The sequence below is a fragment of the Coprococcus aceti genome (genome assembly GCF_025567285.1).
Taxonomy (GTDB): domain Bacteria; phylum Bacillota; class Clostridia; order Lachnospirales; family Lachnospiraceae; genus Coprococcus; species Coprococcus aceti.
This window is the reverse complement of the sequence record NZ_JAOQJT010000004.1, coordinates 167,155-224,825: the sequence shown is the minus strand read 5'-3', so window position 1 is coordinate 224,825 and position 57,671 is coordinate 167,155. Positions and strand designations below refer to the sequence as shown.

The 57,671-nt window shown below is 42.2% G+C and carries 40 protein-coding genes (2 of these 40 only partly in view); 2 read left to right on the top strand and 38 right to left on the bottom strand.

Annotated elements, in window-relative coordinates:
• The 4 genes from OCV54_RS07905 to OCV54_RS07890 form a co-directional block, all read right to left on the bottom strand.
• Window positions 1–166, bottom strand: the 5' end (the start) of a protein-coding gene (locus tag OCV54_RS07905; RefSeq protein WP_055223398.1) for a hypothetical protein. 1,505 nt of this gene lie to the left of the window's left edge; only the first 166 of its 1,671 coding nucleotides appear in the window; the start codon lies at window positions 164–166; its stop codon lies off the left edge, out of view.
• Window positions 153–878 (bottom strand): ABC transporter ATP-binding protein, encoded by a 726-nt coding sequence (locus OCV54_RS07900; protein ID WP_022216895.1) that lies wholly within the window; start codon window positions 876–878, stop codon window positions 153–155. Before OCV54_RS07900 ends, OCV54_RS07905 begins: the two co-directional genes overlap by 14 nt.
• A gap of 68 nt (window positions 879–946) precedes the next feature.
• Window positions 947–4,804, bottom strand: coding sequence for a helicase-exonuclease AddAB subunit AddA (gene addA / locus OCV54_RS07895; RefSeq protein WP_262563275.1), 3,858 nt, complete (start codon window positions 4,802–4,804; stop codon window positions 947–949).
• Window positions 4,794–8,498 carry a PD-(D/E)XK nuclease family protein gene (locus OCV54_RS07890; protein WP_055223394.1) on the bottom strand — a complete coding sequence of 1,235 codons (3,705 nt, stop codon included), beginning with the start codon at window positions 8,496–8,498 and terminating at the stop codon, window positions 4,794–4,796. The genes addA and OCV54_RS07890 overlap by 11 nt, the downstream gene beginning before the upstream one ends.
• Window positions 8,499–8,617: 119 nt before the next feature.
• Here OCV54_RS07890 and OCV54_RS07885 point away from each other — a divergent pair, with 119 nt between their 5' ends.
• Complete coding sequence (locus OCV54_RS07885) at window positions 8,618–9,100, top strand: hypothetical protein (RefSeq protein WP_055223393.1); 483 nt, start codon at window positions 8,618–8,620, stop codon at window positions 9,098–9,100.
• 103 nt (window positions 9,101–9,203) lie between these two features.
• Here the strand turns inward: OCV54_RS07885 and OCV54_RS07880 are convergent, their stop codons facing one another.
• The 28 genes from OCV54_RS07880 to OCV54_RS07745 all read right to left on the bottom strand — a co-directional run bounded on the left by OCV54_RS07880 (window position 9,204) and on the right by OCV54_RS07745 (window position 46,499).
• A complete protein-coding gene (locus OCV54_RS07880) occupies window positions 9,204–9,893 on the bottom strand; it encodes an LbetaH domain-containing protein (RefSeq protein ID WP_015535088.1) in 690 nt (229 codons plus the stop codon).
• A gap of 73 nt (window positions 9,894–9,966) precedes the next feature.
• Complete coding sequence (locus tag OCV54_RS07875) at window positions 9,967–12,015, bottom strand: DNA topoisomerase (RefSeq protein ID WP_055223391.1); 2,049 nt, start codon at window positions 12,013–12,015, stop codon at window positions 9,967–9,969.
• Between the two features lie 512 nt (window positions 12,016–12,527).
• Window positions 12,528–14,636 carry a glutamine synthetase III family protein gene (locus tag OCV54_RS07870; protein WP_015535089.1) on the bottom strand — a complete coding sequence of 703 codons (2,109 nt, stop codon included), beginning with the start codon at window positions 14,634–14,636 and terminating at the stop codon, window positions 12,528–12,530.
• 168 nt (window positions 14,637–14,804) lie between these two features.
• Window positions 14,805–15,488 (bottom strand): metallophosphoesterase, encoded by a 684-nt coding sequence (locus OCV54_RS07865; protein WP_262563274.1) that lies wholly within the window; start codon window positions 15,486–15,488, stop codon window positions 14,805–14,807.
• Window positions 15,489–15,550: 62 nt separating this feature from the next.
• Window positions 15,551–16,060 carry a CinA family protein gene (locus OCV54_RS07860; protein ID WP_055223387.1) on the bottom strand — a complete coding sequence of 170 codons (510 nt, stop codon included), beginning with the start codon at window positions 16,058–16,060 and terminating at the stop codon, window positions 15,551–15,553.
• A 183-nt stretch (window positions 16,061–16,243) separates the two neighbouring features.
• A complete protein-coding gene (locus OCV54_RS07855) occupies window positions 16,244–17,887 on the bottom strand; it encodes a serine/threonine protein kinase (RefSeq protein WP_055223385.1) in 1,644 nt (547 codons plus the stop codon).
• An 11-nt stretch (window positions 17,888–17,898) separates the two neighbouring features.
• The gene (locus tag OCV54_RS07850) at window positions 17,899–20,265 is read right to left on the bottom strand and encodes a serine/threonine-protein kinase (protein ID WP_055223383.1); all 2,367 of its coding nucleotides are present in this window, start codon (window positions 20,263–20,265) and stop codon (window positions 17,899–17,901) included.
• A 27-nt stretch (window positions 20,266–20,292) separates the two neighbouring features.
• The gene (locus OCV54_RS07845) at window positions 20,293–21,129 is read right to left on the bottom strand and encodes a metallophosphoesterase (protein ID WP_055223381.1); all 837 of its coding nucleotides are present in this window, start codon (window positions 21,127–21,129) and stop codon (window positions 20,293–20,295) included.
• Window positions 21,130–21,148: 19 nt separating this feature from the next.
• Window positions 21,149–22,624: a tetratricopeptide repeat protein gene (locus OCV54_RS07840; RefSeq protein ID WP_055223379.1), complete on the bottom strand. Its 1,476-nt coding sequence runs from the start codon at window positions 22,622–22,624 to the stop codon at window positions 21,149–21,151.
• 303 nt (window positions 22,625–22,927) lie between these two features.
• Entirely contained in the window at window positions 22,928–23,224 is a 297-nt protein-coding gene (locus OCV54_RS07835) for a DUF4176 domain-containing protein (protein WP_055223378.1), read from the bottom strand.
• 62 nt (window positions 23,225–23,286) lie between these two features.
• Window positions 23,287–24,318: a hypothetical protein gene (locus OCV54_RS07830; protein ID WP_156327912.1), complete on the bottom strand. Its 1,032-nt coding sequence runs from the start codon at window positions 24,316–24,318 to the stop codon at window positions 23,287–23,289.
• 56 nt (window positions 24,319–24,374) lie between these two features.
• Window positions 24,375–24,947, bottom strand: a complete 573-nt coding sequence (locus OCV54_RS07825; protein WP_055223374.1) for a hypothetical protein — start codon at window positions 24,945–24,947, stop codon at window positions 24,375–24,377.
• A gap of 98 nt (window positions 24,948–25,045) precedes the next feature.
• Window positions 25,046–25,363, bottom strand: a complete 318-nt coding sequence (locus OCV54_RS07820; RefSeq protein ID WP_055223372.1) for a WXG100 family type VII secretion target — start codon at window positions 25,361–25,363, stop codon at window positions 25,046–25,048.
• 40 nt (window positions 25,364–25,403) lie between these two features.
• On the bottom strand, window positions 25,404–25,697 hold the full coding sequence (locus tag OCV54_RS07815; protein ID WP_055223370.1) for a WXG100 family type VII secretion target: 294 nt from the start codon (window positions 25,695–25,697) through the stop codon (window positions 25,404–25,406).
• A 29-nt stretch (window positions 25,698–25,726) separates the two neighbouring features.
• On the bottom strand, window positions 25,727–26,017 hold the full coding sequence (locus OCV54_RS07810) for a WXG100 family type VII secretion target (protein ID WP_055223368.1): 291 nt from the start codon (window positions 26,015–26,017) through the stop codon (window positions 25,727–25,729).
• A gap of 13 nt (window positions 26,018–26,030) precedes the next feature.
• Window positions 26,031–26,348, bottom strand: coding sequence for a WXG100 family type VII secretion target (locus OCV54_RS07805; protein WP_055223365.1), 318 nt, complete (start codon window positions 26,346–26,348; stop codon window positions 26,031–26,033).
• A 13-nt stretch (window positions 26,349–26,361) separates the two neighbouring features.
• Window positions 26,362–26,682 (bottom strand): hypothetical protein, encoded by a 321-nt coding sequence (locus tag OCV54_RS07800; protein WP_055223364.1) that lies wholly within the window; start codon window positions 26,680–26,682, stop codon window positions 26,362–26,364.
• Window positions 26,683–26,793: 111 nt separating this feature from the next.
• The gene (locus tag OCV54_RS07795; RefSeq protein ID WP_055223362.1) at window positions 26,794–27,051 is read right to left on the bottom strand and encodes a hypothetical protein; all 258 of its coding nucleotides are present in this window, start codon (window positions 27,049–27,051) and stop codon (window positions 26,794–26,796) included.
• Window positions 27,044–27,523 (bottom strand): hypothetical protein, encoded by a 480-nt coding sequence (locus OCV54_RS07790; protein WP_055223361.1) that lies wholly within the window; start codon window positions 27,521–27,523, stop codon window positions 27,044–27,046. The genes OCV54_RS07795 and OCV54_RS07790 overlap by 8 nt, the downstream gene beginning before the upstream one ends.
• Window positions 27,524–27,527: 4 nt before the next feature.
• A complete protein-coding gene (locus OCV54_RS07785; protein ID WP_055223359.1) occupies window positions 27,528–28,244 on the bottom strand; it encodes a LytTR family DNA-binding domain-containing protein in 717 nt (238 codons plus the stop codon).
• Between the two features lie 5 nt (window positions 28,245–28,249).
• Window positions 28,250–32,857, bottom strand: coding sequence for a type VII secretion protein EssC (essC, locus tag OCV54_RS07780; RefSeq protein WP_055223357.1), 4,608 nt, complete (start codon window positions 32,855–32,857; stop codon window positions 28,250–28,252).
• An 11-nt stretch (window positions 32,858–32,868) separates the two neighbouring features.
• Entirely contained in the window at window positions 32,869–34,779 is a 1,911-nt protein-coding gene (locus tag OCV54_RS07775) for a protein kinase domain-containing protein (protein WP_055223355.1), read from the bottom strand.
• A gap of 60 nt (window positions 34,780–34,839) precedes the next feature.
• A complete protein-coding gene (locus OCV54_RS07770; RefSeq protein ID WP_055223354.1) occupies window positions 34,840–40,683 on the bottom strand; it encodes an Ig-like domain-containing protein in 5,844 nt (1,947 codons plus the stop codon).
• Between the two features lie 17 nt (window positions 40,684–40,700).
• Window positions 40,701–41,252, bottom strand: a complete 552-nt coding sequence (locus tag OCV54_RS07765; protein WP_055223352.1) for a hypothetical protein — start codon at window positions 41,250–41,252, stop codon at window positions 40,701–40,703.
• A gap of 2 nt (window positions 41,253–41,254) precedes the next feature.
• On the bottom strand, window positions 41,255–42,967 hold the full coding sequence (locus OCV54_RS07760; RefSeq protein ID WP_055223350.1) for a serine/threonine protein kinase: 1,713 nt from the start codon (window positions 42,965–42,967) through the stop codon (window positions 41,255–41,257).
• A gap of 11 nt (window positions 42,968–42,978) precedes the next feature.
• Window positions 42,979–43,746 (bottom strand): PP2C family protein-serine/threonine phosphatase, encoded by a 768-nt coding sequence (locus OCV54_RS07755; RefSeq protein ID WP_055223348.1) that lies wholly within the window; start codon window positions 43,744–43,746, stop codon window positions 42,979–42,981.
• Window positions 43,747–43,766: 20 nt separating this feature from the next.
• The gene (locus tag OCV54_RS07750; RefSeq protein WP_055223346.1) at window positions 43,767–45,542 is read right to left on the bottom strand and encodes a trypsin-like peptidase domain-containing protein; all 1,776 of its coding nucleotides are present in this window, start codon (window positions 45,540–45,542) and stop codon (window positions 43,767–43,769) included.
• A gap of 270 nt (window positions 45,543–45,812) precedes the next feature.
• Window positions 45,813–46,499 (bottom strand): LytR/AlgR family response regulator transcription factor, encoded by a 687-nt coding sequence (locus OCV54_RS07745; RefSeq protein ID WP_055223344.1) that lies wholly within the window; start codon window positions 46,497–46,499, stop codon window positions 45,813–45,815.
• Between the two features lie 342 nt (window positions 46,500–46,841).
• On the opposite strand from OCV54_RS07745, the gene OCV54_RS07740 reads away from it, so the two are divergent.
• Complete coding sequence (locus OCV54_RS07740; RefSeq protein ID WP_055223342.1) at window positions 46,842–48,872, top strand: hypothetical protein; 2,031 nt, start codon at window positions 46,842–46,844, stop codon at window positions 48,870–48,872.
• 4 nt (window positions 48,873–48,876) lie between these two features.
• Here OCV54_RS07740 and OCV54_RS07735 read toward each other — a convergent pair whose 3' ends face one another.
• The 6 genes from OCV54_RS07735 to OCV54_RS07710 form a co-directional block, all read right to left on the bottom strand.
• Window positions 48,877–50,199: an MFS transporter gene (locus OCV54_RS07735; RefSeq protein WP_055223340.1), complete on the bottom strand. Its 1,323-nt coding sequence runs from the start codon at window positions 50,197–50,199 to the stop codon at window positions 48,877–48,879.
• Window positions 50,200–50,306: 107 nt separating this feature from the next.
• Window positions 50,307–51,527: a tyrosine--tRNA ligase gene (tyrS, locus tag OCV54_RS07730; RefSeq protein WP_055223338.1), complete on the bottom strand. Its 1,221-nt coding sequence runs from the start codon at window positions 51,525–51,527 to the stop codon at window positions 50,307–50,309.
• 146 nt (window positions 51,528–51,673) lie between these two features.
• Window positions 51,674–53,458, bottom strand: coding sequence for an O-antigen ligase family protein (locus OCV54_RS07725; protein WP_055223337.1), 1,785 nt, complete (start codon window positions 53,456–53,458; stop codon window positions 51,674–51,676).
• Window positions 53,459–53,473: 15 nt separating this feature from the next.
• Window positions 53,474–55,006 (bottom strand): cardiolipin synthase, encoded by a 1,533-nt coding sequence (gene cls / locus OCV54_RS07720; protein WP_015533874.1) that lies wholly within the window; start codon window positions 55,004–55,006, stop codon window positions 53,474–53,476.
• Between the two features lie 13 nt (window positions 55,007–55,019).
• Complete coding sequence (locus OCV54_RS07715) at window positions 55,020–57,572, bottom strand: heavy metal translocating P-type ATPase (protein WP_055223335.1); 2,553 nt, start codon at window positions 57,570–57,572, stop codon at window positions 55,020–55,022.
• A gap of 65 nt (window positions 57,573–57,637) precedes the next feature.
• Window positions 57,638–57,671, bottom strand: the final stretch of a protein-coding gene (locus OCV54_RS07710) for a metal-sensing transcriptional repressor (protein ID WP_022216248.1). 302 nt of this gene lie beyond the right edge of the window; only the last 34 of its 336 coding nucleotides appear in the window; its start codon lies off the right edge, out of view; it ends in the stop codon at window positions 57,638–57,640.

Genomic DNA, 57,671 nt, shown 5'->3' with positions numbered 1-57,671 from the left:
TCATTATGTAAACTATAAATCCCACAACGATACAGCACGGGATCATGATACAGCACATGGCGATGATTCCCATGACCTTATATGCCTTTGCCTTGTCCCCGTGCTCCGGCATCTCCATATCATTATTCCTGCTTATCATACTGAGCAATATCCTAAAATTCTTCATGCGTCATCTCCACAAATATCTCTTCAAGAGATTTGTTCCTGTGCTGTGTCTCAAGCTCATCCAGAGTTCCCTGGTATATATCCTTTCCCTTTCTTATCATGATTATCTTGTCGCAGAGCTTCTCTGCAACCTCGAGAACATGTGTTGAAAAGAATACACAGTTTCCTGCGTCGGCATGTTCACGCATCATCTTCTTGAGCTCATATGCCGCATTCGGATCAAGTCCCGTCATAGGCTCGTCGAGTATCCATACAGGTGGATTGTGCACAAGCGCAGCTATGACCATCATCTTCTGGCGCATACCGTGGGAATAGCTGACCATCTGTCTGTTCAGGCTGTCCTCCATACCAAAGCGTTCAGCCATCTGCTCTATCCTCTGCTTTCTCTCGGTGGTCGATACTCCATATATATCAGCGATGAAATTGACATACTCAAGTCCCGTAAGTCTGAGAAATATATCAGGATTGTCGGCTATATAACCCATGGACTGCTTGGCCTCCATCGGCTTTTCTCTCATATCGAAACCATTTATCTTTACTCTGCCCTCCGTCGGCATAAGTATACCTGTCAGCATCTTGATGGTAGTTGTCTTACCCGCACCATTCTGTCCAACAAATCCTACTATCTCACCCTTGTGTATATGGAAACTGAGATCATCAACTGATACAATGTCTCCGCCATACACCTTCTTAAGATTCTCCGCTATTATCATGCGCATGTCCTTTCATCACTATATCGTTTTTGCATACCCGGTCTTATTATATCAATTCAGCGTACGGTTTACAAGTTTACCGTTGTATCAAGACAGAATGAATATATGACCTTCTCCTTAACCTTCATGCCGGTGAGCTGTTCAAGCACATCGGCGTATTTGTCGAGCTGGACATGGTATCTCTTAACCAGCTCCGACGCATCCTTCACGCTGTCTGTCTTGTAATCCAGAAGAACTATGCCACCATCCTCCTCGAAGTAGGCATCTATGATTCCCTGTACAACTATCGTCTCGTCTCCGCAGTCCTTAAGTGAGCCCATTATTTCTCCGGGCTTCATCATCATGTAGAACTGTCTCTCACGGTACAGTCTGTCCGACTTGCCCGCAGCCGCCATGCGCTGTCCTATCTCACTGTGTATCATCTTATATATCTTCTTTGGTCTTATCCGCTCTCTATACAGCTCATCAAATAACCCAAGCTCAAACACTCTGTCGACATCCTTCTCTGCATCCGCAACAGTTTTCCCTGAGAAGTCTGCAAGCTCCATGATCTTGTGATAAATGTTTCCTATCTCATTTCCATGGACTATCCTCTCCTCACTCATGAATGCTGGGATTGGGACCTCACTTCTGGCACTGTACTCCCTGCTGGTTAGGATATCCGGTGTAATGGCATCCTCACCGTGCGCCTGAAGTCTTTTTATCTCGGTTATGGACATCTTGCTCTTAAGCCCCGAATGTCTGTAGCCATACCTGAATTCCAGTCCGTTCTTCACATGGTCATAAAGTTCTTTGTCGAGCTTCGCTTCAGAGGCTTCCACTGTCATATTTTCTGCTTCATCCTGATCAGTCTCAGGAGACATAAAGCTGTCGGCCTCCACCTCGATGCTCTTCACATGATCGCACTCTCCCACATATCTGAGCGCGGTATATATCCAGGCGGCATAGCCATTTGCTTTCATGATAGATGCATAATTCATCCTGTCTCCGATTATATACATATCACAGGCTGCCTTGAATTTATCTGCATCCTTCACGCACCCGGTCATGTACAACTTTTCCTTTGCCCTGGTTAACGCCACATACAGGACTCTCATCTCCTCGGCATAGGTCTCCGCAACGATATTCTTACTCATTATCCGCTTGAAAAATGTCATTCTTCTGGCTCTTGTTCTGAGGTCGACCTGGTCGCACGCCAGATAATGATCCTGGTGGACAAGCACATTTGATCTGGTGTCCATCAGATTAAACTCCTTGCCGAGCCCAGACACAAATACAACAGGGAACTCCAGTCCCTTGCTCTTGTGCATGGTCATGACTCGGACGACGTCCTCATTCTCACTGACCACATCAGCCTCTGCAAAATCCAGATCATTTGTCTTGAGCTCATCAACATATCGGATGAAGTTGAACACGCCCTTGCTGTTCTCCTCGAAATCATCCGCCTTCTTGATGAGCATGTCGATATTCGCCTGGCGTCTTCTTCCCATCGGTCTGGCACCGACAAACCAGTAAAATCCGGTGGTGTCCAGCACGTATCTTATTATGTCGCTTATGGACATATAATTTTTATTCTTCTTGAGATAGTCAAGCATGCGGAGGAATTCCCACAGTCTGTCCACAGCGTGTTTTTTCTCGCCCACATGGGTGTCCATATAATCTATGACCTTGTCATAAAGTCTGGCGTTCCAGTCCATGCCGTTCTTCTCGTATCTGCTGCGGTATTCACCCACTATAACCGCAAGCTCCTCCTCATCAAGGCCCACCAGTGGCGACCTTAAGACAGCAGCCAGGTCGTAATCCACGTAGCTGTTATCAACTATGGAGAGCATGCTGACCAGTGTCCGTATCTCAGCAGCATCAAAGTAGCCACTCTCACTCTCAATATACAGAGGTATGCCCTTCTCCTGAAATACCCTGTCAAATATGGTGGATGCTGTGGACACACTTCTAAGCAGTATGACGATATCCTTATATCTGACAGGTCTCCTGTCAGCACCACTTCCAACATACAGAGGTTCACTTCCGTCAACAATATCACGTATCTTACCGGCGATATAATTCGCCTCAACCTCAGGATTGCCATACTCCTCAGATACATCCGCTTCTCTCATATTGTTGTCTATGAGTATGAACTCTGATACAGGGCCATGATCCACATCATCCGGCTCCGTCATCCCTTCTCCGTCACTTATGGCAAATCTGGAATTGAGCTTTGCGCCCTCATCGTACTCTATGTCTCCTATCTCTCGCCTCATGAGCTGGGCAAATATTGAGTTCACCGTCTTTAACACATTTATCTCACTTCGGAAGTTTCTGGTCAGCAGTATGCTGTTGCCATCTATGTCCGGGTCCGCTATGTCAGCATCACCCAGCCTGCGGTAGCTGTCATACTTCTCTATGAACAGATCGGGTCTCGCCATTCTGAATCTGTATATGCTCTGCTTAACATCGCCGACCATGAATGTGTTGTGGATATCCTCACCGTGTCCCGACACACTTGCCAGAATGTATTCCTGCAGAAAGTTACTGTCCTGATACTCATCTATAAGTATCTCCCTGTAGCGCCTTGAGACTTCCTTTCCAATCTCTGAAGGGACAGCCCTGCCATCCTCTATTCCATCGCAAAGTATCCTGAACGCGAACTCCTCTATGTCGTGGAACTCGAACATATTCTTGTCCATCTTGACCTTCATCAGCTCATCCATATAAAGCTCAGTGAGCTTCAAAAGTGATGATATCACTGGCTCAGTCATGGCTGCCTGCCTCAGAATGTCATCCACATCCAGGACGACCGAAACTATGTCGTCTATGATCGACTTATACACATCCCGCCTTGATTTGACAAATTCCTTCTTCTCCGGGTCAGCTCCACCGCCCGGGTTCACAAATCTGTCAAATGCATAGCATATACTCCGGCCCTGGGCATCCTTCTCCATCTTGAGTCCCTCCGGTCTCAATGACGATCTGTATATATCTCTGAGTTCAAACAGGTCAACATGCAGGTCGTCTTCCCCGCCACAGCTTCTGAGCATGTGTGTTATCAGCTCAACATCCTTATCCACACGGAGTCCGTACGCCTCAAGGCCATACGCCTCCGTTGCATATTTCTGGCACTCCCTGACCATATCATCCGCAGTTCTGAGCATCATGTACACCCTGTCCGCAAATGTTCTGACCATCGGAAGCCCCACGACTTCTCTTCTCTTCTCCTCCTCAGTGGATGATGTATCCACGACAAATTTCATGGCATCCGCCGCCTGCGCAAGCCATTTTTTCGGCTCCGGATAGCTGGATATAACCTTTATTATCCTCTCAACGATATCCGGCACGGCACTGTCACTCTCATTTCTCGCAAACGTCATTATCAGCCTGTCGAAACCGGGCACGACCGATTCATCCTCATAGCACATCTCCATGACCTGATCCATCACGTCGCGCTTTATGATCTTCATCTCCGTGTCGTCCGCTATGCCAAATGCACAGTCAAGCTCCACCCTCGCAAAGTATTCCTTCACTATCCTAAGGCAAAAGCTGTCTATGGTGCAGATGTCAGCATGGTTGATCAATGTCATCTGCTTTATAAGATGCTCGTCATATTCGCCCTTCGCCATCATCTCATCTATCTTTTTCTGCAGTGCCTGTCCTATCTTCTCCTTCATCTGGGCCGCTGCCGCATTTGTAAATGTAACGACAAGAAGCTCATCCACAGATACCGGCTCGCTTCCCTCTATTCTGTCACCACGCGAATTTCTTCCGGCCACCATCTCTATGATACGCTCCACGAGCACCGCCGTCTTACCTGACCCCGCCGCTGCAGATACAAGAAGATTGCCATGCCTTGTGTCGATGACATGCGCCTGCTGGTCTGTCCACTTTATTCCATTGTCAGTCTTCATATCTTTTCCCATGTCATCATTCCTCACTCATCTCTATATCGAACTCAGCAGCTCTCTTCACTATCTGTTCAGACAGTTCCCTCAGCTCCTCAAGATGCGCCCTCTCCTCCGCAAGCTTCCTGCCGGTGCTCTCGAGAGTATCCCTCATCTTCTGTGTTGCCTTATCGCCGCGGTCATCTACCTTCTTCTTTGCATCCTCATACTTTTTCCGGGCGCTGTCACATGACTTAACGGCCTTCTCCATATCGCCCCTGACCTTCTTGTATTCAGTCTTGATATTCTTTATATCCTCAGCTTTGCGGCTGTAATTTTCCGCCTCGCCCCTATAGATCCTGGAGTATGAATTGCCTGAATACTTGCTGTCAAATGCACATATGCCCTTAAAATCACAGTATTTGCACGCATTTGCCTTGCCCTCATTGACCGGATTTATCTCGATGCTTCCCTCGGCTATACTGCCGGCAAGCCTCTCTATGTTCCTGCGGTTCGCCTCCATGAGATCTGTTATAAGAGTCTCCTCAAGGCTCTGTCCGTTCTTGAGTGTCGCTGAGCTGTTGTCCATAACCTTCAGCGCCCTGTTATCTCCATTGTACAGGCCCGAATATCTGGACTCCTCAAGTATCTTCTTCTCGAAGGTGTCCACAAGCACTCCCCCGAACACCTCGTCATCGGCCGCAAATCCCATGCCGTCATCGGTGTATCTGATCTTATCTCCCATTGCCGTCACGTCACATGCCGGATTGTCAAAGGTATAATACAGAAGTCCGCCCACATGTATACCACCAGGTCTTCCAAGCTGTGCCATCCTGCGCTTTTCAAGCTCGCAGGCTATGGCGCCGTATGTCACGAGCTGCATCTGGAGTCCTCCGAGCACCTTGTCTATATCCAGCTTCTTATCAGATGACTTGTAATCTATGATCTTGAAATAAGCATCCCTGTCATCCGTAAATTCATCTATTCTGTCTATAACTCCCTTGAGGCTCATCGTGAGTCCATTTGGAAGATTGAATATATATCTGTCTATGTTGTCTGCATTTTCCGATGTGTTGAACCGCCGCTCAAAATTCTCCGGGTCCATCTCCCCACATCTGATAAATGTGCGGAGCGTCCTGGCTGTCCTCGATGCAACATCCGCCAGAAGCTTTTTCATGTATGCAGCTCTTGAAGAATCCTCAAAGTACAGCCCGGCTTCATCCTCCGCAGATTCATTTGCAAATTCCACCGCCTTCTGTTCCAGCTCCGCCTCGTCCAGATGTACCCAGTCGTTGTCCCTGAACATCCTGACAAATGAGAATATCTTCTCCATGGTGCTGTGAAGTATATTACCAACATTTGCAGCGCCTATCCTGTATGTCTCCCTCTCTCTGAGCGAAAGTCCGTATGTCAGGAAATACTTGAACTGGCACTCAGCATACCGCTCAAGCTTGGACACACTCTCCACCAGATTCTCTCCATATATAAGGCGTACAGTATCTGGAGACAGATTTTTTGACGAGTTAACATAATTCTGCCCGAAGTTAATCGATCTGAGCTGTCTGCCATATCCCATCTTCGAAAGCAGTTTTCTGACAGCGTCCAGCGTCTCCCCGGCTTCAGCGTCATCAGAATGTCTGATGATGTATCTGAGCGCTCCCGCCGCAGTCTCCGGCATCTGACCGTCCACATCATACTCCTCCGTCCGTATATCCGGGAATATATTCTTTATCCTGTCTATCAGGTATGACGGCTTCATGGACTTGAGATCCTCTCCGATCTTTCGGCACAGCACATAGATCATATCCGACGCCTTGGTGAGCGTGGTGTATATATAGAACTGTTCTATATACGCATTTGTCTTATCTGATGGAGCCAGCTCTATACCGTAGTCCTCAAGGCTCTGGCGGTCTGCACCGGAGAGTATCCTGCCCTTCTTGGCCGGTTTCGGAATTATGCCTTCGTTCACTCCCGCCATGAACAGCACCTTTATATGGTTGAGCCTTGATCTCGTCATATCGCCGACCACCACGCGGTCTATAGTCGGAGGCACTATACCGATCTCCATATCCGCTATGCCTGCATCCAGGATTCCCGCATATTCTTTTACGGTAAGCTTCTCATCGCCGATTATAGCCTCCATCTTCTCAAACAGGGCAACAACCTTGTCAAATATCCTTCCGTATGCATCTCCCTCATCCCATCTCTCCTGCTCATACAGCACTTTCTTATGAGCCTCAAGCTTGCCGCACACATCAAGCTGCGCAAGGAAGCTGTAAAGAGATTCCGTATATGTTCTCACTGTGTTCTTGGAGCCAGGGCTTGCCGGCTTCCACACATCGATACATTTGTCCGGGAAAAGCTCCATGATCTGGGCTCTTATAGACTCCATGTCTGCCGCATAGTCAGGATTCCTGTCATCGGTTATCTCCTTCGTCCAGCTCCTGTAACCCCTGAGATTCCTGAGAAGCACATAGTTCTCCATCCTCTCAATGTCGTCCTGATCCACACCGGTCATTCCTGACTTTAACAGTCTGAACACGCTGTCAAATGAGAAGTTGTCCGTCATCACACCGAGGAAAGCCCTTATGGTGTCTGAGCACGGATCTCCCTTAAGAGATATATTTGCATCTATGAACACAGGGATATCGTATTCCTCCATCGCCTGACGGTAATACCTTGCCACATCCTGCAGATCACCCGCAACCACGGCTATATCCTTATAACGGTATCCCTTGTCCCTGACAAGCTCTCGTATTCTTCCCGCTATATACTCAGCCTCGTCTGCCGCCCTGTCCACAGCGACCACATGTATGTCTCCGTCATCGCCTGTGACTCTGCCATGGGGATATCTGAACAGATTGGCCTCAAGTCCTGCAAGCTCCTTGCTTTTCTCGAATCTGTACGGTCTGCGATCCTGACACATAACGACATTATCCAGTATGTCCACCTGCTCATCGCCCGCCATTCTCACAAGCGCCTGCATAGTCTCCTTGGTGAGTCTGAACAGCTCGTACTCCTTCGGCTTTGTGAAGCCTATCTGCGACGCATCTATCGTAAATACAAATATCATGCTCTCAACGCGTGTCATGAGCTTCCTGATAAGATCCATCTGTACCGGTGTAAATCCTGTGAATCCGTCAAGATACAGATGGCTGTGTGCCAGCATATCCGACCTGTCCACGCATTCAGCCAGCAATTCAATGAGCTGCTCCGCAACTATATAGCTGCCATCCCTGTTGTACTCCTCAAATCTCTCGTATATAAGCCTGATGTCATGCATTTTTCTGTATACCAGACTGTCCTTATCCAGCTTGTCCATGACTGCGTCGATCGAATCCCTGTCAACCGCATACTGGAACAGCTCAGACATCATGGATTTCATCTCATCTATAAAACCCATCTTGTTGATATAGCTTCCATAAACAAGGAGCTCGTCCTGTGACTCTATAAGTATCTTCTTGATGAGCATGCTCTTTCCAAAGTCCTCCAGAACCCTTCCCGGATTCACTGACAGCTCATCGAATACCCGGTACGCAAGCCTGTTGAAGCCTATGGCATCTATGTTCATTGTTCCATGCCTCGGATGCATGGTCACTATATCTCTCTGCGCCTCCATGGAGAACTGCTCTGGAACCACGTACAAATAATTCAGGTCTCCGTGAGCCATCGACTCCTCTATCAGCTTCTTTATCACATATTCTGTTTTTCCTGAACCGGCGGGTCCCAGTACAAACTGTATTGCCATCTGTATTCTCCTTACACCTCAATATACTGTTATCTATGCTGTTTTTTCATCTGCTAATAATTTTCTCATAAAATCGCTCTCTTGTGAATAAAATATATAAAAAACAGGGAGAGCAAATAATGTCATCAACTAAACTTATCGTATTAAAATCAAAAGAACTCATATACACCGCCATACTGCTGGCACTTGTGATCGTATTTGTCATTATACTTATCACCATGTTCCGCGGCAAAGATTCAGATGACACCAGTGGTTCAGCCAGGAGCATCGCAACCTCAGCCCAGACTGATCCGTCTCCTAAGCTCGACGAGATACATTACACACCGGGGACATACTCATCTTCCCTTGTTCTGGGAGAAAACACTCTGTCCGTCATGGTCACTGTGGATAAGGACTACATCACAGATGTGTCATTCAAACAGGTGGATGAGACTGTGACCACCATGTACCCACTTCTTGAAACGGCACTCGAGGATATCAATACTCAGCTTCACTACATATCTTCCGTGGACGATATAACACCTTCCGGAGACAGCACATACACTACCAGACTTATCATAGATTCCATACGAAATGCCCTGAAGGATGCCGTGATCAACTAGCTGTCACGGTGCTTTCTGCCAAAACAAAAGGACATATGACCGTATATATCTTGTATTATATACGGTCATATGTCCTTTATTTATCCCACCGTTTATACGGTCGTTACTGCTTTGCAACTATGTTATCCTTATCCTTGAAAATACTGCCTCCCGGCACATATCCCCTGACTCTTGATACAGGATAGATGTTGCTGAATCTTCCTATTACGGTTCCAGGATTGAGGACGCTGTTGCAGCCAACCTCAACATTATCTCCGAGCATTGCACCAAACTTCTTAAGTCCTGTTGCAATGTCAAAGCTCTGTCCGTCCACATTTCCCTTAACGTGAACCAGAGTCTTGTCAGACTTCACATTGGACGTGATGCTTCCGGCACCCATGTGTGACTTGAAACCGAGGACTGAATCTCCCACATAGTTGTAATGAGGAACCTGAACGTTATTGAATATGATGACATTCTTGAGCTCTGTTGAATTACCTATCACACAGTTCTCTCCGACCAGTACGCTTCCTCTGATGAACGCACCCGGGCGAACCTCTGTGCCTGCACCTATGATTGTCGGTCCAAGGATGGTTGCTGTTCCATACACCTTACAGCTCTTGTGGATCCACACATGCTCATCCACCTCATTGTACTCATCCTTGTCCAGACTCTTTCCAAGCTCAAGCACGAAATCCTTGATAAGTGGAAGCGCCTCCCATGGATAGGTAAGCTTCTCAAGAAGAGGCTTTGCCATGGTCTGATCCAGGCTGTAGAGCTCCTTTATTGTTACAACTGACTGTATATCTTCCATAATAATAGTCTCCTTTTCTATCACATATAACTGATACATACTATGTTATACACCTTTGAATCAGTATGTGCAATCACTGTGTATCCGCATTCTTCTCCGCCTTTGCGCCTGTTCTGGCTGTGGCTCTTGTCTCCTTCTTCTGGGCACCTCCGCCCTTGGCGTAGAACACCTTCGTTTTGTCGAATACCCCTGTTATTCCATTCTGGTTCTGTATCTGCTTCACAAGGTTTGTGTATTTGGTGACAAATGTAGTCATCTTATCCGTGTATTCCTGCTTGGATATCTGACCTTCAGCGACACCCTCAAGCCCCTTTTCCCAGCTCGCCGTCAGGTCCGCTCTCAGCAGACCGTTGATGGAATAATATACTATATCGTATATTATCTCCCCAAGGAATGTCGGTGTCACTATCTGTGTCTTCTTGTTCAGCGATATATATTTGTTCTTCTCCAGCTTGGTGATGATCCCGTCTCTTGTGGCACTTGTTCCGATTCCAGCTCCCTTGATCTGCTCTCTGAGCGCCTCATCCTCTATGAACTGTCCTGCATTCTCCATTGTCAGGATCAGTGATCCTGAGTTGTATCTCTTAGGTGGGGATGTCTCACCCTCCTTTATGTCGATTCCCTGGACGCTCAGCTTGTCACCCTTCTTTATCTTCGCAAGCCTTGCTATGAATTCAGGGCTGTACTTCACATCGTCCTTCTTCTTGGAAAAGCTGTTGGCCGCCACCTTAAGATAGCCATCGTTTATCAGATATTTGAAGTTGGCAAACAACTTCTCTCCGTTCTTGGAGAGTGTCATTGCAACCTTCTGGTACTCTGCAGCAGGGTAAAATATGCTGAGGAATCTCCTGCATATGATCTCATATACCTTGAGAGCTGTAGGTGCCAGACTTCTAAGTGCTCCAAAGCCCTGTCCGGTAGGTATGATGGCGTAGTGGTCGGTGATCTGCTTATCGTTCACATATTTCGTCTTTGCGATTCCCTTATATGTGCCGCTCTCCATGGCCCCCTGTGCAAATTCTGCCACAGGCTGGAAATTCTTAAGTCCCGATATGTTCCGTCCTATCTCCTTTGCCACGGCCGTTGACAGCACTCTGGCATCTGTTCTCGGATAGGTTACCAGCTTCTTCTCGTAGAGCTCCTGGACTATCTTGAGGGTATCGGACGGACTGATCTTGAAAAATGATGAACAGTCATTCTGAAGCTCTGCCAGATTGTACAGCATCGGAGGCTGTTTCTTCTCTTTCTTGCGCTCCACAGCCTGGGCCACAGCCTCGGGCTCCCCTGCCTTCAGCTCCGCCAGTAGCTGCTCCGCTGCGGGTCTCTCTTTAAATCCATTCTCCTTATACAGAAGAGGCGACTCGAAATACTTTGTGCCCTTCACTGCCTTCCATTCTGCATCAAATGTCTGTCCTTCCTCGCCCACATTTGCAACGAGTCTGTAGAACGGAGTCTTTACAAACTCCCTGATCTCACGCTCTCTCTTCACTATTATACCGAGGACACAGGTCATGACACGGCCCACTGCTATGACACATCTGTCCATGCCGAGATACCTCTGGACTACATTTGAAAACTTCAGCGACAGCGCCCTTGAAAAGTTGATACCCATAAGGTAGTCCTCCTGGGCCCTAAGGTACGCTGCGTCGCTGAGACTGTCGTACTCTGAGAGCGGCTTCGCCTCACGGATTCCCCTGAGGATCTCCTCCTCGGTCTGTGAATCGATCCACACACGGCGTTTCTCCTTGCCGGTTACGTGAGCCATTGAATCCACAAGCCTGTATATGTATTCTCCCTCTCGTCCTGAATCCGTTGCCACATAGATACAGCCTATGTCATCGCGGTTAAGCAATCCCGCAACGATATTGAACTGTTTCTTTGTGTCAGGAAGAACTTCATATTTGTATTCAGTTGGAATAAATGGAATAGTTGAAAGGCTCCACTTCTTAAGATTCGGATCGTAGACCTCCGGGTAGCTCATGGTGACCAGATGTCCGACACACCATGTGACAACCGCTGTATCCGACTCCAGGTAACCATTTCCCGCATTGCCCTTCACCCCCAGCACGTCGGCAAACTGCCTCGCCACGCTGGGCTTCTCTGCTATATATAAATTCTTCAAATTATGCTCCTATTCTTTCAGCATCCGCCACACACATGATCCTGTTTATGCCGTGGCCGGTGCAAAAATACATCACAACACATCTGTATATAATAGCAGAATTTGTGGAGGGGGGCAAGTGGGGACGGAGGTGCCTGCTCCTCCGCTTCGCACTTGCCCCCCCTCCACACGCATTGCGCGTTAATACAGAATTGCTTCGCACTTCTCCACCGCATTGCGCGTTAATACAGAATTGCTTCGCACTTCTCCACCGCATTGCGCGTTAATACAGAATTGCTTCGCACTTCGTGCTCCCGCAATTCTACGCGGCATTCACACTCCGGCTTATCGGCCTTCGTGTTCATGTCGCGTCATCCCGTCAAATGCGCTACATGCCGCGAGCAAGCTCTCGCATGTGCGCGCTTGACGGGATTTTAACGCGCAAAAAGCACCCCGCCTGCGATACCGCAGACAGGATGCCTCTAAGCTATTTTATATAGAATTTAGTAGGATTAGCAAACTCAATCTATGTTTTACTGCTCGAATAACAGCTGCTCGTATGTTGGGAATGGCCAAGCTGTCTTTGGAAGTTCCTTCTCAAGTTCATCAGCAGGCTTTCTCACTGTGTCAAATGCTGCAAATACTGTGTTGTGGAAATACTTAGCCCAGGCCTCTGTATCTCCCTCGTAATCTGATGCCTTTGCAACCAGCTCCTCAAGGGCTACTGTAGCGCTCTTGAGCTCTGTGAGCTTCTCTGAGATGGTGTTCAAAAGTGATACCTGAACTGTAGGATCAATTCCAAGAGCCTTGATCTCAGCTGCACCCTTTGCAAGCTCTGCCTGATATTCCATAACTGCAGGAATGATCTCCTCATTAGACATCTCTATCATAGTGAGTGCCTCGATGTTGATCTTCTTTGCATAGTTCTCAAGCATTACATCAGCTCTCGCCTCAAGCTCTGCCTTATCCATAACTCCAAGGTTCTCGAAGATCTTAACGCTCTTATCTGCTGCAAGATAAGGAACAGCATCAACCATGCACTTGATATTTGGAAGACCACGCTTTGCTGCCTCCTCAACCCACTCATCTGAATAACCATTGCCATTGAAGATGATTCTCTGATGTGCTGTGAGTTCTCTTCTGATGAGTGCCTTGCATGCTGTCTCGAAATCGTCTGCACCCTCAAGCTCATCTGTCATCTTCTTGATCTGATCTGCAACTATTGTGTTAAGTACCATCATTGGGAATGCGATGGACTGTGTTGAACCAACCATTCTGAACTCGAACTTGTTACCTGTGAATGCAAATGGTGATGTTCTGTTTCTATCTGTGGCATCCATTGTAAATGTAGGAAGTGTTGATGCACCTGATACATATGTCTTGCCCTTTGGTGACTCTGTAGCCTCACCCTTCTCGATGATCTGCTCAACGATCGACTGGAGCTGCTCTCCAAGAAATGCTGAGATGATTGCTGGAGGTGCCTCGTTAGCTCCAAGTCTGTGATCATTTCCTGCTGATGAAGCAGAAAGTCTCAGAAGCTCAGCATTGTTATCTACTGCTGCCAGAACTGCTGCCAGGAAGAACTGGAACTGGAGATTTGTCTCAGGATGCTTGCCTGGATCGATGAGGTTCTCGCCCTCGTCTGTTGAGATCGACCAGTTGTTGTGCTTACCTGAACCATTTACGCCGGCAAATGGCTTCTCATGGAGTACGCACTCAAGGTCATGCTTTGCAGCGATCTTCTTCATGGTTGCCATAACCAGATGGTTCTGATCTGTGGCGATGTTGGTTGTTGAGAAGATTGGTGCAAGCTCATGCTGTGCAGGTGCAACCTCATTGTGCTGTGTCTTTGCAAGGATGCCGTATTTCCACAGCTCCTCGTTCAACTCTGTCATGTATGATGCGATCTTATCCTTGATCGCTGCGAAATACTGATCATCAAGCTCCTGTCCCTTTGGAGGCATTGCTCCGAAAAGTGTACGTCCGCAGAGCTTAAGATCTGTTCTCTTTGCAAATTTCTTCTTATCTATCAGGAAGTACTCCTGCTCAGGACCAACTGATGAAGTAACCTTCTTGGCTGTTGTGTTGCCGAACATTGCAAGAGCCTTAAGGGCTTCCTTGCTGATGGCATCCATTGAACGGAGAAGAGGTGTCTTGTAGTCAAGTGACTCTCCTGTATATGATGTGAATGCTGCCGGAATACAGAGGATACATGTTCCCTCATCTGTTGTCTTTACAAATGCAGGTGATGTACAATCCCATGCTGTATATCCTCTTGCTGCGCATGTCTCACGAAGACCGCCTGAAGGGAATGATGAAGCATCCGGCTCTGACTTGATGAGCTCCTTGCCTGTGAACTGAAGGATAACGCCGCCATCACCGACTGTGCTTACGAATGAGTCGTGCTTCTCTGCTGTTGTCTCTGTAAGTGGCTGGAACCAATGTGTATAATGTGTTGCACCAAGCTCCATTGCCCATTCCTTCATGGCTGCTGCAACTGAATCTGCGATTGATGTATCGAGAGGCTCGCCCTTGTCAATAGTCGCCTTGAGTGACTTGTAAACTGCTTTTGGAAGTCTCTCTCTCATGACCTGATCTGAGAATACGTGTGAGCCAAATACGGCTGAAATTTTGTTCATCATAATTACTACTCCTTTTCTTGATTAAAAATGAATCCTTAACGTATCCTCAAAAAAAGAGAAAGGTGTCCTCCTTCTTGAGAACACCTTTGTCCATTTCGTATCATCTAATTGTTGAATATAAAATACTCCATATTCTTTCAAAAATCAACCCCTAATTTTAAAAAAATCTCATATATAAAAAATACTGTCGTCGTCCACGCAATAGCACGCCAGCTTTCCGCCCCTGTTTCTCTCTCCATTTCCGCAGTCGAGATCCGTATAGTATGATGTCACATAAGCGTTATATGAATGATCTTCATTGAGTCTGTTCGTCGTCACATGTCCGCAGAACACATACCTGTCAAATGCCTTCTTATCCGAAAACGGAACATTGTGGATATCCGGCGATATGAGAAACCTGTATTCATCTCTTCCCACGGCATTCGTAATAGACTCGGTAATGTTGATCGTCCTGTCAGCATTTCTGACATACGAGCCACAATGAATGCCCGGATGGGTGACAACACAAACTCCGTACTTTGGCGAATGTATCTCTGTGTAATGTGGCAGATGAGCCAGATACCCGTGCAGCTTCATCTGTTCATCCACATTGAGCCTCTTGATAGCTCTGACTGTTCCACCACCGCCGAATATGATCCACTGTCTCTCTGACATGCTTCCCTCTATGTACATCTGGGCAAACAGTTCATGATTACCCTTTATGAGCTGCATCGAACCATCCACAAGATAGTCCGACATAAACTCAAGAAGAGAAATTCCCTCATCGTTCCAGTCAAATATGTCTCCCATGACTATCATGTGGTCCACGGCTGGATCAAAGCTTATCTTTTTCAACATTTTTCTGAATGACATGACATCTCCGTGGATGTCGGATACGAGATATAGCATTTATTCTTCCTTTGATAATCGTTCTATCAGTCCAGCCTCTTAATAAGCTCCTCATATATCTCCTCCGCCACCGCCAGCTTATATGCAAGTCTTGTCGGCTGAGGCGGGAGCTCCACATAATACTCTTCCACATCGCCATCTATATCTATGGCAAAGTATACCTGTCCCGGAATCGAAGCGTCTGGATTTGCCGGATCCACATTTCCCATGGTTCCAGTCACGCCGATCCCTATATTCGCATTATACGCCTTTCTACACGCCTGCGCCATTGAACCTGCAGTTTCCTTTGAATAGACTGTATACTTGTCTATGATCTCTGCGGGAACCCCCTGCATGATCTTCGCCTCATTGCAGTAGGTGATAAATGCACCTTTCAGCACTGCAGAGGAACCTTCCGTGTCGGTGATAAGGGAAGCTATCTGCCCTGATGTGGCGGATTCCATGGTGGTGATGGTTAGGTGTCGGGAGATAAGAAGTTGTGTGAGATGCCGGTAATTCATTCTGATCTTATTCTCTATATTGCATTCACTCTCCATAAAGCTTCTATTCTCCTTCTTTTCCTTTTCACTTTTAGAATAGTAACTTTCCTCAAATACGTCAAGCGGGATGATATACTATTCCTAAAGCATACTTCTCTGTGTATTTCCTTTTCATAGTATTTCTGTTTTACTCTAAATTAACTAAAACCACCCACACCTCATTGATGTGGATGGTTTTGATCATTTAATTTCTACGCTTGCTTCGCCTAGCAGCTCATCTGACATGTAGTCATATAACTCTATTGTGACCATGCCTGCCCCCATGCCATTTCCACCACAGCTTATGCAAACAGACAACATATCACCGGATTGAACCCCATAAAACACATCCTCATATGGTTCACCTGTCCAATAAGTTCCAGTATACTTTATTCTTGTTCCCTCTGGTGGTGCAGAAATTACTTTCCAATAAAAATATATATTCTTAACACCTTTCTCGTATACTCTCTTATCCGTGGTCATATCCGTTTCTGAATCACTGACCGTTATTGCCGATATTTTTACGCCTAAGCTACTGCTTTGCTCTCCGATATCTCCATCTCCATTGTCTTCTGTGTAATCATATTCCATATCAGCTTCTGTATCTGATAAATCGTTTTCGCTGTCTTGTTCTGTATTGTAAAACTGATTGACATTACCCGCCTTTCTTATGGCCGGCTTACTATTATCATCCGTTGAGTTTTCCGCTTTCATTTCTGAAGTATTGTCTATAATATTTTCTGTAAATTCTTCAGTTGTAGTATCAGACGCAACAGCAGAGACTTCTTCTGTTATATTTCTTCTTTTTGTTTCCGATTTGTTCAGCTGTACGACAAGGACAATACAAATGACTACAACTGCCACTCCTATAATAGGCGCACATATCATTACAATCTTTCTAAGCATACTTGCATTATCTATATTTTCGTGCCCCATCAGGTCTCTTCTCAATACATCTACACTTTGATAACGCCTTTCTGCTTTGACCTCCATGGACGTCATAATTGCATCACTTAAATACTTTGGAATTTCAGGATTGATAACGTCAGGTGCCGGCAATTTATCATCTACCATTCTCTCAACAGATTCCTGCGGCATTACTCCTGTAAACATTCTATACATTGTAGCTCCCAATGCATATATATCTGTCCACGGTCCAAAGTCTCCTCGGCTCAGATACTGCTCAGGAGGTGCATATCCATGTTTCAACACGATCGATACAGTCTGTGTATATGTATCCATCGTCTGTTTTGCAGCTCCAAAATCAAGCAATTTTACGCTGGAATCATTACATATAAATATGTTTTCCGGGCTGATATCCCTATGTATGATCCCTGATCTATGAACAGCATCCAGCGCAGTAATTAAACTATCTATCATATACAATCCTGTAGTAATATCTATTCTCTCACCATTTGACCTAAGATACTCCCTGAGGGTACACCCTTCAAGATACTCCATAACCATGTATGCTGTATTGTTTTCCTCGAAAAAATCAAACACACTAACTATCCCCGGTATTTCATTAAACCGTGCAAGATCCTTTGCTTCCTTGAGGAATCTATGTATACCTCTATTAAACTCATCAGCATTTACAGATGTAAACACACTAACAGATGCATCACCAGGCATTCTATTCACAACACTTTTAGGAAAATACTCCTTTATGGCTACATAGGAACTCAACAAAGCATCCCAAGCCTTGTATGTTACTCCAAATCCGCCAGACCCTAAAACACTCTCTATAACATATCTCCCCCTAAGAGACACTCCTTGCTGTAAAAATGGGAGATCACTCACAATTCCTCTTCCTGACACCATAGCATTATTATCATAAGTACTCATACACATCCCCACTAATCAACCTGCAAATTACTATAATCAGCCTTTATACTATTTTTTATCTGCGATATCGCATCATCCACCGACGAAAGATTTCCATGATTGTAATTCCATGATGCATCCAAAATATAACTATAAAAAGCAACGTCATAATCGCACAAATTATTACTTTTTATTTCCAATCCATTTCTTTTCCATGTGCTGAGTGGATTTTCGCCGCCTAATATTTCTGTAGAACCATACCCATCTGATATTGCCCGATCTACCGCAGCTGTATTGTTGACAAAATCGGCATTATCACATTGCATCTGATACATCGCATCCGTATCGCAGCATAATGTATACAGTACAAGTGCAGCCAATTCTTTATTACTACATTGGGTCGTTACTGTAAGGTATGTCCCACCCCAATAATATGAATTTGGTCCCTGGCATACATTTCTCTTTCCATATGTTGCAGAGCCCTTGCTGTCATTTAAAGTTGAATAGACAAACCATGGGGATCCAAAATATCCAAACACATTTCCCGTCATTCCATCAAACCATGTACTATCCCATACATTGCTATCATTTGTATAGTTTCCATCATAAAGTTGTTTCGATATCTCTAGGTAACTTGTCAATGCTCCATCAAAATTTACCTTGTTTCCATCAACCCATTTAGCTGTTCTGCTGCCAAGTATTGCTCTCTGAGTATCATCTGAACCGGAAACGATCTTATAGCCTGCAGTACTCAGTTTTTTTGCAGTGGAAATAAATGTAGGCCAATCCTTCACATAAGACTGGACAGTCTCGGGATCCGATGTACCAAAGACTTTTTCCGCAATATCTGTTCTATACACAAAACATCCCGGCGTACTCTGCCATGTCATTGCTTTTAAAGTACCATTTGCCGAACCACATTCAATAGTATACGGAAAGGCATTTTTATACATATCCTCAGTCAGCCCAATTTCTGACAGTGGGATCGTGCCATCAGATTCTGTAAAATAATATGTGACATCAATATCACTGGCGATTATCGATGGCTGCTCCGTAGCGTTCTCCAATCCATTTAAATATTCTTCTGAATTACCTCCCACTCCAAGATTCACATATCTGATAAGGTCAGCATACTCTGGATATTTAGCCTTTACATATTGAAGTTTATTTTCCAGATCATCATCCCAAGAATAAACATATATTGGATCACTATCCTCGTCAGGCATAGCCAGACCTGCCGGTCCGATCTTGGCATCAGTAAGATTATCCCCGGTAATATCACTCACAGCCGTCTTGCCCTTTTCTTCGGTACTTGCTGCGGTTGTTTTTTCTTCATCATCTGCAGCCGCTTTCTGCTCTGTTGTAGTTATATCATTTCTGCTTGTCGCCTCATACTTTTTATGTTTTGAACTTTTACTCATCTGTACACCAAGGATCACACATATTGCAATGGCTGCCACACCTACTATCGGTGCACATATCGCAATTATCTTCCTGATAATCCTGCTATTGTCAGAAACGGCATTTGGCACTAAATCTTTTCTCAGATCCTCCACACTTCGATAACGATTCTCCACCTTGACCGCCATTGCTTTCATTATGACATTGCTCAGATACTGCGGAATCGCCGGGTTAACCACATTCGGAGCCGGCATATTATCATTTACCATCCTCTCCACAGACTCTGTGGGCATAAGTCCGGTAAACATTCTGTACATTGTGGCTCCAAGTGCGTATATATCTGTCCAAGGTCCAAATTCACCCTTACTGAAATATTGTTCTGGAGGTGCATATCCATGCTTAAGCACTATAGACACAGTTTGATTGTATATATCCATGGTCTGCTTAGCAGCCCCGAAATCCAATAATTTTACACTCGAATCTGTACATATAAATATATTGTCTGGACTTATATCTCTATGTATAATGCCTGCTTTATGTACATCAGCCAACACCGATAATAGACAATCTATTATGTAAAGTCCGGTATCTATATTTACTTTCTCACCATTTGCTTTCAGATAGTCTTTCAGCGTACACCCATCAAGGAATTCCATAACCATGTAGGCCGTGTTGTTCGCCTCAAAAAAATCGTATACACTCACTATTCCCGGTCTGTTATTGAACTTGGCAAGATCCTGAGCCTCTTTTAGGAATCTTTTCATTCCATGATCAAATTCAACCGTGTTCATGTCTGTAAACACACTCACTGACACATCCCCAGGAGTTCTGCTCACAAAACTCTTCGGAAAATATTCTTTTATTGCAACCGCACAATTAAGCACATTATCCCATGCTTTATATGTGATTCCAAAACCGCCTGAACCGATAACGGAATCTATTACATACCTTCCTCTCAAGGTAACTCCATATGTCAAAAATGGAAGTCCTGTATTCATTTGTCCACTCTCCCTATCAAAAAAACATTACGATATCACTTCTGCCACAAAGTTATTCTTATTAATATTTGAATAAAATACTTTAAGATCATCAAGTCGCAACAGCGCAAGTTTGGACTTTGGCTCACGCCAACAACAGCCACAATCAATATTGACTGTTATGCTGTCCTCCTCCTTCTGAACCACAACGCGCCCTATACCATTGTATCTGTAGTTTGTTGTAGGAGTATGTCCAAAAATGATCACTTTACCTGGTATTCCTGTTTCTCCATCAGGATATGCTCTCGACCATAGCATCTTCTCGTGATCACACTCTTCGACAGGTTCTGATATGAAAGCATGTACCAGATAAAAATGTGTATCGTTTACCGAAAGCTCAAAATAATATGGCAGCTGTTCAAAAAAAGTTCTCATTTTATTCAGATATTTCATATCTCGTCCATTTTCAACAAGCTGCTCTATTGTTCCATATTTGTCATACGACAAATGTTTTCCCTGTTCTCTAAAATTGTAATAGAACAAAAGCTGCTCCTTTATATCCCCATCAAGATCCGATGTAAGAACCCAACTTATATCTAACGTATCCATTTTATATTTCTTTTCAATTTTTTCAGCAAGTTGGCAGCTTTCTTTATACTTTACAAAATCGCAAAACATCTCCTCATGGTTACCCATACACATATGGACACTTTTCCCGTATCTCTTATATATCCATTCAAACATCTCCTCAGAGCCCGGTCCACGGTCGATAATATCCCCGAGAACATATAATGTATCTTCTTTCTCATTGAATTCAACTCTATTGAGCAGCTGCATAAATTCACGATAGCAGCCATGAACATCTGCAATAACGTAATAACTCAAGTCAGTATCTCCTCATCTCTTATTCTGCCAAATCATTTATATCTATTATCTCACCATTTCTTATCTCAAAAACATTCCATATTACACCAGCCCCCACCGGAACTTCATAAATTCTAGGCTGATCATCTCCTGCTATATATACCTTAACAGTTGCACCTGAATTACCAAGAGCACTGCTGGAAAATCCCATACCCTGATTTATATAATCAACAACACTGTAAGTAAATGTACCTCTTGAAATATCAGATATTGTTATTGTCTCTGGGCCAAAACCATTTCTATCATCAACGTCCAGATTCACAATATCTCCGAATGACATATTTCTAAACGATACATGGAATGAATCACCACCTACATTTCCAGTCAAGTGTGCGTCAAGATCCTCCGGTGTTGCGCCCCACTCAAGAACAATTCTAGCTTCTCCTGACGCAAGAATCGAACTCATTGTAAGATTCTGATCAGACGTTGTATTTCCCTTTGTAACCTCAACCTCAAAATACTCCGTCTGATAATTCTCAAGTTCTGCACATACTGTATATGTATTCTCTTCCAACTCTGCTGTATAGCTGCCATCAACATCCGTATATTCCGTAAGGACAATATCTCCACTCTTATTTTGTCTGCCCTCTCTAAATGAAAGCGCTACTCCACCGAGTCCCTGTCCATTTACAGCATCTACGATTATTCCTGTCACATATCCTTTGGCAGATACCTCGTCCTTATTCTTTCCAGCCCCTGGAACTACCACCTTTATCCAGGTCGTCTGTCCATTTACATCACCAGATTCCGTACATCCAAGATATACTGCGCATCCCTTATAATGAAACAGTTCATAATTTCTTGACTGATCCGATTTTACCTTTGGATTTTCTCCAAATAATGTACACAGATTATCATATGTAATGCTATCTCCAGCCCCACGTATTATACTGTCCAGCTTGTCCACCATAATATATGATGGGCGGATATTTCCCGCAGGTTCGCCCGCTGCAGAATCAATAACCTGTTCATCCTCATTTACATACCAAAGATGTGCATCGAGATTCTTATAGCTGATACTTATTACCTCACTGCCATTCTCAAATTTTACTTCTGCACTGCCATATGTTGAATTGTAATCTGTATACCCTTTATCTAATATATCTCCAAAAAAGGCATCATTAAGTGTCAGATCATCCAGAGTAGCTGCATCCATATCTTCTTTATCCACTGTTTTATATCCTGTCGTCTTATCTCCTATAACATATGTAGAATCAAATATCGATGCATATTTAACCAGGTTATCTATCATCCTCTTTATTGTCTTACTTCCCGTTGTCTGATAACCAAGTGTGAGTATTCTGTCAACACTGTCCATATCCCCAGTTGCCTGATAAGCCTCTGCCAGCTTGATATAAGTTTTCTCATTCTTTTTATCAATCTTCAACGCTTCATTATAGGCTGTGATCGCTGAATCATAATCAAGCTCTGCGAGATATCTGTCACCTTTTTTCATTTTCTCTTCATATTTATTACTGGTTAGATTCCTGTTTACTAAAATTATTCCAATTATTGTACATAACAAGGCTACAAAAACACCTGTTGCTATTATTATCAACTTTGTGTGGTTCTTTTTTCTTATGGGTTGCACTTGTAACGGCATTCCACAATACACACACTGAGTTTCATTATCATCATTATAGTTGTTACAATTGTTACAAATTTTCAATCCATATCCACCTCTCTTATTTTTTAGAAAAACGACGGTGAGGCATAGTACGCCCTCAGTCATCCTATGCCTCTTTTCTATTATTCTGTTTTAGTTCTCGTCTTTTCTGAGTTCAGCAAGCACCTGATCATATTTTGTTTTCATTATCATCTGCTCTTCATCCTGATAACCGACTGCATACACATTCTCTATCTGATCACCATTGAACAAATAACATTCATTTGCCCCCTGATATCCTTCCGGGAATGGACATGCCGCATAATCCCAAATACGAGGTTTTTCCTCTCCAGGAACAGTCTGAAACTGGCATATACCAATTATCATTACCTTTTTTGTACTATCCTTCAGCATAACTACTGAACCAATTGGTAATACTCCTTCTAACATATCTATGTCCTCCTTGTGTTTATTTATTCTAATAATATATCAAATCTTTATCGGCAATACCATCAAAACCACCTGTTAAAAATCCGACCGACACTCTTGGACGCTCCACCCTTTATTGTCTTTGAAAATCCTGACGAAGCCCCCTTGACAAAACCAAGAGCCTTAGAATAATCAACTTCAAATTTCAAAGAAAATCCTATACCAAGCGATGCTCCTATATCAGCAGATATTTTTCCGTCTCCAATATCAACCTTTGCGTGAGCTCCTGCTCCTATATTGATCGATGCTTTTCCCTTTGCCTCAACGCCCAGCACTGTGGCATGGCCCTCTGCCGATGCATCAAGAAGTATTGCCTCTGCAGAAGCATTTACATGTGCACTAGGACTAAAATTACCATCTTTATCAAAAAGACCTGTACTGGCTCCTATTTCTGCTGCTACTCTTCCAACAGTTATATCGCCACTGACTCCTGCTCCAAGCATATCATTTCCAATAGATGCTGCTCCTGCTGCCGTAAATAACGTGGCTGATGCTCCTGCTGCGGCTGTGAATCTTGGATCTAACACAAGATTTCCATTTTTATCTGTTTTAAATAATCCGCCTGAGTATGAGGCATGCGCCTCTGCATCTCCTAATTTATACGCTCCATTAACCTTTACAGAGCCGTTTTCATATTTGTATTCACCTTTTTTATATGTAGCTTCCGCATTCCAATTTCCCTTGATAGAAGTCTTGTCTACAATTTTATCTGTTGCATTTTTGTAGGCTTTCTTGACTTTATCTATCAGATCTTTTACGCCTTTTATATTCTTACTTGTTATTCCTATAATTCCGGCAGCCTTTGTCAACAGATCCTTTATTGCTTCATCGTAGTTCATCATATCCATATAGGCTTTTAATTCGGCAGCCTGTACTTCACGAATAACTTTCTGATTATAGCCATTAAGATACCCAACATTCATGGCTTCTCTTGCCATTTTCCCCGTAAGAGTACCAAGCCGGTTTCTTATTGCCTGAGATGTCGGACTATTGTCATTCAACAACCACTGGGATCCCTTAAGCTGTGCTGTTGTTATACCAACATTGATAAACATACGAGCCAGTTCACTTCCCGCGCCTTCCATCTGTGCTCTATCCAGTTCAAAATTGCTCATCTTTCTCCTCCTCTCCTAAATATTTCAAATGACGGTACATACGGCCTTACACCAGATGCTAGAGGTATTGAATATCTAGATATAAGATCTGAATTCAGAGGGCTTATCAATTGCGCATTTATTTTTTTATAAAATGCTTCATTCGATTTCAATATCCATCTCTCGTGAAATATATTTGGATTTATATAATTATCTTCACTAACTAACTGTTGGTCGTCCATTATTCTTATGAACCATGGAACGCACCCATCGTCCATCTTGCCAATGAGGGACCCACTGTTCGGGCTTTTTTTCAATCCATCAACCAGTTTTATGTTGTATGTCTCTGTATCACCATACACCCTTATAACCTGACTCCCCTGAGACTGTAAAACATCTAGGCCATCATGTATTTTCCTCATTTTCTGACAAAGTCTTCTCGTGACCTCGTCAAACTTATCTGTTTCGGCACTCAACATCCTGCATGCCCTAACCATGGATGTCTCTGTCTGATCCACCAGATCCCGAAGTTTTTCTATTTTATTCATTTCTTCTTCAAATTTCTGATCGTCAAACTTTATCGTGTCCATAGATTCACCGCCTCGAAAATATTAAGTGCTCCAGAGGAGATCTGCCCGATATCTAAATGTCAGGCAGATCCATTCTTCCACTGATAATTGTATGTATCTTAGAATATGTCCTGTGTATTCAGGGCATTTACCTGCTGAGTCTGAGCATTCTCCATCTCCTCGTACTTTGATGCAGCATCATTAAGATTATTGATGTGCTGCTGAAGCGCATTCAGAGAATCCTGGATCTCCTTTGTCACATTTGTGTACTTCTCAACATAACTCTTACCAGACTCACTGTCCCAAGCCTGATTAAGCTCATTCACCTTACTCTTCATCTCTGTCATCAGAGACTCCATAAGCTGCTTCTGTGTATTTATCTCTCCTGCCTTTGCTCTCACCTGCGCTGGATCTACCTTTAAAATTAAATCTGCCATAATTATTCACCCTTTACCTTTCTTCAAATGTTATTTTTTATTATCTCTTTGAAACGATTCCCTTAACTTCTTCCTCGCCCTGTATATACTTGTTCGCTGCTGTCTTGATTGCTGTTGAATACTCCTGCATAAGCTTTGCAAGATTATTGAACTTTGGAGCATCCTCTGCAAACATATTGTTGAATGCATCATTTGCCGTACCATCCCACATTGCATCCATCTCATCCTTGAGCTTGTAGATCTTCTGAACCGCATCTGTCCAATCATTGATCTTGTTCTCGATATCATTTGCTATCGTGTTCATTGTCTGTGGTGTTACTGTCATCTTTCCCATAATTATCTCTCCTTTATGATATATATTTTTTATCCTTTAAGCATATTGGCATTTTCCTGCTCAATGCGCTTAATTTCTGCTACATAGTCGCGAATAATCTTCGCAATATCCTTTGCTTCTCTTGACAACTTTGACATATTTGTCTTCACTGTCTGAATCTCCTCAACATATGTTGCTGTAGAAGAACTCTTCCATGCGCTTTCAACATTCCCGCTGATCTTTTCCATATTCCCTGAATAATCATTCAGGTCATCTCCTGCGTCCTCTATATAAGATGCGATTTTCAGCAGATGTTCTGTATTTACATTTATCTGTGCCATATCTGATCACCCCTTAAAAAATATCCGCAGTCGAAAGATCTTCAACCACTGTCTCAACGCTCTTTTCAACCTTTTCATAGGTTGCTACAGCCTGTGTAAGTTTCTCACAGCTCTGTGATACTTCATCTTTAAGCTTTGATAAATCCTTGTTCAAACTCTTCTGATTTCTGGAAAACACTTCATAAGCACTTCCGTCCCAAAATCTTCCGGCATCACCTGCCAGAGTATGCAGAGTATTTTGAACATCTTCTATTGATCTTTGCAATTTCGTAAGGGTCGTTATCTTACTCTTTAAGGTGCCCAGATCAACATACAACGTCTTTTCATCCATCACCTTTCCCCCTTTACAAAACTCTGATATTCTGAACCAGATTATTTGCACCATTTCTCAGTGATTCCTCACACGGTCTATAATCCTTGCTGACAACCTTATTTATCTTGGTTATCTCTTCGTCCAGACTTTTTATGATCTGATCCATCAGTTTCACATCGATTCCTATTGATTCCTCGTATGTACTTCCAGCAATACTTTGCCAGGCTGCTGAAATATCTTCCTTAAGAGTTGACACCTCAGTCTTATACTGAATCAAATTTTCTTTCTGCTTTGATAAGTTTGAAACACAATGCTGTATCTCTTCAACGTCCCACTTGTATTTACTCTTCATCCCGGCTCCTTTCGTTACTGTTTGTGTCGTCTATGTTTTATATCTTATCCATTTATTCCAAAATTTGTTTATTCTCTGACGAAACGCATTTTTTCTGGAATGAAATGCATTTTATACCATCATTATCCTCTGACCACTGACAATTCCGCACTGCTCCACCGTATAATCCCTGTTTAATACATCCTGTCTCTCATACAAATAAAGCATGATATTATCAGTATTTTGAAACAGCTCATTGTTATTTTCAAAGTCTTCTATCTGCTCTATAAGCTGATTTATTACTTCTCTTATCTTCATGGATTTTGGAAACCACATATCATACTTCTTAATAGTTGCTGCGCAATACAGTTCAACTAATACCTTATTCATCCCTCATCATCCTTTCAGAATAATCTGCCCACTTCAGGCTCTCTTCTCCCTCCGATGACAACACAGTGACATCAGTATTGGGATCTATCTTGCCATGATCGTCCATAACAAGATCCACAAATGTCTCATATGGATACAAATGCCATACACTCGGAATTTTGAAATCCTGTCTCATATAGACAATCATGTTTCTATTATTTACCATCACCTTTGCCGACTCATCATCCACAATAATGGCATAACTTTCTGCCTCAGAGATCGACATGATAATAAATGCTATTACCCTGTCTAACGAATAGCCTCCAGAAGTCTTTATACAAACTTTGTGTCTGCATAGATTATCAATCGCTGAATATTCGGCTTTGTCCGTCAATCCCTCCACATCTATATCTCCAAGCCTGTACTTTGTCACTCCAATATGTCTGAGCATCGTCGCAAGCTCATTTGATGTGAATCTATATCCTATCGCCAAAAACTCACCCCTTTTTATACCTTTCCATTCTTTCAGCAAACTCCGCCTTGACGTTTCTTGACAAACTTGCACTCAGATTATCCTCAAGGGATATAAGCATCTCCTTATAATCAACCTCTCTTACCATTGTCATATTAACGATATAGCTCTTCTGGCATCTGAAAAAAGGCTCTGGAAGACGCTCTATTATATTTGTTATAGAATCGTAAAACTCGTATTCCTGTACGGCCGTATATAAAACAATTTTTTTGCTCACCGCCTCAAACATAATGATCTGACTGCAATCAACATAGTATTCCCTTGATCTGATCTTGAACTGGAATATTCCCTGATTCTTATCATCATCATTCAGATCAGCAGCTATTGAATCTATGACACCATGCACATCCTCTGCTTTAACAGGTTTAAGAAGGCATCCTACTGGCCGCACAACAGGTGTTGTGTATTTGACGATCTCCATAAGGTTTTGTGCAATCAAAACAACATAATTAGAAGGATTCTGTTCTCTTATATCATCTATAAGTTCATCAACAGGAGTTCCGCATGCCAACATACACGCTATCTTCATACTCTGTTTTGATATATAATCATCCGCCTCTGAGACATTATCGAAACCATATACTTCGGCATCATAATTTTTTTGAAAGCAATAGTTGAAACACGCATCATGGACATTTTCCATTTCGTCTGCTTCGGTATCACAAACTAAAAAATCAATCATATCTATTACCTCTCATGTACAGGAATATAAACCTTGTATGGTGCCCCATTCTTCATCATATGTCCTACATTATCAGGAAGTATCTGGGCTTTCTCATTAAGTGTCATAGCAAAATCAAACAATCTCTGATCATTCAATCTGCCGCCTATATGCACACCGGTTCTATACTGTGTATATGTCTTACATGCCTGTGTATAGAAACTTCCTGCTGAGAAATCAATTGCAAATCCAGCTACAAACATAACTCCAAGCTGACGTCCCTCTTTGAAGAAAAGCTCAACAATATTATTCATTGCCTCCTTGTAACTCGTGTCGTATACCTTCTGGATAAAATCATCAAAATCATCTATCAGGAGTACAAGTGGTGTAAATTCTTTCATGATCACCGCATACGGATCTGCAACACCATTTGCTACAAGTTCCTTCTTTCGTGAGCTTCTTGCTTTAAATTCCTTCTTCAACATGATGAGGAAGTCATATATTCTGTCCTGAGAATCATATACTTCTCCGTCTAACATTGACCTTATTCCCGCAAAATCACTGTTAAGATTGACCATATGCACCTGCGCCTGAATCAGTCCGGCTGCATATATGAAATTCTTGAACACATTTATGATAGCAGAAGTTGTAGTGGCACTCAGACTGAAGCAGTAGGTCATCCTGAAATCCAAAGCTATCGGCACAATATTTTCCATCTCATATGCAAATGGAAGCTGTTTATTCTCAACAAATTCTCCGAAATCCTCCAGTGTCTCAGCAAATGACTTATTCTCAGGAAGAACTGGTATTCTTCTTGCATGATATCCGCTGTAATTCTGGCAATACTCCTCAAAGAATTTCTTAAGATTCTGCATACGCTCAATTTCTGTGTCTCCATACGCTGGAAGCGCAGTCTGAAACTCCAGAATATCATCCACAACCACCAGTCCACGTCCTGTGATACCACTCGGAAGAATAGCCGGACTCTTGCCAAGAACATCCAGATAATCTCCCTTTTCCATAAGCTGAAGAGGAATAACATTTGTAAAATTCTTTCTTGTCTTGTACCTGACATCAGTAGTTGTATTCGCAGTGATGATAACCTGAATACCATATTTGCTTCCGTCACGGGTGAGCTTCGCAAAGCTGTCCTCAAGATTCTCATAAGATTCAATAAATTCAAAATAGTTATCCACTATAAAGAATACTGTAGGCATAGGTTCATCACTCAGCTTCTGATACTCCACAAAGCTTCCTATTCCCTTCCGCTGGAATTTATCGCGTCTGTCATTGATCATCTCCTGCAGGAACTGGAATACTCTTGGCACACCCTCTGTATCATCCGAATAAAATACCTCTCCCACATGTGGCATGTTCATATACTGTTTCATCGTCCGTCCAGAGAAATCAAGTATATAGAACTGCACATATTCTGGTGAGTAAAACCTCATCATCGACGTGATCATGGTTGTCAGCATATTACTCTTTCCAGAACCACTATTACCAAGGATCATAAGATTACTCATCTGATTAAAGTCTATTACATATGGCAGGGTATCCTGCTTCTCAGGATTATCAATCTCTCCAATCCAGGCAAGTGTTCCAGTTGCGGAATCAATATTATATTTCTTTATAAGGTCTTCCACATATATATGACCGGAAAGAGGTGGCAGCCATAAAGCCCTGGCATTATGTATTCCATTCTTAGCAGCAACGTCTGCTATGTAATTAACACATGCATCAAGCTGTGATATAACATTTTTCTTTGTATCTCTCTTCTTGCGTTTCTCAACACAGTTATTACCATCTATACCTATCATCGACACTGTGTCTTTTATTACTCCTACAGAGTCATGAGGCTCATAGTCTGCTCCCGAATATCCTGACTGGAACAGATCGAAACTCTCGTCATTTCCTATCTGCAGATATGCACGTCCTGTCTGTGTTAGATAAGCAGCTTCAGGACGCTTAAGCATTCCCATACTATCCTGTTTATCCTGAACCTTCAGACAAAGCTTGAACCTTGAATTGGACCATATTTCATCATCAACAACACCTGCCGGCTTCTGTGTTGCAAGAATAAGATGGATTCCAAGGCTTCGACCTACTCGAGCGGCGGATACAAGTTCTCTGATAAATTCCGGCTGCTCCTTTTTAAGCTCTGCAAACTCATCAGATATAATGATCAAATGTGGAAGAGGTTCAGTTGCCTGCCCATCACGATATAATCTTATATAGGCATCAATATGATTTATCTTGTACTGATTGAATATCTTCTGACGTCTCTTTATCTCACTTCGTATTGAAATAAGGGCACGCCTTGTGAGGCTCTCATCTACAGTATCGCTATCATCATCCCCTGCCCCAAGGTTCGTTATGGTTCCAGCAAGATGTGGCAGTTTCTGGAATACATTTGCCATTCCACCACCCTTGTAATCGATCAATATGAATGCAACCTCATCAGGATGATAATTAAGTGCCAGTGAAAGTATAAATGTCTGTATAGTCTCGCTCTTACCTGAACCTGTAGTACCTGCAACAAGGCCATGTGGTCCATGCTTTTTCTCGTGAATATCAAGATACATGGGCTTATTTCCTGCGGTGATACCCACAAACGAGCTTATTCCCTCATATGCACGATGTTCCTTGTAGCACTTTAATAAATCCCACTGTTCAACTCTTCCTATTCCAAGCATCTCAAGGTAATCAACGCTGTCCGGGATTCCGCCTTCTGAGATCTCGTTTATGTTGTAGGCTGCTATCATTCGCGCAAATGACTCAGATTCGCTGCTGGATATCGTGTCAAATGCCACAGTCTTTGTATAATCATAGCTTTCATTAAGCTTATATATCCCCTGATAGCTGTCACTATTTTCTATTACATACTTACATTCATTCGGCAGCTTACTGATGGTTCCATATAAAAGAACAAATGTAAAACCATAGTCATCCCTTGATGTCATATACTTATATATCTGCTCATTGTCAAAATATTCTTTCTCAGAACAGAACACGACATAATGGTCGGAAAAAACAACCTCTTCCTCTTCGCTGTTAAGCATCTCCTCTCGCGAACGAAGTTCTTCCATAAGGTATCCGATAACGTTCTTCACAGAACTCTCATTATTTCCTACATATCTTTTCTTTTTATCTTTGCTGAATACATGAGGTAACCACTTTGTCCACTCAAGGTCGAATTCATCACCATAGAGAACTGCAATCTTCACATCTGTATAACTATGTAACGCTGCAAGTTGAACTATAATATTATTTGTAACATCCTGAACTCCGTTGTGTGTTCCTGTCACTCCAACAATCTTGTTATCCTTAAGGCTCAACAGTTTCACAGCATCTTTTATATATTCAAATGCCTGGAACAGCTTTGCCGGTTCTTCCACAAGTTCATCCTTATCGATTGAAAACTTTTCCTTTGGAACAACTATCTGATTTGGTGATTTTATCAGTCCTGTTCCCAGTCTGACTTCCATAAAATCCTCATGGTTTACATTTCTATTCCAAAGCAGTCCCACATCTGTTGTAAATCTGCTTAGAAGCACTCTGGAACTAAGATATTTTTTACTGAGAATATTTCTGTTGTAGTCCTGCTTTAAAATAAGAAGGTCTTCATTTTTCTTTATATACTCTCTATATGCAACCTGTCTCTGTTCCTCCTCTTCACGCAGAACTCTCTGATCATACTTATTCCTCAACATAGCCCACATGATTCCAATTCCGGCAAACATGATGACCGATATCATCATTCCCAAATACATAAGTGGACTTCCACTTGAATTAGTCCGGCTGTTCACATATACATTAAAGAGCACAGTCACAAGAATTGGCAGCGGCATTGTAATAGACGGTCCAAGGATAAAAAGCAATGGTGTTTTTCTTTCTCTATGCCGTCCCGGAGGCCCCTCTATCTCTATCTTCTCTTCATCAAATGGTTCAATGAATCTAGGCATTCTTGAAAACGCTGACATATCCCCATATATATTCATATCTTTAACTTGATCTACATCTATCCTTGGAAGCGCACATGTCACATCACACATCTGATTTACCGCGATCATACTTCCCAGGAACACTATCTTATATCCCAATATATATATCTGATCAAATGGCTGAAGCTTACAGCTATCATGCACCTTTTTATAGTTTACATAAGTTCCATTTTTCCCTTTGTCAAACAAATACCAACATCCATTCTGGTGTGACAAAATTGCATGACAGTTACTGACAAATTTATTATTGATATTTACAAAACTGTCCCTTGCTGATCCGATAGTAACTGTGTCATATCCCTGCAGTGAAAACTTATCAAAGCTAGCCATTTCTTTACGAAATGCCTGTATCATCACAGAAAAATGCTGACCTGTGCTATAGACTTTACCTGTATAGACTTCCCCATTACTCAGTTCTCTGCTCTCAAACATGTAATGCTGATAGCTCAGTCTCACCCTATCGCTGGATCTGAAACTCCACACATGGTCCCAAACTTCATATGAAATAAACAGATCCTTTATTCCTGTAACTCCTGACAGATCCAGTTCACCTGTACGATTGTTAAGTCCTGGCAGAATGTATTCAACTACTGAATCTCCATAATTTATATAAATAATAAATTTATCCATCTATTGTTCCCCTATACATACCCTTTATCTTTGAGCTGCTGATATATTTTCTTTAGCTGCTCCACATTTGTATCTATTTTTCCATCAACATTCTGTTCATTGTATGCCTTTATAGCCTCATCATAATGTTTCTTAAAGGTTACAAAATAATAATCTCCAGAGCTATCTATCTGGCGGTTATAATCCAAAAACGCCTGCTGCACCAAAATTCTGTAATCATTTGGATATTCCGCTAAAAGTACTTTCAGATAGTTCTCAGCTTCCGTGAATTTGCCCGTATTCAGATAAACCACCACAAGGTTTATGGCACTGTCGAGATCTAGCAGATTTTTATTCCTCAATGTCTCCAGACTTGACTGTGCATTTTGATAGTATGTTTCTACTGATGAATCATCCTGCTTTGATGCAAGGCCTATGTAGGCAGTCGCTAATATCTTTTCTTTCACCGATTCATATTCCGAGGGCAATGCATTATCAGATACAAGCTGTATCATCTGATCGTATTTCTGTTGAGCAGCATATACTTCACTCAGCAATATCAGATTTCTGCTCTTGTCTGACACAGTGAGTGTATTCTGAAGCACATATTTAAGATCATCTTCCGCTTTTGGATAATCTCCCTGAACATAGGCAATCTCTGCCTGTATCTGTTTCTGGTTGATATCTCCGAGTACATCACCATTTCTTCCAAGTACACTCTCCGCAGTGTAAATGTCTCCGCTTTTTGCAAGTGATATAGCATAATCCCTTATGCAATCAGCATCATCCATACATCCCACAGCCTCTTCAAAGTAGCGGTTTGCCTCTTCATAATTCTCAAGTTCAAAGTATGCCAAAGCTACCTGATAGAGAAGATTTCCTTTCTTGATGGGATAATCTTTGTACACAGAATTGTAATTCTCATCATTTAACAGCCTCAAGGCTTTCTCCAATGCCTCCTGGGGTTCTGTCTCAACGGATATCTGAATTACCTGATTATAGTTTTTTTCAAAAGCCTCATTTTTCTTCTTTTTAGATAGCTTATATCCCATAACAACTGAAGTTCCAATAATCAGCCCAATGCAACACGCTCCAGCAATAATTCCCAATCTCATAGCTCTGTATTTTGCACTTGACTTATATATATTTCTTACTGCTGTGAGCATCTGTGTAGCAGACTGATATCTGTCATTAGGATCTGTCTGCATTGCTTTATGAATTATCTTTTTTAACGCCTCTGAATAATCTATATCCAATTCTGTTATCGGATAAGCATTTACAATTCCCTCATTTGGCTTAATTCCCGTCATGATATGGTAAAATGTTGCACCAAGACTATATATATCCGTCCTCTTATCTATTACCATCTGATAACCGACCTGTCCATCACTCTGTATAACCTGCTGCGGATGAAGCTGTTCAGGCGAAGCATATGCTGTTGAAGCCGCCATGAAATTGGTGCCTCTTGTCTCATCAAATGAGATATTAAAATCTATCAGACAGATATTCTCTTCATTGTCCAACATTATATTGCCCGGTTTTATATCTCTATGTATGATTGCCGGTGTTCTTGTATGTAGATATTCCAGCACCTCAAGGCACTGGGAAAGCCATTTTGTTATCTGTTCTTCTGAGAAGCGATAATTATTCTTAACATAGTAACTGAAATCATACCCTTCTATATAACTCATGACCGTATATATCTCTGTTCCAAGCTGAATAAAATCATATATATGAGGAAGATATGAATGGCTCAGATTTTTCATTATGTCAACTTCTCCACGAGCTTCTATCCGCCCCACAAAGTTATCCTTTATCCGCTTGATCACCACATACTTTTGAAGATTCAAATGATATGCAAGATATATGACTCCCATTCCGCCAGAGCCTATTCTGTCCAATATTTGATATGTTCCATTTATCACATCGCCATTATTAATCACTTGTATCTCCTCGTTCCAAAAAACAATAGGGAACAGCCGAAGCCATTCCCTACTGCGAAATTACTGATTTGCTCTTCTTCTCTTGTTTACGATAATAATAACCATACCAAGCAGAACAATACATATAGCAATGATTACCAGAACGATCCACAGGTGAGAATTGAGAATACTTACATCAAATGTAAAGTGTACCTCCTCTATCTTCTCATTTCCTGCTGCATCATAACATGTAACCTTAAGTGTCTGTTCCCCTGACGTTGGACTTACAGTAAACGAAAGTTTTCCATCCTGCAAATCTGCCTCAGACTTAATCTGCTCGCCATTAAGCTCTACCTTCATTGTGGCAAACATTATATTGTCATATGCCTCTATTCCTATATTTGCGCTTGCATCACGCTCAATCTTCTGTCCCTCTTCAACGCCACTTATGATGCAGACTGGAGCGGTGTTATCAATACAGAACTCCATATTTACACCCTTTGACTTGTTATCAGAGATATTACCTACAGTGTCCTCAGATGAAACTGAAACGGTGTATACACCTTCCTTTGCAAATGAATCCTTAGAAAGAACATACTCATACTGATTCCATCCCGTCCTATCCTCAGAATGTTTTACCGTATAGTCTTTGCCCTCCTCCAGGTTAACTATCTCATTGTCGATGGTGTATGAAACTGTTGATGTCTTTACCTCATCTACATTCTGCTCATAGATTGCAAACTTGTCCGATGCTGCTGCATAGTATGAATCAACCGCGGACTCAAGTGCCTTGCTGAGTGAGTAGATTGAACCAAATCTGTTAACTCGATATGATATGGTCTGAGTTGTCTCATGACCTGCCTTATCAACCGCCTTAACTGTCAATGTGTAGCAATCATCCATCTTCTGAGCATGCTCAAGATCATAGAATGAGAATGCCTGTCCATTTGCAATTGAAGACTTAGAATATCCTGACTCTCTCACTCCATTCTTTCCACCTGTAAGAGTTACAATAACGCCACCTTCATCATAGTTCGTATCTGTTACTCTTACTACCGGAAGAACACTTCCTGTATATGATGTTCCATTTGTTACACCTTCAATAGCTATCTCCGGCTTTGTCAGATCTACTGTAAATGACTGTGTCTCTATACTATTGCCCTGATTATTAGCTCTATCCTTGCAAGATGCTGATATTGTATAGTTGCCATCTGCATTGAATGAAACTGTTGCAACATGTGTGTCGCCACTTCCTGACCAACCGCTTATAGATATCGGTGTGCCATCCTTTCTTGCATCTACTGTGATATCCTCAGGTGCGAAGTTGTGCTCATTTACTGTGATGGTAGCTGTTCTAGCCTCACCGTAGTATGTGCCTGACTTTGCGTTGTTGTTGTCGTAGGTGATGGTCATGGTTGGTTTCTGATTATCGATCGTAAAGCTGTCATTACTTACAACAGTCTTCGCTACGTTACCTGCTTGGTCCATTGTAGTAACAGTCAGGTTGCTATAATCACCATCGCCATATTCTGAATTACCACCAAATTCACAGCTCATAACCCATTTATTTCCCTGTATATTGCGGAAATTTTTTGTAATATCCAGTGTCTCATTACCTTTCTGGATTGTTACATGTGTTCTCTCCTGTGCAAAATTCAGTTCATCTATTGTAATTGTAGCCGTTCTGCTCGTATAATACTTGTTATTATGAGCTATACCTGTATATTTTACAGAGTCTATTACTGGGAGAGTCTTATCAATTGCGTATGTTCCAACTTTTTCTGGAAGAGTTGTATTACCAGCATTATCTGTTACCGCAACCCAAACTTCTACTTTATTGCTTTGATCCCCAATTACAACTTTACTGTTTTTCCATGATGTCCGGATTCCGCCTTTTTTATCGCTTGTGAAGTTATTTCCTCCATCTTCAACATTATATCCTCTTGCCTTATCAGGTTTAACTGTATAAGTTACATTCTTTATTCCAGAATATGTATCGCTGGCTGAAAGTTCCAACTCTACATCGCCTCTATAGATACCATATTCGCTATCCTTTAATTTAGTATTAAGTTCTTTAGCCTTGCTTATTGATACATGAGAATTATGTTTGTTTTTGTCTTCCACCACAATTCCATTTTCATAGGTAAAAGTACTACTATTATTATTGCTATCTGTTACTGTAAATGTAATTTTGCCCTTAAAATTGGCACTTATAGCAACCTGAGTTGTAAATTCGTTTTTATCCTGAGTTACTTTTTTATTTTTATTGACCCAATGAACATTTTTACTGTCTTTGCTGTCGCCATCATTATCTGTTTTCCAAGATATTTTACTAATTGTTCCTACATCCTCAAGCATTGTAAGATTTAATATGACCGAACTGTTGTTAAATACATTGTAATCTGTATAAATTGGTTTTTCTTCAGTAACAGTAATTTTTGGATTGTTTTTCGTATCCACATCTACAGTTACTTCAGGGGCAGTTTTATCAAAGATGATACCATTTTCCTTAACATTAGCTTTATTACCTGCCGTATCCTCCACCTGAAGATACATGTTATAAATACCCTCTGTCATTATCTTGACTGTAGCTGTGTATTGATCACTTGTTCCATCCTTAACCCAATTTTTTGAATCTGCTAATGCGCTCTGTAAGCTTTCAAATCCATTTTCTACTTCGGTACTTTTGTTTCTAACTATTATTTGCATTTTCGGCTGTAATTTTTTAGTTGTATTATTCTTTCCAGATGACATAGGTGTTAACTCTGTGTTATTCTTCACCGAACATGTAAACTTCCCGAAATTAGGATTCTTTTCTGTAAGCGTATATGTGTAAACCAATGCATATTTTTCGCCGATCTTTTTGATTTCTTGTTTTCCGAGAATTGTTGGAGCAGTACTGTCTAATGTATAAACATCACTTTCCACCTTATCTACCTGACCATCGGCAATATCATAATAGTATGCAACGAACTTATAATCACCATCGCCTGATAATTCACCCGTTGGAACCGATATAGATATTTTTTTATCATTTTCGTCATCATTACCACTTATAGTTGCATATTTTGTAATGTCTGTTTTTTCTGTATCGTTTGCATCTTTTACAGCATATACCTTAAGGAAATCGCTATATACTTCACCTTCTTTCTTAAAATATATCGTTCCAGTAAATTTCTTGTTATCAACTTCCAAAGTCTTATGACCAGATGTGCTGTTTACACCTGTATCTGTCATGTCAAAATTACCAAAGGAAAACTTGTTGTTCTTTACATAACAAATATTATTAGCCTCTGAAATTTTTTCACCATCTTTTCTACTAATCGTTTTAGTTACTGAATTTCCCGCCTTGTCAGTGAAGATAACACTTATATTATTCTTATCAAGTGCATAAAATTCATTAATGTTTTTTTCGAAAACATATTTTCCGTCCATACTGCCATTATTATTTATTACAAACTCATTCTTTTGAGTTTCATCATTAATTTTTAACTTAACAGTACTTTTATTAGAATCAGTATATTCCCACGATACTTCTGATTCACTATTTAACGCTGTATATGTTTCACCATAATTAGGGAAAATATTATCCTTATCCTCAACTTTTACAGGCTCTACATCAACACTTTCAACTGATGGCATTTCTTTATCTATTACGACTTTATAGTATTCTACAGTAATAGGATTGACACCATCTGACGCCTTAGCAACAATCGTATATTCACTAACTTTTCCTGTCTCAGCCGTAGCATTAAAACTATATTTTGAACCTGATTCTGTATTACGTTTCTCATCATTTACATTTACTGTAAATTCAGAAATGTTATCATCCGATGCAATTATTTCTATTTTTGTATCTTTCTTGTAATATACAGTCTTAACTATCGTATTATTACCGTCAACAACTTCATCATATGTACCAGCATCAAAATCTGTCACCGCTTTTTCACTTATCTGGTCTGATGATATTTTTGGACTTGATTCATCCATAAACATAACAACTTCTAGTTTTTTAGATACATTACCAACATTATCTACAGCATATAAATATATAGTATATTCTCCAGATTTTTTTAGCAGCTTAACAATATTCTTATCATTGCCAAGAACAGGGGCTTCATCCGCTCTAGCTTCATCAGATGTCAATTCGTTATCAGAATATACAATCTTAGCAATGCCACTAGCATTTGTTTTTTCATCACTTGGATCTGACGCTATCACCTCAATTTCCGAGTAATTGTTTACAACATATATTCCTTTTTCGTTTTTATATGTATTTTTTATACTATTTGCATCAATACTAATCTCTGGAGCAGTATTATCTCTCAATAAAGTTACCGCAGAACTCACACCAAACTTCTCAGAACCCTTATTATCATTTTTCATCTGGAATGTATAAGTGTCTGCATTTACTTCGCCAACACTTTCAGTTATCTTCTTAAAATCGCCATACATTGAACCAGTTTCTGATGGTGCTGTCTTAAAACGATAATGAGTATAGCTCTTTGTATTAAATTTTATAGTTGCTTTATTTTTATCGTCACGATAATAATACTTGTTAGTCCCACTAGATTCTACTTTGTCCGCTGACAAATAAAAATCTCCATTTTTACCATACACCACATCACTTACAACCACCGTTGGAGTTGTGGCCATTTTAAAGTCATGTTTTTCCCTATCAGTATCACTGAATGTACACATAACATTTAATCGTATCGTATTCTTATCAGTGAATGATATGTTAGATCCGTCTACTGTGAATGTGTTGTCATTTCTGGTAACAGTAACATTTTCATTATTTGTAGTTACTGACACTTGCCCAACAAGCTTGCCGTTCTCATCGAGAAGATTGTCGCTTGGCAGCTGATCTTTCATTGTCACTGTGTATGTAACATTAAAAGGTATCTCTGGGACAACAGTATCCAACTTATTAAAATCAACACTGGCTATATCTCTTGCATCAACTGCTCTCTGAGATGCAGAAATATTTACTATTTCACTTTCCCCAGCATCAATATCGCCTTTAATAACCTGCTTTTTCCCACTCATCGACTTTGAAATATTAGTTATACCTGTTGTTGAATCAATCACCATATTATTATCGCCAACAAGCTTTATATTGTAACTGATATTTTTGTCCAAAACTGTATTGTCCGCAAGTCTTACATAATAGCTATCATCTATCTCTGTTGACTTTTTATATAATACTGTTGGGATCTTTACACCTTCTGTCCTGACTATATACTGTGTTAGATTAAGTACTATATTTCCTATTTCTGAACTTCCAAGTGAAATTGAACCTTCACATGCAAGCTTTACACCATCAACAGCCTTTGTCGCTGTTATCTTTGCAACCTCTGAATTACCCTTTATTCCTGCTGCATTTTCAACAGTTATTATAGATATTGTTTTTTCATTGCCGTTATCATTAACTTTATCCGTTCCTATGGACACTTTATCAGAACCTGACAAACCTGATACTTTTATATCATTGTATTCCTGATCCAGTTTTATAGTTACCATTGTCAGGTACTTATCCAAGGTTACATTCTGATCTTTGCCATCATATTTAAACTCTGCCTTGTATTTATATCCTGTCCAATTGCTTGACGTCACCTCTGCAACATATGTAGTACCATTTGTAAGCTTTCTGTCTGTAATAACAATCTTATTGCCTTCTGCATCTGTAGCTGTAGCATATGAAGTAACATCAGATACATCTTTGCCATCACTCTTATTCTTGACCAAAAGTTCATAATTACTCAAGTCTACATTGTTCTTCTCACTCTCCGGGAAATTAAGAACAATCTTATTTCCACTGTTTGAGTCGCCCTCAGCCTGTGATGAACCACTGCTGAATGTGATCGAGCTGAGAACCATTACCAGCACCAATACAAGTGCTATCATTCTTTTTGATTTTCTCATATTTGCTTTCTCCTCTCTTATCCTATCTCTATGGTTTCGTCTGTATGTGTAAGTAATATCTGTCTTGTAATAGTAAACTGAAGATCTGCTGCGCCTGCAGCCTTTGCTCTGGCAACCGCTCCACGATCACTCAATACGGTTGTCTGGTCATTAGTAAGTGGTGCTGTCTCATTTGCACCAGCCTCTTGACCAAGCACCGCTGTAGCTAGAGAATCATCTCCAACCTGTGATGCCGCAGCATAATTTATTCCCTGTTCTATGCCAACCGCTGGTCCCGGAGAGCTTGTAAGTCCCATAAGCTCGGCCGGTGTCTGATTTTTCTTCAGATTTCCACTGTCTGTAAAGACCTTGCCCTTCATCTTCTGGTTATATTTCTTGTTAAGCTGGCTTGTGAACGCTGTATTCTCGCTCAACTTCTTGATCTCTTTCCTCTCAGAAAATCCAAACAGCTTTCCAATGACATGTCGTATATCAAACAGAAAGAAAAAAACTATTGTGATGACCAACATTATTATTCCTGCTGTCATCGTCGCAATATATATAGTATGTAAAGTTTCAATATTATTCATGATCACTGCCCCTTTCCTGTTCCAACAGTCGAGGTGCTGCCATATGCTGCATTGTATGCAGTCCACGCATTACTCAAATTGCGGTTTATATAGTCAACCAGTTTCTCATTTGATGCATCCTTCGTCACCGACTTCATCTTTTCCTCAATCTCTGTGAGCATTCCGGATATCTCACTTCCCTCAATACCGGAAGTTTTAAAATCAGCAGAATACTTATATATATTGGTTATGAAGTCTTCGTACACATATAGCTGCGTTTTAGGATTAAGTATCTCACTGTTTTTCAGATCTATCAGGTCATACCAGAAATCGGAGTACGATACCTCTGTATCTCCCATCTCGTTTTTCTTTGCACCGAGTTTTGCATAATATGTACCGATCTTTGCATATATCTGAGCATTGTTGTATTCGGCTTTATTGGTCTTACCGTTCTCCTCCTTCACAAGCTCGACCTGGTTAAACCAGCTGGTTGCCTGTGGGATCATTCCACTATACTCCGCTACACCATCATTTATTTTGCCGTAGTTATACCAGTATGCAGCTCCCATCTTATATGCAAAATTTGCAAAGTTAACCTGATCAGCTTTCATCTGATTGTCATTCTCATTTACAAGTTTTGTGATAGTGCTTGCTTCAGCCTCTTCAAATACGCCATCTTCTGTGTAATGCTCAAGGAGATTTGTAAATCCATCTGCTCTGGATGGATCAAGCTGCACAGCTTTTTTGATATAATCCTCATATGTACTGTTATCCACCGACTGTTCTGCCTTGAGCAGATAACTGTCGTAAGTGGTACTCCTTATGGAATTCTCCTTGGCATGTGCATAAAACGAGGTTCCTCCAAGCCCTATGGTCAGGAGTGCACTTGCAACGAACACGCCAAATTTCACACGCTGTTTCTTCTTATATTCATAGTCAAGCTCGTTATAGTGATCCAGCGCATACATAAGCTCTGCGCAATTCTGATATCTGTCCTCAGGATTTTTTCTCGTACATTTTAATATGATCTGTTCAAGTCCTGATGATAGATTTGGATTCCACTGTCTTATTGGGTACATCTCGTAAGGCGGCTTTGCAGGATTGTGCCCCGTCACAAGATGATACATAGTTGCTCCCAGACAATATATATCTGTTCTGGCATCAGTCTGGCCTCTTCCTCCAAACTGTTCAGGAGCAGCATAGCCCTGGGTTCCCAGACAGGTCGTATCCTCAACTCTGTCGCTTTTAAACTCACGGGCAGTTCCGAAATCGATCAACGTCACATTGCCATCCGGTTTGAGCATGACGTTGGAAGGTTTCATATCTCTGTAAATAATTGGTGGAATTCTTGAATGTAGATAACCAAGTACATCACAGAGCTGTTTTGCCCACTCAACCACAAATTCCTGTGGCTGGGCCCCCAGTTCCTTAAGCGCATTGCTGAGAGGTTTTCCTTCTATATAATCCATTACTATAAGGAAGCTCTCACCATCATCTATTACGTCTACTATACTTGGTAAATTGGGATGATTTAATCTCTTTAAAATATCTGTCTCAGCAATAAGTCCTTGCCTAACAACTTCATAATTCTGTCTGCCATCTTTACGTACCTCTTTGATAGCCCACTGTTTATTGGCTTTCTCATTCATAGCCAAATAGACAACGCTCATACCGCCTTGTCCAATCTTATTCAATATCTTGTATTTTCCGTCTACAAGTGAACCAATCTCTAACACGCTATCCCCTCCTAGCACGTCTTTATCACAGCAACAGAAATATTGTCTTCTTCTCTTCTGTATTTGTTCAAATCCGTTAAATAAGTTATATTCTCCAGCATATTCTGTTCAGTATATAATGCATTTGGATTAAGATACTGATACATTTCCTCCGGAGTAATAATATGTCTGAATCCATCTGAACAGAGCATAAACACATCTCCATTCATCATATCTCCCGAATAAAAATCCGGCTCTATGAATTCCGACGCTCCTACACATTGCAGGAGTACATTTCTTTGTGGATCACGGCGAGCCTCTTCAGGCGTCATCCTGCCCATATCCATCTCACGTTGTATATATGTCTGATCCTTTGTTATCTGATTAAATGCTCCATCTATGTGGTAAGCTCTTGAATCTCCTACATTTACAACATAATATTTATTCTGGAAAAGAAGTAATGCAACACATGTCGTTCCCAAATGGAATCCATGATATTTCCCAAACGCTTCTATCTTCTTTGCCTGAGTCAATATAATATTTTTCCACTGTGCATATAAGACAGCCTGATCAAAGCCTTCAGCTAACATCTCCGGCAAGTCTTTCTGAAACCATGCCGCAAATGCATTTATCAGAGTAGCAGAGGCGAGCTCGCCTTTGGCGAGCCCTCCCATGCCATCACATACACATCCAAATGCTATATTTCCAAGATTGGTATGTGCTGTCTGAAGTAAAACTGAATCTTGATTCGTACTTTTTCGTATTCCTACGTCAGTATGTACAGCAACCAAATAATCCATATTCTTCCCCTCTACAAGTTTTATGCTACTGTGAATGTAAACTCTTCCTCAGCAAACTTGATATTGTCTCCGCTTGAAAGAGCAACCTCCTGCTTTGCAGGTATCATCTGACCATTAACAAATGTATAGTTTGTTGAGTTGTTATCAATGATAAAGTACTGTCCATTCTTGTATACGATATCTGCATGTATTCTACTTACAGAATTGTTATTGGTTATGCAGTAATCTACCTTACTTCTCTCCTTACCAACACGGAAGAGCTGCTTTGTTATATCTACCTTCTCATTCGTCTTAAGTCTTGTAAGTGTAGCCTTTGCCTGATTTGATCCACTGAGAACTGTAGTCTCACCTGTACCGTAACCAAGAACACTTGTCTCACCAGCACCCTCATTCATATAACTTGGTGAATACTGTGGGCCCTGTGACATTGAATTCTGTGGTGGAACTGGAGGTGTAGGTCTTGCTGGAGCTACTGGTGTAACTGACGCAACCGGTGACACTGGTGCTATAGGTGTTGGTGCAGGTGTCGGCATAGCAGAATAGCTCTGTGATGTTGGAACAGTTCTTGTAGGCTCATTGTTCTTCTTACCTGCCTTAACAACAAGGATGATCACAACCACTATTACAACCACTACTACTGCTGCAATAACAATTATTATGATCATTGTGGTATTTGTTGCCTCCTGAAGTCCATCTATAGCTTTCTGAAGGTTTGATGCAGCTCTGTCTATATCTGACTGTGTTGCATCGCTGTTATTCTTTACTGACTTAGCATCATCTATAGCGGTCTCAAGATCTGCAAAAGAATCCTCTGTATAATCTGATGCCATATATCCTGTTGCCTCTGAAAGTGCACTGTCAAGAGCTGCTGTATCTAAAACAACTGCCTCTGTCGTAGCCTCCGTTGCTTCTGTTGCATCTTCGCTTGAAACTTCTGCACCAGCCTCAACTGCTGCTTCTGTTGTAGCATCGTCGCTCTGTCCTGCTGAAACAGTTCCATCTGGTGTAAGATAATTAATTCCTAACATATCAAGAGCATTTGTAACCTCTGATATTTTAAGTGAGTAATAATAGCTTCCCTGGTCTATTGTATAAACAAATGTATTCAATCCAACTACATAACCATTGGCATCTACAAGCGGACCACCTGAACAGCCTCTTGTCATGACCGCTGAATGCTGAACATATGGAACACCATTGTTTGACATCTCACAAAGTGAAACGCTACCCTTAGAAACTGTAACCTGGTCTTCTGTGTAATAATTGAAATCTGTGATATTCATGATGTCTGCTGGGAATCCCATCGCATATACATCTTCTGTAAGATCTGCACCCTCTGGTCTGATAACCATTGCATTCTTCTGATATATTGGTGCATCAAGTTTAAGAATAGCAAAATCATCTATCTGACTTGCTTTAATTATCTTTGCAGTCTGAGTGATATCTCTTGTAACAACTGCCTCTATTTTTATATTGAGTTTCTGAACTCCGAATGCCTCACATGCCTCCTTCTTGGTTGCATCGTCTATCTCTGCAACATGATCACATGTGATTACATACTGACTTCCTTCTTCGCTATCACTGATCAGAAAACCACTTCCACTCTGGATAAAATATTTCTTACCAGAATTCTGATCCTGATGATAAACATTGATCTGTAAGATTCCACTCTTATCAATCTTTGTTCCAGCAGTATCGTCTGCCGCCTTTGCAATAAATGGATTAACCAAAGCAAGCGCTATAACGCAAGCAATCATAATTGCAAATACTTTCCTTAAGTTCCTCATTATTCTCATACTCTTCCTCCTTAGATATGATTGTTTATTTGTTGTTTACATCTGGAACTATACACTCTGTCTTGTCATTACTGTCTATTTCCTGACAAAATGCATGATTTCAATGACCAAATGTCGTTTTATGGTCGTTTATGTCCCAGATCAAACTATTAAATAAACTTTACTTTTATTAAAAAAGTATAGCACATTCTTTTTTTCGGCAATTTTCGATTGTTTCTATTACGTATATTCATGTCTCAATTACAGCCAAGTGTACGATAATCCACTTTGTTAATCTAAAACCCCTATATATCTCCTGCCTATTTTTAATGTTTCTCCTGTCGTCATAATTATTGTTGAGTGATTATAGCTTTCTATGTAATCAGTATTAACTATTACTGCATTGTGACATCTTACAAAATTTGATGGTAATTCATTCTGTATATCACTCAAAGCCTTGTACTCATATAAAACACCATCATTTGTATAAAATTTTGTAACTCTGTTTTCTATTCTTATAAATCGTATAGAACTACAGTCAAGCATGTTAACTGTTCTATCGAATTTAATCCTTATCATTCTTCTATCCGACCGTCTTACGTCCTGCCTCAAAACACGTGACACACATTTTTCCAACCTATCATCCTGAACACCTTTTAGAATACAATTGATGTGGTCTGCCTCATATATATCTATGTCTACAGGAACACTTTGCGTGTAATAAATAATCCTACACATAGGGGCCTTTTCATTAACCTTTTTTGCAAGCTCAACTCCAGTATATTGCATATTTCTAAACACTATCTCCGTTATCAGAATATCGCTGTCAAACTTTCCATCCTCTATATCAAACATTACGTCATTGGGTTGACAGCATACTATTTTCACATTTTCATTATCAATATTATATTTTTCGTTTAACCTACCATACAACTGAATTCTTGTGTTTATATCAGTGTCACAAATAGAGATTTTCATATTCAGTTTTCTCCCCTCATTATTTATATTGATCTCGCCTCACTACACGCCACAATCTAGCTAATTCAGAGAGTTTATTCAATTATTACCTGATGCTAAAAAGTCTGAAGTAATATGAATTTTGAACATCAAAAATCACCACCCAGTCAATGTATTGTCTATTACGTTTATTTCGTTGTCTAGATTACATTCAACTGTAAATGGATTTATTTATATCTCTATTTGATATATTTTTTTGTATTTTAATGTTGAAATACGGAATTTTTTATTATATATTCATTTAGGCTAGTAAATATATTTACTAAACCAACCTATTTCATTTCCATGAGGGGGAAACAAAAGATGAAATATCGTACCAGACCGGCGGAACACATATGCTCTCTGGAGGAGCTTTTCACAGAGCATCTGGGGCTTAACATTCCCATTGTTCCACAGACGTCTTCATACTCTAACAAGCACACTTTCAGCCAATTATTATTTTCACGGAATCCTAATCAATATGACGACATTGACAAAATAATGTCATTTTCCGTCTTCAAGGATGCGGATATAGAACGACTTAAGAAGGATGCAGATTCAGCACAGAAACCTCTGTACTATCTCATCCATCCTGACGAGAGCTATCCTACAGGCACGAAGCTGAGTGTTTTCTTTTCCAACCTGGCAAATAAGAACTTTTCCGGAAACGAGCAGCCTCTTCCTATAAGAGCTCTGCTGAATGCGATAGATTACGACAAGCTGTGCGCTCATCTTGACAATCTTATAGAGACCAGAGGTGCACTGGACTCTGATTTTATAGTTTCACTGCAGTCATATCTGAGTAACGTCCTCTCAACAGACAACCAGCTTACACATTATTGCTCTTTGTTCAAATGCACCTCACCATCAGAATATCTTGCTACGATCCTTTTGTATGCGCTTTTTGATGATGTGAATTTCCCTGCATATGCATCGGAGGTTGCAATAACAAGAAATATCAAGGAGCCTAAGGTTGCACATCCCGTGACCGATCTGAACAACCCACATTTTCAGAAGCTAATGAATGATGCCAGGAGGGTTGACAAGCTACAGGCATTTGCAACATATACACTGATAGTCCTTTACTCTGTACAGATGCTTGCAACCATCTTCTCTTCTACCTGGATCAGTTCCTATGAGGCGACAAGCACAAAGGGGACGCTGTTCAGTATTGTCATGCTGTGTGCATCCATCATTTTGACAGCTTTGAGATTTATTCCATTCTCATTGCACAAGAAGTATTCGGAGCTAAGCCTGATACTTGAACATTCCGTGCTTGATGAGAACAGTAACACCTATAGCATTACATATAATCATTTTCAGAACTGTTCGAGATCTTTTAATGATATACAACAGGGGAGACGAGTCATCATCACTTTGTTTTGTATGATGAGTATTCTGTATATTGTTGTGTCATTTGTATTTAACAGCTTTCCTCTTCTGGTGGCTCTCGTCAGTTTATCATTTGGTGGAGTTATGCTTATCGACAGCATGGTTCATGACCATATTACCTACAAAAGGTATGATGCTTTCTTCTCCTCGGATCTGCCAGGTCATGTTCCTGCGTCCAGATTCGGAGTGGCGCGCATGTGCTCATGGGATTACGATTCCAGACTGAACTCTTTCAGACACACCAGCTACAACAAGCTCACAAACTACAGTGAGGATTGCATCCGGCATATATATGATCAGGTAGCGGATTCGTCCAAATACAGTTGGGCTACTCTAACCGCTTTCATTGTCACTCTTTCATCCATAGGTGTGATCGCCGAGATTCTTCAGCTTGTGAATCCTGACCTGGAGTATTTCAGAATGCCAAATGCTTCCATGCTCTATTCCGTCACAATGATCCTTATTTTGCTGAACGGTGTTCTGAACATACTTATACTTCTCCGTGCGAGATCCCATTATCAGAAAATGGCCGAATTCTCATTCTACGCCGGCAATCCTGACTCTGATAATTATGAAGTAACAACACTGTTCCGACACAACCTGTACGCAGGCAGCATATCTGAGCTTGCGATTGCCAGAGGAATATATAACTACAATTTGTGTCAATTTGAACAGAGCCTGTCCACATCGGACATCCAGCCACCTGACGACCGTTATCATCCTATGTATATCGTGAATCAGAAGCTGCATCTCATCACAGATGTTGCGCTGTGCATATTCGTCGCATACCTGAGCATGGCGGTATGGCACTCAAATAATCTCCGCAATCTGATAGGCCTGCCCATTCTTGTCGCAGTGTATGCCCTGTGGACATTTGCAATGTATCCACTATTCAAATACAGAAAGATCAAATCCAGCATCCGCAAGCTGAATGTTGAACATAAAAATAAGGAAACACGCTGAACAACTAAGCGTGTTTCCTTCTCTTTTCTATTTCTTTTCTTCTCAGAACCACCATTGCTATGACAAGAGGCGACACGAGAAATACCAATTTTGCCCATCTCATGCCAAGGGCTCCCACAACCAGACTTATTGCAAATATCCCCAGCTGATCTCCTATTCCATATGACAGTGTGGACATAGCTGACGCCCTTCCTCTGACCGATATATCTACACTTTCCATGACCATAAGATTTATCAGTTCTTCCGCAGAAAAGTAAAATCCATTCATGCAGCCCCAGAGTATTCCCAGCAACACCGATGAAACTCCATGCCCTACTCCAAGTGTAAATGCCATACCTGATATGAGGCTAAGCGCTATTCCCATCTGCACCACATATCTCCGTTCCATTTTGTCTGCAAGTATTCCTGTCAGAACATTTATAGCCAATGATGCTATGGGCTGTATGAGCAACACTGTATTCACATTGCCCTCTCCCATACCTGAGAAGGCACACAAAGGTTCATTGTAATATGTTATGCCTGCTGTCGCCAGCCCCACCACGCTTATGCTTATGAGAAGATTTCTGGTTGCATGATCTCTGCATATATCTTTGAATGTTTTTATAAAATGTATATGTCCATCATCTGTGCTACATTCTGTACTGTCCACAGATTTTCCCTCACTCCTGTTTGCCGATCCGCCAACACTCGGTGCAGCTTTAGAACCAGTTATATTCGGGAATCTGTACAACATAACCAGTACCAGACCTATTAATCCGCCAACAATTCCAACAGCGTAAAGAATCTGCCAATTATGTCCGCCGCCATCCACGTACAATGACCTGAGCAGAGGTATACACATGGCTGCTGCCATGGACACTCCACCACAGATTCCTCTGACAGTTCCTCGATGTTTTCTATCTACCGCATCGACTATGTATATCAGATGTATGTCCAGCGAATATCCCAGTATGAGAATTCCATTGCCAAGCAGGTATATCCACAGATTGTTTGCCAGCAGGCATACTGCACTTCCAACAGCCAGAAGCGCCACATTTATGATCATCATCATCTTCCTGCCTATGATATCCGTATATGACCTGATAAATGGCGTGAGCGCTCCGATAAGATAAAATGGCAGCATGCCTCTGCTCATATATGCAACCGCCGCTTCAGAACTCATCCCACGCGGATCCATGAGAAATGTCCTAACAGAAAGTGACTGCGTCTTGCCGAACATCTCAGTGCAATAGGAATCCACAAATTGTACAAGTATTATGAGTGCCACAGCCGAGATGGCTGCGACTGCCAAACGTCTTTTATTTGAATCTGCCGTTTTGTCATTCATCAAGTTCTAATCCCCTTCTGTAGTACATAAAAAGGGAAGCTCATCGCTTCCCTTTTTGAATAACCACTGGCCGTTCGCCTTGATATCACTCAAAGCATCAACGACTCTTACTTACTAACCTTCCTGAAGTTCTTCTTACCACGTCTCACAACAACGCCCTCGCCATCGAACTTCTCCTCTGGAATTGTAGTCTGGACATCTGTGATCTTCTCGCCGTCCACAGCGACACCGCCCTGCTCTACGGCACGTCTGCCCTCGTTACGTGATGTAACAAGACCTGACTTAACGAGAACTGACACGATATCGATGGCGCCGTCCTTGAAGTCATCTGCTGCAAGTGTTACTGATGGCATGTCTGCTGCAACACCCTTGGAGAACAGTGCCCTTGCGCTCTCCTGTGCCTTAGCAGCCTCCTCCTCGCCGTGTACAAGCTTTGTGAGCTCGTATGCAAGGATCTCCTTTGCCTGGTTGAGCTGGCTGCCCTCCCAGCTGTCCATCTTATCTATCTCCTCAAGTGGAAGGAATGTGAGCATACGGATGCACTTCAGAACATCTGCATCTGCCACATTTCTCCAGTACTGGTAGAACTCAAATGGTGATGTCTTGTTAGGATCGAGCCATACAGCACCCTTCTGGGTCTTACCCATCTTCTTGCCCTCTGAGTTGAGGAGAAGTGTGATTGTCATGGCGTATGCATCCTTGCCAAGCTTTCTTCTGATGAGCTCTGTACCGCCAAGCATATTGCTCCACTGGTCATCGCCGCCGAACTGCATGTTGCAGCCGTACTTCTGGTACAGTGCGTAAAAGTCGTAACTCTGCATGATCATGTAGTTGAACTCAAGGAAGCTGAGTCCCTTCTCCATACGCTGCTTGTAGCACTCTGCACGAAGCATGTTGTTGACTGAGAAGCATGCTCCAACATCGCGGAGAACATCTACATAGTTCAGGTCGAGAAGCCAGTCTGCGTTGTTGACGAGAAGCGCCTTGTCCTCTGAGAAGTCTATGAACTTGCTCATCTGCTTCTTGAAGCAGTCAACGTTGTGCTGGATAGTCTCCTTTGTCATCATCTGTCTCATATCTGTACGGCCTGATGGATCACCGATCATGGCTGTACCTCCACCTATCAGCGCGATAGGCTTGTTGCCTGCCATCTGAAGTCTCTTCATCAGACAGAGCGCCATGAAGTGGCCTACATGCAGGCTGTCAGCAGTCGGATCAAAGCCAATATAGAATACTGCCTTACCATTATTTACTAAATCTCTAATTTCATCTTCATCTGTTGTCTGCGCTATAAGCCCTCTGGCTACAAGCTCGTCATAAATCTGCATGTCCCTCTAGACCTCCTGTATTTATTTATTCAATGTGCGGTTCACTAGCACCACACAGGCAAATATTATAACATTTTGCTATGCACTGTGGCAAGTATATACACACAATTCCCTGTATTATTTTCTTATAAATCGTCCTTCACACGTCATTTTCTGCCGCCATCTGCAAATTGACATATATATCTCCGGCACAGACCTCCTGCCATGGCTATAAGCAGAAATATATATGGTGTTGTGAGCGACTGGTTAAGATTGACAAATGCCTGAACAGCATACCCGGTTATCCCGAGCAGAACAGCTATCATACTGCCCTCATCCTCAGCATATCCAAGCAGGCACTCCAAGCCAGTCCCTGTCTTTGAACCTCTTACAGTTCTTGAATCTCTCGAAGCTGCCTTCTCCTTTGATCTTTTTTCTGCGGATTGACTGCTCATGCTTTCATTCTCATTCATCACAGCTCCTGATACCGCAGTTCTCACAAGAGCACCACCTGTGGTAACCAGCAGTCCTACGTAACTCACTGCACCGAATATTCCTGTGGTTATCAGATACTGCAGATACTCATTGTGAGCATTATCATATATAACACCCACCGCATTCATCATATCGTCGTAGTATCTATCAGTCATGATCGACTTCACCGATTCATTTCCATAACCGAACAGCTTCTGTGGAACACTGAAATCCCTGTACGCCTCCATGAGTCTCCTCCACACAAAACCCCTGTAGTTTCCCCAGGAATCTTCAAATGAAAATATACACATGTGGTTGTGCGCCGCATATATAACAACAGCCACGATGCCTGCAAGTGATACGCCAACCGATACAGCAAGAGCTGCCTTTCCGCGGAACTTCACAGTCCACTTTGAAGCCAGCCTTATGGCCGCCCATACAACGAGAACGACCACGGAAACTATCCACACCATCCGGCTGTCACTCACAAAGCAGCTCAGTCCGTCAAGTTCTGAATATCCGTTATCCGTTCTTCCCAGCATAATGCTGATCGCCAGGACTCCGCACGCCATAACCAGGCATACATCTGCAAATTCTCTTATTCTTCCGCGGTATGACGCCCATATCCATGCCACAATCATAGCACCACCCACGCCTGCATATGCAAGGTTTGCATTGGATATGATCACCGCTCCTGTTCCTGTGAGCACAGCGATGACTGCTGTTATCCGTATCACTATGCTCTCTTTTCCCTCCGAGCTGATATACGCCCCGGCTGCCATCGGAACCAGCACGCACAGGAAGCTTGCAAATATATCGATATTGCCAAATGTGGATATGTATACATTTCTTATGCTCTGCATCAGCCCTTCCCTGAGTCCAAGGAAATCATATCCCATGAACTGGCATATGCCGACAATTCCCACAAATGAGCCCGCAAGCATGAATATGACCACCACATACCGCCTTATCCTGCAATATCTCGCCATACACACATACAGGAAAAAGGCCAGCAGCACGAACTGAAGTCCGCACCTTCTGCCCTCCTCGCCTGTATATGCTGCTACCTTATTCCCTGACATAAAGAATGCCAGAACATTTGCCAGAACAAATCCTGCCATGAATATATCCATGGTCATGATATTATGCATATCCATAAAATGTCTCAGGCGTCCAATAAACCTGCTGCCATGTGCCGCCCCTGCTGAAGCATCTACATTCCCGCCTGAGCTCTGCGACCCATGCCCTGTGCTGACATTTCGTCCAAGCACATCCACCAACACCGCAAGCACCATAAGCACCGCATAAATGCACAGTGCAATATAAAACGCCCTGTACTTGGTTACTGTTATATCAAAATATCTGTCATGAGTTATCAGGGGATACGCAGCCCCCATATATATAAGAAATAACGTGGTTATTCCGTTCTGAAGTTCCCGCCTGCTGCCGTCTCCTGCTATGTTGTCCTTCTTGCCCATACGGCTATACTCCTTTTATAAAAGCGGTGACAATAATCTGAGTATCGCACCAAGTATATTCACCCTGCTTATGTTATTTCTGCACCACGGAATATCTATCTCCTCCGACTCGGCAAATGTATCCATCATATCCTTCTTCACATCTTCTATGGCCTTGCAGTCATACAGAAGAGTTCCACACTCAAAGTGGTGATAGAAGCTCCTGTTATCCAGATTGATGGATCCCACAGATGCAAGCTTGCCATCCATGAGCAAAGTCTTTGAATGTATAAATCCAGGCGTGTACTGATATATCTTCACACCCGCCAGAAGCAGCTCCTTGTAGCTAAACTGGGTCATCTTGTATATATATTTCTTGTCCGGGATGGCCGGCGTAACAATACGCACATCCACGCCCCTCTTGGCTGCCAGCTTCAGTGCCATCATGAGCTCGTTACACACGATAAGATATGGGGTAAATATATAAATGTACTCCTGTGCATCATTTATCATCTGCATGTACAGATTCTCACCCACATTCTCTCCGCTCAGAGGACTGGACTTGTACGGCTGAACATATCCGTCACTTACGCCACTATAGTCGATTTCCGCCGGTCTATAGTTGTTGTAGCTTCCCTCTGAATATCTGAAGCTGTTCCACATCTGAAGGAACATAACAGTGAAGCTCCAGGCGCCCTCGCCCTCAAGTCTCACTCCACTGTCCTTCCATTTGCCGTACTTCTCTATCTTGTTGATATACTCGTCAGCCATGTTGTAACCGCCGGTGTGAGCTATCTTGCCATCAATAACAGTGATCTTCCTGTGATCCCTGTTATTGAAGATAGTGGCAAAGAATGGAACCACCTGATTGAACGCCATACATTTGATACCGTAGGATTCAAGTTCCTTCCAGTAATACTTCGGCACATTGAACACAGATCCGATGTCATCATACATGAACCTGACATCAAGTCCCTCCGCAGCCTTGCGCTTCAATATCTCAAGTATGGTATCCCACATATAACCCTTGTCCACGATGAAATATTCCATGAATATATACTTCTCCGCACTCTCCAGGTCTCTGATGAGATCATCCATCACATCATCGCCTATGGCATAATACTTTACACTGGTATGCTTGTACAGAGGCGCCTCAGCCACATTCTCCATATAATTACATATCCTGTATGTAGGCTCCGACTTTAAATTCTCCGCTGGGACCCAGTTGTCCCCCTTGACGTTCTCATATACCTCCTGCTGGAGAACCCGCAGAAAATTCTTTCTGAGTTTTTTAGGTATCAGCACATGTCCATAGAGCACATACATAAGACCTCCCAGCACCGGGAATATGAGTATCGGCACCATCCATGCCATCTTTACCATAGGGTTAGTATCCTTTGTTATAAGATACATTACAACTATTACGCTGAGCAGCTTGAGAGCACCCGATATATAGATATATCTGTCCTGAAGAAAAACAACCCCCAGTATCATGATCGCCAACTGGACGACCACAAGAAAGCACGTTATTACCATTCTGCTTAGCAATCTGTTCAGTATCTTCTTCATATATTTCCTGCCTTTACTGAATTGATGTCACCTTATAATCCTGATCCTCTACTGTCTTCTTGAGCACGCTGTCATCAACGTCTGCCTTGAGAGTGACAACCGCTGTTCCTGTCTCATGGCTGACTACAGCCTCCTGCACCTGGTCAAGGGCCTCAAGACTCTTCTTGACTCTGGCTTCACAATGTCCACACATCATACCTTCGATCTTCATTGTCTTTGTCATAACTTTGTCCTCCTTGATTCTATACCTTTTATTTTTATCATAAATGTCTGTCAAATTCAACCTCAGCGCATTTGTAACAACACAAAAACTTGACAGGCTCATGGCAAACGCTCCGAACATAGGATTGAGCGTCCAGCCAAATATCGGGATCCACACGCCGGCGGCAAGTGGTATTCCAATTATATTATATATAAATGCCCAGAAAAGATTCTCTTTTATGTTCTTAACTGTTGCCCTGCTGAGTCTTATGGCCGCCGGAACATCTGTGAGCTCACTCTTCATGAGAACAACATCCGCAGCATCTATGGCTATATCCGTGCCTGCACCTATGGCTATTCCTATATTTGCCCTTGTGAGTGCAGGGGCATCATTTATTCCATCACCAACCATGATCACATGCCCCTTCTGCATGAGATCTCGCACAACGCTCTCCTTGCCGTCCGGACGCACGCCCGCTATTACTCTGTCTACGCCGACCTGCTCTCCTATGGCTTTGGCGGTTCTCTCATTATCACCGGTTAACATAACTACTGAAAGTCCCATCGACTGAAGCTGGCTTATGGCCTCAGCGCTGTCCTCCTTCACAGTATCCGCCACGGCTATTATTCCGAGGACTCTGTAATCTCCGTCAGTCTCCTCGGCAAAGAACATAGGTGTCTTTCCCTGCTGTGATACCTTCTCTGCGTTATCCTTCATCGCCTCAGGTACATCCGCATAGCCCTTTATATAATCCATATTTCCTCCGATGATCTTTCTGCCGTTCAGACTTCCCATCAGACCGTTGCCCGCAACAGCCCTGAAATCGGATACCTCATAATTTTTATCCTTCTGTGCATCACCTGTCTGGTAATTCTCACTGTAATATCCAACCACAGCCCTTGCCAGAGGATGCTCTGACAGCTTCTCCAGAGCCGCAGCCTTCTGCATCAGCTCGTCATCACTTACTCCATCTGCCGCCAGTATATCCGTCACTACCGTCTCTCCCTTTGTGATCGTTCCGGTCTTGTCCATGACCACTATGCTGCTCTTTCCTGTCTCCTCAAGAGCAGTCGCAGTCTTGAACAGTATTCCGTGCTTGGCACCTATTCCATTTCCCACCATGATCGCAACAGGTGTGGCAAGCCCAAGGGCACATGGGCAGCTTATAACAAGCACTGATATTCCTCTCGCCAACACATAACCGGCATCCTTGCCCACTATTATCCACACTATCATCGTGATAAATGCTATCAGTATGACAACAGGTACAAACACTCCCGAAACCTTATCAGCAAGCTTTGCTATTGGAGCTTTGGTAGCCGCCGCATCACTTACCATATCTATTATCTTGGACAGTGCGGTATCCGCACCTACCTGTGTAGCACGGCATTTCAGATAACCCGACTGGTTGATCGTCGCCGCAGACACACGGCTTCCTACAGTTTTATCCACAGGTATACTCTCACCTGAGAGAGCTGACTCGTCCACAGCGGAATCCCCCTCAAGGACTACTCCGTCCACAGGAACGCTCTCACCCGGTCTAACGGCAACTATATCTCCAACCGCAACTTCGTCTATATCCACGGTGACCTCCTCACCATCTCTGATGAGAACGGCTGTCTTCGGGGCAAGATCCATCAGACCTTTGAGTGCGTCCGTGGTTCTTCCCTTTGAATATGCTTCAAGCGTCTTGCCGACTGTTATAAGCGCCAGTATCATGGCCGCAGATTCAAAATAAAAATCATGCATGAGCGTCATGACACGCTCACCGTCACCTGCTGTCTGCGCCGCTGTCATGGCATAGAGCACGTACACGCTGTATATGAATGAGGCACCTGAGCCCATGGCCACCAGCGTATCCATATTAGGCGAGCCGTGTATAGCTCCCTTAAATCCACTCACAAAGAATCTCTGATTTATCACCATCACAATTATGGTTAGCAGCATCTGCGTGAGTCCCATCGCCACATGATTGCCGTCAAAGAAGCTTGGCAGCGGCCAGTTCCACATCATATGTCCCATTGATATATACATGAGGGGAATAAGAATTATAACTGATGCCACCAGTCTCTTCTTCATTTTTCCAAATTCTTTGTCCGCCTCACTCTCACCGGAACCGCTGCTCTTCCCACCTGAATGTGAAGTATTTCCGCCAGCAGATCTTCCACCCGCCAGACTCGCACCGTATCCTGCCTTCTCAACTGCAGCCACTATAGTTCCGCTGTCGGCTGTTCCATCCACCATCATGGAGTTGGTCAGGAGATTCACCTGACACGAGGTAACTCCCTCAACATTGGATACGGCCTTCTCGACTCTTGCACTGCATGCACTGCATGTCATTCCTGTCACATTGTACTTGTCCATATATTTCACCTTCCTTTATCAAGCATCAGTCAGTTCGTAACCGCACTTGCCAATAACTGACATATCTATTTCATAAGTCTGGTAACCGTATTTACCAGA

Excerpts from the sequence above, each read along its gene's own strand:
- OCV54_RS07900 (WP_022216895.1), bottom strand. The coding sequence starts at position 878 with ATGATAATAGCGGAGAATCTTAAGAAGGTGTATGGCGGAGACATTGTA.
- OCV54_RS07890 (WP_055223394.1), bottom strand. The coding sequence starts at position 8,498 with ATGGCAATACAGTTTGTACTGGGACCCGCCGGTTCAGGAAAAACAGAA.
- OCV54_RS07885 (WP_055223393.1), top strand. The coding sequence starts at position 8,618 with ATGTCATCAACTAAACTTATCGTATTAAAATCAAAAGAACTCATATAC.
- OCV54_RS07880 (WP_015535088.1), bottom strand. The coding sequence starts at position 9,893 with ATGGAAGATATACAGTCAGTTGTAACAATAAAGGAGCTCTACAGCCTG.
- OCV54_RS07870 (WP_015535089.1), bottom strand. The coding sequence starts at position 14,636 with ATGATGAACAAAATTTCAGCCGTATTTGGCTCACACGTATTCTCAGAT.
- OCV54_RS07865 (WP_262563274.1), bottom strand. The coding sequence starts at position 15,488 with ATGTCATTCAGAAAAATGTTGAAAAAGATAAGCTTTGATCCAGCCGTG.
- OCV54_RS07860 (WP_055223387.1), bottom strand. The coding sequence starts at position 16,060 with ATGGAGAGTGAATGCAATATAGAGAATAAGATCAGAATGAATTACCGG.
- OCV54_RS07855 (WP_055223385.1), bottom strand. The coding sequence starts at position 17,887 with ATGAGTACTTATGATAATAATGCTATGGTGTCAGGAAGAGGAATTGTG.
- OCV54_RS07850 (WP_055223383.1), bottom strand. The coding sequence starts at position 20,265 with ATGAATACAGGACTTCCATTTTTGACATATGGAGTTACCTTGAGAGGA.
- OCV54_RS07840 (WP_055223379.1), bottom strand. The coding sequence starts at position 22,624 with ATGAAAAAAGGTGACAGATATCTCGCAGAGCTTGATTATGATTCAGCG.
- OCV54_RS07835 (WP_055223378.1), bottom strand. The coding sequence starts at position 23,224 with ATGTTAGAAGGAGTATTACCAATTGGTTCAGTAGTTATGCTGAAGGAT.
- OCV54_RS07830 (WP_156327912.1), bottom strand. The coding sequence starts at position 24,318 with ATGTTTATCAATGTTGGTATAACAACAGCACAGCTTAAGGGATCCCAG.
- OCV54_RS07825 (WP_055223374.1), bottom strand. The coding sequence starts at position 24,947 with ATGGACACGATAAAGTTTGACGATCAGAAATTTGAAGAAGAAATGAAT.
- OCV54_RS07820 (WP_055223372.1), bottom strand. The coding sequence starts at position 25,363 with ATGGCAGATTTAATTTTAAAGGTAGATCCAGCGCAGGTGAGAGCAAAG.
- OCV54_RS07815 (WP_055223370.1), bottom strand. The coding sequence starts at position 25,697 with ATGGGAAAGATGACAGTAACACCACAGACAATGAACACGATAGCAAAT.
- OCV54_RS07810 (WP_055223368.1), bottom strand. The coding sequence starts at position 26,017 with ATGGCACAGATAAATGTAAATACAGAACATCTGCTGAAAATCGCATCT.
- OCV54_RS07805 (WP_055223365.1), bottom strand. The coding sequence starts at position 26,348 with ATGGATGAAAAGACGTTGTATGTTGATCTGGGCACCTTAAAGAGTAAG.
- OCV54_RS07800 (WP_055223364.1), bottom strand. The coding sequence starts at position 26,682 with ATGAAGAGTAAATACAAGTGGGACGTTGAAGAGATACAGCATTGTGTT.
- OCV54_RS07795 (WP_055223362.1), bottom strand. The coding sequence starts at position 27,051 with ATGAATAAGGTATTAGTTGAACTGTATTGCGCAGCAACTATTAAGAAG.
- OCV54_RS07785 (WP_055223359.1), bottom strand. The coding sequence starts at position 28,244 with ATGATTGATTTTTTAGTTTGTGATACCGAAGCAGACGAAATGGAAAAT.
- essC (WP_055223357.1), bottom strand. The coding sequence starts at position 32,857 with ATGGATAAATTTATTATTTATATAAATTATGGAGATTCAGTAGTTGAA.
- OCV54_RS07770 (WP_055223354.1), bottom strand. The coding sequence starts at position 40,683 with ATGAGAAAATCAAAAAGAATGATAGCACTTGTATTGGTGCTGGTAATG.
- OCV54_RS07765 (WP_055223352.1), bottom strand. The coding sequence starts at position 41,252 with ATGAATAATATTGAAACTTTACATACTATATATATTGCGACGATGACA.
- OCV54_RS07755 (WP_055223348.1), bottom strand. The coding sequence starts at position 43,746 with ATGGATTATTTGGTTGCTGTACATACTGACGTAGGAATACGAAAAAGT.
- OCV54_RS07750 (WP_055223346.1), bottom strand. The coding sequence starts at position 45,542 with ATGAGAATAATGAGGAACTTAAGGAAAGTATTTGCAATTATGATTGCT.
- OCV54_RS07745 (WP_055223344.1), bottom strand. The coding sequence starts at position 46,499 with ATGAAAATCTCTATTTGTGACACTGATATAAACACAAGAATTCAGTTG.
- OCV54_RS07740 (WP_055223342.1), top strand. The coding sequence starts at position 46,842 with ATGAAATATCGTACCAGACCGGCGGAACACATATGCTCTCTGGAGGAG.
- OCV54_RS07735 (WP_055223340.1), bottom strand. The coding sequence starts at position 50,199 with ATGAATGACAAAACGGCAGATTCAAATAAAAGACGTTTGGCAGTCGCA.
- tyrS (WP_055223338.1), bottom strand. The coding sequence starts at position 51,527 with ATGCAGATTTATGACGAGCTTGTAGCCAGAGGGCTTATAGCGCAGACA.
- OCV54_RS07725 (WP_055223337.1), bottom strand. The coding sequence starts at position 53,458 with ATGGGCAAGAAGGACAACATAGCAGGAGACGGCAGCAGGCGGGAACTT.
- cls (WP_015533874.1), bottom strand. The coding sequence starts at position 55,006 with ATGAAGAAGATACTGAACAGATTGCTAAGCAGAATGGTAATAACGTGC.
- OCV54_RS07715 (WP_055223335.1), bottom strand. The coding sequence starts at position 57,572 with ATGGACAAGTACAATGTGACAGGAATGACATGCAGTGCATGCAGTGCA.